The 57,671-nt window shown below is 37.3% G+C and carries 59 protein-coding genes and 1 riboswitch (2 of these 60 cut by a window edge); of the genes, 41 read left to right on the top strand and 18 right to left on the bottom strand.

Annotation, left to right across the window (positions count from 1 at the left end; translation table 11 throughout):
- Positions 1 to 765 carry the 3' portion of an aldehyde dehydrogenase family protein gene (locus AC58NB_RS02625; RefSeq protein ID WP_497425262.1) on the top strand. Its footprint begins 723 nt before the window's first position, so 765 of the gene's 1,488 nt are visible here — the last part of the coding sequence; the start codon falls outside the window, past its left edge; it ends in the stop codon at positions 763 to 765.
- A gap of 143 nt (positions 766 to 908) precedes the next feature.
- Here AC58NB_RS02625 and yidC read toward each other — a convergent pair whose 3' ends face one another.
- Positions 909 to 1,694: a membrane protein insertase YidC gene (yidC, locus tag AC58NB_RS02620; protein WP_497425261.1), complete on the bottom strand. Its 786-nt coding sequence runs from the start codon at positions 1,692 to 1,694 to the stop codon at positions 909 to 911.
- Positions 1,695 to 1,721: 27 nt separating this feature from the next.
- Positions 1,722 to 2,009 carry a hypothetical protein gene (locus tag AC58NB_RS02615; protein WP_497425260.1) on the bottom strand — a complete coding sequence of 96 codons (288 nt, stop codon included), beginning with the start codon at positions 2,007 to 2,009 and terminating at the stop codon, positions 1,722 to 1,724.
- A gap of 277 nt (positions 2,010 to 2,286) precedes the next feature.
- On the opposite strand from AC58NB_RS02615, the gene AC58NB_RS02610 reads away from it, so the two are divergent.
- Positions 2,287 to 2,598 carry a DNA-binding protein gene (locus AC58NB_RS02610; protein WP_497425259.1) on the top strand — a complete coding sequence of 104 codons (312 nt, stop codon included), beginning with the start codon at positions 2,287 to 2,289 and terminating at the stop codon, positions 2,596 to 2,598.
- 100 nt (positions 2,599 to 2,698) lie between these two features.
- Here the strand turns inward: AC58NB_RS02610 and AC58NB_RS02605 are convergent, their stop codons facing one another.
- A complete protein-coding gene (locus AC58NB_RS02605; RefSeq protein ID WP_497425258.1) occupies positions 2,699 to 3,115 on the bottom strand; it encodes an organic hydroperoxide resistance protein in 417 nt (138 codons plus the stop codon).
- A 184-nt stretch (positions 3,116 to 3,299) separates the two neighbouring features.
- Here AC58NB_RS02605 and AC58NB_RS02600 point away from each other — a divergent pair, with 184 nt between their 5' ends.
- The 3 genes from AC58NB_RS02600 (at position 3,300) to AC58NB_RS02590 (ending at position 6,992) form a co-directional block, all read left to right on the top strand.
- Positions 3,300 to 3,923, top strand: coding sequence for an NUDIX hydrolase (locus AC58NB_RS02600; RefSeq protein ID WP_497425257.1), 624 nt, complete (start codon positions 3,300 to 3,302; stop codon positions 3,921 to 3,923).
- Between the two features lie 489 nt (positions 3,924 to 4,412).
- Complete coding sequence (locus AC58NB_RS02595; RefSeq protein WP_497425256.1) at positions 4,413 to 5,285, top strand: malate synthase; 873 nt, start codon at positions 4,413 to 4,415, stop codon at positions 5,283 to 5,285.
- A gap of 441 nt (positions 5,286 to 5,726) precedes the next feature.
- Positions 5,727 to 6,992: an ADP-ribosylglycohydrolase family protein gene (locus AC58NB_RS02590; RefSeq protein ID WP_497425255.1), complete on the top strand. Its 1,266-nt coding sequence runs from the start codon at positions 5,727 to 5,729 to the stop codon at positions 6,990 to 6,992.
- Positions 6,993 to 7,098: 106 nt separating this feature from the next.
- Here AC58NB_RS02590 and AC58NB_RS02585 read toward each other — a convergent pair whose 3' ends face one another.
- Positions 7,099 to 7,356, bottom strand: a complete 258-nt coding sequence (locus tag AC58NB_RS02585; RefSeq protein WP_497425254.1) for a hypothetical protein — start codon at positions 7,354 to 7,356, stop codon at positions 7,099 to 7,101.
- 453 nt (positions 7,357 to 7,809) lie between these two features.
- On the opposite strand from AC58NB_RS02585, the gene AC58NB_RS02580 reads away from it, so the two are divergent.
- Positions 7,810 to 9,561, top strand: coding sequence for an Hsp70 family protein (locus tag AC58NB_RS02580; protein ID WP_497425253.1), 1,752 nt, complete (start codon positions 7,810 to 7,812; stop codon positions 9,559 to 9,561).
- Positions 9,562 to 9,599: 38 nt separating this feature from the next.
- Positions 9,600 to 11,900 (top strand): tetratricopeptide repeat protein, encoded by a 2,301-nt coding sequence (locus tag AC58NB_RS02575; protein ID WP_497425252.1) that lies wholly within the window; start codon positions 9,600 to 9,602, stop codon positions 11,898 to 11,900.
- A 191-nt stretch (positions 11,901 to 12,091) separates the two neighbouring features.
- Here the strand turns inward: AC58NB_RS02575 and AC58NB_RS02570 are convergent, their stop codons facing one another.
- Entirely contained in the window at positions 12,092 to 13,036 is a 945-nt protein-coding gene (locus AC58NB_RS02570; RefSeq protein ID WP_497425251.1) for an ATP-grasp domain-containing protein, read from the bottom strand.
- A 161-nt stretch (positions 13,037 to 13,197) separates the two neighbouring features.
- Between AC58NB_RS02570 and coaA the strand changes: the two genes are divergently transcribed.
- The 5 genes from coaA (at position 13,198) to AC58NB_RS02545 (ending at position 19,611) form a co-directional block, all read left to right on the top strand.
- On the top strand, positions 13,198 to 14,133 hold the full coding sequence (coaA, locus tag AC58NB_RS02565) for a type I pantothenate kinase (protein ID WP_497425250.1): 936 nt from the start codon (positions 13,198 to 13,200) through the stop codon (positions 14,131 to 14,133).
- A 31-nt stretch (positions 14,134 to 14,164) separates the two neighbouring features.
- Positions 14,165 to 14,749: a maltose O-acetyltransferase gene (gene maa, locus AC58NB_RS02560; RefSeq protein WP_497425249.1), complete on the top strand. Its 585-nt coding sequence runs from the start codon at positions 14,165 to 14,167 to the stop codon at positions 14,747 to 14,749.
- A 237-nt stretch (positions 14,750 to 14,986) separates the two neighbouring features.
- Positions 14,987 to 15,733: a CDP-diacylglycerol--serine O-phosphatidyltransferase gene (gene pssA, locus AC58NB_RS02555; protein ID WP_497425248.1), complete on the top strand. Its 747-nt coding sequence runs from the start codon at positions 14,987 to 14,989 to the stop codon at positions 15,731 to 15,733.
- Positions 15,734 to 16,063: 330 nt separating this feature from the next.
- Complete coding sequence (locus AC58NB_RS02550; protein ID WP_497425247.1) at positions 16,064 to 17,800, top strand: ABC transporter ATP-binding protein; 1,737 nt, start codon at positions 16,064 to 16,066, stop codon at positions 17,798 to 17,800.
- Between the two features lie 35 nt (positions 17,801 to 17,835).
- Complete coding sequence (locus AC58NB_RS02545) at positions 17,836 to 19,611, top strand: ABC transporter ATP-binding protein (protein WP_497425541.1); 1,776 nt, start codon at positions 17,836 to 17,838, stop codon at positions 19,609 to 19,611.
- A 69-nt stretch (positions 19,612 to 19,680) separates the two neighbouring features.
- Here the strand turns inward: AC58NB_RS02545 and AC58NB_RS02540 are convergent, their stop codons facing one another.
- Positions 19,681 to 20,580 carry an ABC transporter permease gene (locus tag AC58NB_RS02540; protein WP_497425246.1) on the bottom strand — a complete coding sequence of 300 codons (900 nt, stop codon included), beginning with the start codon at positions 20,578 to 20,580 and terminating at the stop codon, positions 19,681 to 19,683.
- On the bottom strand, positions 20,580 to 21,491 hold the full coding sequence (locus tag AC58NB_RS02535) for an ABC transporter ATP-binding protein (RefSeq protein ID WP_497425245.1): 912 nt from the start codon (positions 21,489 to 21,491) through the stop codon (positions 20,580 to 20,582). The genes AC58NB_RS02540 and AC58NB_RS02535 overlap by 1 nt, the downstream gene beginning before the upstream one ends.
- 487 nt (positions 21,492 to 21,978) lie before the next feature.
- Here AC58NB_RS02535 and AC58NB_RS02530 point away from each other — a divergent pair, with 487 nt between their 5' ends.
- The 6 genes from AC58NB_RS02530 (at position 21,979) to AC58NB_RS02505 (ending at position 26,128) form a co-directional block, all read left to right on the top strand.
- Entirely contained in the window at positions 21,979 to 22,191 is a 213-nt protein-coding gene (locus AC58NB_RS02530) for a DUF1659 domain-containing protein (RefSeq protein WP_497425244.1), read from the top strand.
- A gap of 42 nt (positions 22,192 to 22,233) precedes the next feature.
- The gene (locus AC58NB_RS02525) at positions 22,234 to 22,452 is read left to right on the top strand and encodes a DUF2922 domain-containing protein (RefSeq protein ID WP_497425243.1); all 219 of its coding nucleotides are present in this window, start codon (positions 22,234 to 22,236) and stop codon (positions 22,450 to 22,452) included.
- 69 nt (positions 22,453 to 22,521) lie between these two features.
- Positions 22,522 to 22,671 carry a YvrJ family protein gene (locus AC58NB_RS02520; RefSeq protein ID WP_497425242.1) on the top strand — a complete coding sequence of 50 codons (150 nt, stop codon included), beginning with the start codon at positions 22,522 to 22,524 and terminating at the stop codon, positions 22,669 to 22,671.
- A gap of 87 nt (positions 22,672 to 22,758) precedes the next feature.
- Positions 22,759 to 23,211 carry a hypothetical protein gene (locus AC58NB_RS02515; protein WP_497425241.1) on the top strand — a complete coding sequence of 151 codons (453 nt, stop codon included), beginning with the start codon at positions 22,759 to 22,761 and terminating at the stop codon, positions 23,209 to 23,211.
- Between the two features lie 89 nt (positions 23,212 to 23,300).
- Positions 23,301 to 23,645 carry a hypothetical protein gene (locus tag AC58NB_RS02510; protein WP_497425240.1) on the top strand — a complete coding sequence of 115 codons (345 nt, stop codon included), beginning with the start codon at positions 23,301 to 23,303 and terminating at the stop codon, positions 23,643 to 23,645.
- A gap of 419 nt (positions 23,646 to 24,064) precedes the next feature.
- Complete coding sequence (locus AC58NB_RS02505; RefSeq protein WP_497425239.1) at positions 24,065 to 26,128, top strand: catalase; 2,064 nt, start codon at positions 24,065 to 24,067, stop codon at positions 26,126 to 26,128.
- A gap of 75 nt (positions 26,129 to 26,203) precedes the next feature.
- Here AC58NB_RS02505 and AC58NB_RS02500 read toward each other — a convergent pair whose 3' ends face one another.
- Entirely contained in the window at positions 26,204 to 27,577 is a 1,374-nt protein-coding gene (locus AC58NB_RS02500; RefSeq protein ID WP_497425238.1) for an MATE family efflux transporter, read from the bottom strand.
- Between the two features lie 186 nt (positions 27,578 to 27,763).
- Between AC58NB_RS02500 and fosB the strand changes: the two genes are divergently transcribed.
- The 4 genes from fosB to AC58NB_RS02480 all read left to right on the top strand — a co-directional run bounded on the left by fosB (position 27,764) and on the right by AC58NB_RS02480 (position 31,388).
- On the top strand, positions 27,764 to 28,183 hold the full coding sequence (fosB, locus tag AC58NB_RS02495; protein WP_497425237.1) for a metallothiol transferase FosB: 420 nt from the start codon (positions 27,764 to 27,766) through the stop codon (positions 28,181 to 28,183).
- Between the two features lie 60 nt (positions 28,184 to 28,243).
- Entirely contained in the window at positions 28,244 to 29,212 is a 969-nt protein-coding gene (locus AC58NB_RS02490; protein WP_497425540.1) for a DMT family transporter, read from the top strand.
- A gap of 366 nt (positions 29,213 to 29,578) precedes the next feature.
- Positions 29,579 to 30,289, top strand: coding sequence for a sugar phosphate isomerase family (locus tag AC58NB_RS02485; RefSeq protein ID WP_497425236.1), 711 nt, complete (start codon positions 29,579 to 29,581; stop codon positions 30,287 to 30,289).
- A 136-nt stretch (positions 30,290 to 30,425) separates the two neighbouring features.
- Complete coding sequence (locus tag AC58NB_RS02480) at positions 30,426 to 31,388, top strand: S8 family peptidase (protein WP_497425235.1); 963 nt, start codon at positions 30,426 to 30,428, stop codon at positions 31,386 to 31,388.
- A 231-nt stretch (positions 31,389 to 31,619) separates the two neighbouring features.
- On the opposite strand, the gene AC58NB_RS02475 is transcribed toward AC58NB_RS02480, so the two are convergent.
- Complete coding sequence (locus tag AC58NB_RS02475; RefSeq protein ID WP_497425234.1) at positions 31,620 to 31,913, bottom strand: hypothetical protein; 294 nt, start codon at positions 31,911 to 31,913, stop codon at positions 31,620 to 31,622.
- A 246-nt stretch (positions 31,914 to 32,159) separates the two neighbouring features.
- Between AC58NB_RS02475 and AC58NB_RS02470 the strand changes: the two genes are divergently transcribed.
- Complete coding sequence (locus tag AC58NB_RS02470) at positions 32,160 to 32,669, top strand: LURP-one-related/scramblase family protein (protein ID WP_497425233.1); 510 nt, start codon at positions 32,160 to 32,162, stop codon at positions 32,667 to 32,669.
- 55 nt (positions 32,670 to 32,724) lie between these two features.
- Here AC58NB_RS02470 and AC58NB_RS02465 read toward each other — a convergent pair whose 3' ends face one another.
- Positions 32,725 to 32,988, bottom strand: coding sequence for a hypothetical protein (locus AC58NB_RS02465; protein WP_497425232.1), 264 nt, complete (start codon positions 32,986 to 32,988; stop codon positions 32,725 to 32,727).
- 346 nt (positions 32,989 to 33,334) lie between these two features.
- On the opposite strand from AC58NB_RS02465, the gene AC58NB_RS02460 reads away from it, so the two are divergent.
- On the top strand, positions 33,335 to 34,156 hold the full coding sequence (locus tag AC58NB_RS02460; RefSeq protein WP_497425231.1) for an STAS domain-containing protein: 822 nt from the start codon (positions 33,335 to 33,337) through the stop codon (positions 34,154 to 34,156).
- A 51-nt stretch (positions 34,157 to 34,207) separates the two neighbouring features.
- On the opposite strand, the gene zupT is transcribed toward AC58NB_RS02460, so the two are convergent.
- The gene (gene zupT, locus AC58NB_RS02455; RefSeq protein ID WP_497425230.1) at positions 34,208 to 35,017 is read right to left on the bottom strand and encodes a zinc transporter ZupT; all 810 of its coding nucleotides are present in this window, start codon (positions 35,015 to 35,017) and stop codon (positions 34,208 to 34,210) included.
- Between the two features lie 231 nt (positions 35,018 to 35,248).
- Between zupT and AC58NB_RS02450 the strand changes: the two genes are divergently transcribed.
- Both AC58NB_RS02450 and AC58NB_RS02445 read left to right on the top strand, forming a co-directional pair.
- Positions 35,249 to 35,731, top strand: coding sequence for a GNAT family N-acetyltransferase (locus AC58NB_RS02450; protein WP_497425229.1), 483 nt, complete (start codon positions 35,249 to 35,251; stop codon positions 35,729 to 35,731).
- A 26-nt stretch (positions 35,732 to 35,757) separates the two neighbouring features.
- The gene (locus AC58NB_RS02445) at positions 35,758 to 36,300 is read left to right on the top strand and encodes a GNAT family N-acetyltransferase (RefSeq protein WP_497425228.1); all 543 of its coding nucleotides are present in this window, start codon (positions 35,758 to 35,760) and stop codon (positions 36,298 to 36,300) included.
- Between the two features lie 108 nt (positions 36,301 to 36,408).
- Here the strand turns inward: AC58NB_RS02445 and AC58NB_RS02440 are convergent, their stop codons facing one another.
- The 3 genes from AC58NB_RS02440 to AC58NB_RS02430 form a co-directional block, all read right to left on the bottom strand.
- Positions 36,409 to 36,885 (bottom strand): MerR family transcriptional regulator, encoded by a 477-nt coding sequence (locus tag AC58NB_RS02440; RefSeq protein ID WP_497425227.1) that lies wholly within the window; start codon positions 36,883 to 36,885, stop codon positions 36,409 to 36,411.
- Between the two features lie 20 nt (positions 36,886 to 36,905).
- Positions 36,906 to 37,955: a MerR family transcriptional regulator gene (locus AC58NB_RS02435; protein WP_497425226.1), complete on the bottom strand. Its 1,050-nt coding sequence runs from the start codon at positions 37,953 to 37,955 to the stop codon at positions 36,906 to 36,908.
- 365 nt (positions 37,956 to 38,320) lie between these two features.
- The gene (locus tag AC58NB_RS02430; protein ID WP_497425225.1) at positions 38,321 to 38,545 is read right to left on the bottom strand and encodes a hypothetical protein; all 225 of its coding nucleotides are present in this window, start codon (positions 38,543 to 38,545) and stop codon (positions 38,321 to 38,323) included.
- A gap of 694 nt (positions 38,546 to 39,239) precedes the next feature.
- Here AC58NB_RS02430 and AC58NB_RS02425 point away from each other — a divergent pair.
- On the top strand, positions 39,240 to 39,959 hold the full coding sequence (locus tag AC58NB_RS02425; RefSeq protein ID WP_497425224.1) for a YebC/PmpR family DNA-binding transcriptional regulator: 720 nt from the start codon (positions 39,240 to 39,242) through the stop codon (positions 39,957 to 39,959).
- 120 nt (positions 39,960 to 40,079) lie between these two features.
- Positions 40,080 to 40,277 carry a ChaB family protein gene (locus AC58NB_RS02420; protein WP_497425223.1) on the top strand — a complete coding sequence of 66 codons (198 nt, stop codon included), beginning with the start codon at positions 40,080 to 40,082 and terminating at the stop codon, positions 40,275 to 40,277.
- A 25-nt stretch (positions 40,278 to 40,302) separates the two neighbouring features.
- Here AC58NB_RS02420 and AC58NB_RS02415 read toward each other — a convergent pair whose 3' ends face one another.
- The 3 genes from AC58NB_RS02415 to AC58NB_RS02405 form a co-directional block, all read right to left on the bottom strand.
- Positions 40,303 to 40,611: a hypothetical protein gene (locus AC58NB_RS02415; protein WP_497425222.1), complete on the bottom strand. Its 309-nt coding sequence runs from the start codon at positions 40,609 to 40,611 to the stop codon at positions 40,303 to 40,305.
- Positions 40,612 to 40,784: 173 nt separating this feature from the next.
- Positions 40,785 to 41,570 (bottom strand): C40 family peptidase, encoded by a 786-nt coding sequence (locus AC58NB_RS02410; RefSeq protein ID WP_497425221.1) that lies wholly within the window; start codon positions 41,568 to 41,570, stop codon positions 40,785 to 40,787.
- Between the two features lie 146 nt (positions 41,571 to 41,716).
- A complete protein-coding gene (locus AC58NB_RS02405; RefSeq protein WP_497425220.1) occupies positions 41,717 to 41,983 on the bottom strand; it encodes an acylphosphatase in 267 nt (88 codons plus the stop codon).
- A gap of 286 nt (positions 41,984 to 42,269) precedes the next feature.
- Here AC58NB_RS02405 and AC58NB_RS02400 point away from each other — a divergent pair, with 286 nt between their 5' ends.
- The 8 genes from AC58NB_RS02400 (at position 42,270) to AC58NB_RS02365 (ending at position 49,793) form a co-directional block, all read left to right on the top strand.
- Positions 42,270 to 42,821, top strand: coding sequence for a histidine phosphatase family protein (locus AC58NB_RS02400; protein ID WP_497425219.1), 552 nt, complete (start codon positions 42,270 to 42,272; stop codon positions 42,819 to 42,821).
- A 77-nt stretch (positions 42,822 to 42,898) separates the two neighbouring features.
- The gene (gene murG / locus AC58NB_RS02395) at positions 42,899 to 43,966 is read left to right on the top strand and encodes an undecaprenyldiphospho-muramoylpentapeptide beta-N-acetylglucosaminyltransferase (protein WP_497425218.1); all 1,068 of its coding nucleotides are present in this window, start codon (positions 42,899 to 42,901) and stop codon (positions 43,964 to 43,966) included.
- A gap of 206 nt (positions 43,967 to 44,172) precedes the next feature.
- Positions 44,173 to 45,666, top strand: coding sequence for an amidase (locus tag AC58NB_RS02390; protein ID WP_497425217.1), 1,494 nt, complete (start codon positions 44,173 to 44,175; stop codon positions 45,664 to 45,666).
- Positions 45,667 to 45,891: 225 nt separating this feature from the next.
- A riboswitch (cobalamin riboswitch) is annotated at positions 45,892 to 46,070 on the top strand.
- A gap of 190 nt (positions 46,071 to 46,260) precedes the next feature.
- The gene (locus AC58NB_RS02385) at positions 46,261 to 47,244 is read left to right on the top strand and encodes an ABC transporter substrate-binding protein (protein ID WP_497425216.1); all 984 of its coding nucleotides are present in this window, start codon (positions 46,261 to 46,263) and stop codon (positions 47,242 to 47,244) included.
- On the top strand, positions 47,244 to 48,275 hold the full coding sequence (locus AC58NB_RS02380) for a FecCD family ABC transporter permease (protein WP_497425215.1): 1,032 nt from the start codon (positions 47,244 to 47,246) through the stop codon (positions 48,273 to 48,275). The genes AC58NB_RS02385 and AC58NB_RS02380 overlap by 1 nt, the downstream gene beginning before the upstream one ends.
- Position 48,276: 1 nt before the next feature.
- Positions 48,277 to 49,068 (top strand): ABC transporter ATP-binding protein, encoded by a 792-nt coding sequence (locus AC58NB_RS02375; RefSeq protein ID WP_497425214.1) that lies wholly within the window; start codon positions 48,277 to 48,279, stop codon positions 49,066 to 49,068.
- 19 nt (positions 49,069 to 49,087) lie between these two features.
- A complete protein-coding gene (locus tag AC58NB_RS02370) occupies positions 49,088 to 49,252 on the top strand; it encodes a hypothetical protein (protein ID WP_497425213.1) in 165 nt (54 codons plus the stop codon).
- A 13-nt stretch (positions 49,253 to 49,265) separates the two neighbouring features.
- Positions 49,266 to 49,793 carry a cobalamin adenosyltransferase family protein gene (locus tag AC58NB_RS02365; protein ID WP_497425212.1) on the top strand — a complete coding sequence of 176 codons (528 nt, stop codon included), beginning with the start codon at positions 49,266 to 49,268 and terminating at the stop codon, positions 49,791 to 49,793.
- Positions 49,794 to 50,103: 310 nt separating this feature from the next.
- Here the strand turns inward: AC58NB_RS02365 and AC58NB_RS02360 are convergent, their stop codons facing one another.
- A complete protein-coding gene (locus AC58NB_RS02360) occupies positions 50,104 to 51,621 on the bottom strand; it encodes an MFS transporter (RefSeq protein WP_497425211.1) in 1,518 nt (505 codons plus the stop codon).
- A 20-nt stretch (positions 51,622 to 51,641) separates the two neighbouring features.
- Between AC58NB_RS02360 and AC58NB_RS02355 the strand changes: the two genes are divergently transcribed.
- From AC58NB_RS02355 to AC58NB_RS02335, 5 genes are all read left to right on the top strand, one after another.
- Positions 51,642 to 51,890, top strand: a complete 249-nt coding sequence (locus AC58NB_RS02355; protein WP_497425210.1) for a hypothetical protein — start codon at positions 51,642 to 51,644, stop codon at positions 51,888 to 51,890.
- Positions 51,891 to 52,818: 928 nt separating this feature from the next.
- The gene (locus AC58NB_RS02350; protein WP_497425209.1) at positions 52,819 to 54,183 is read left to right on the top strand and encodes an NAD(P)-dependent oxidoreductase; all 1,365 of its coding nucleotides are present in this window, start codon (positions 52,819 to 52,821) and stop codon (positions 54,181 to 54,183) included.
- A gap of 37 nt (positions 54,184 to 54,220) precedes the next feature.
- Entirely contained in the window at positions 54,221 to 55,492 is a 1,272-nt protein-coding gene (gene preA, locus AC58NB_RS02345) for an NAD-dependent dihydropyrimidine dehydrogenase subunit PreA (RefSeq protein ID WP_497425208.1), read from the top strand.
- A 36-nt stretch (positions 55,493 to 55,528) separates the two neighbouring features.
- Complete coding sequence (hydA, locus tag AC58NB_RS02340) at positions 55,529 to 56,947, top strand: dihydropyrimidinase (RefSeq protein WP_497425207.1); 1,419 nt, start codon at positions 55,529 to 55,531, stop codon at positions 56,945 to 56,947.
- A gap of 20 nt (positions 56,948 to 56,967) precedes the next feature.
- A protein-coding gene (locus tag AC58NB_RS02335; protein WP_497425206.1) for an NCS1 family transporter crosses the window boundary here: on the top strand, positions 56,968 to 57,671 show its 5' end (the start). Its footprint extends 772 nt past the window's final position; only the first 704 of its 1,476 coding nucleotides appear in the window; it begins with the start codon at positions 56,968 to 56,970; its stop codon lies off the right edge, out of view.

The raw sequence follows: 57,671 nt of genomic DNA, 5'->3' as shown, positions 1-57,671 counted from the left end.
GCTTTTACTGGATCCACCAAAGTGGGTAAACAGATCATGAAATCAGCTGCTGACACTCTGAAGCGCGTGACATTGGAACTTGGAGGAAAATCACCAAATATCATTCTTCCAGATGCGGACTTAGAAAAAGCGGTTCCGGGCGCACTGATGGGAATTATGTTCAATCAGGGACAGGTTTGCTGTGCAGGAAGCCGTTTATATGTTCAGAAGAAAATGTATGATAATGTAGTAGCTGATTTGATATCCTGTGCCAAGGATATTAAACAGGGAAATGGTCTAGAAGAAGATACAACGATGGGACCGCTGATTTCCTCCCAGCAGCAATCCCGAGTTAAAGGATATATTGACAAAGGTGTTGAAGAGGGAGCAGAAGTCTTACTTGGAGGGGATCTTCCATTTGATAAAGGATATTTTGTATCTCCGACTATATTTGCAGATGTGAATCATAGTATGACGATCGCGAAAGAAGAAATATTTGGGCCTGTTGTTGCGGCCATGCCATTCGATGATATCGATGATCTCGTCCAAAAAGCAAATGACAGCCACTATGGATTGGCAGCCGGAGTTTGGACGCAGGATTTGAAAAAAGCCCACCAAATTGCTCATAAATTACAAGCAGGAACCGTATGGGTGAATACGTATAATACATTTGATGCGGCTTCTCCATTTGGAGGATATAAACAATCCGGTATCGGTCGCGAAATGGGCAGCTATGCTTTAGAAAACTACACAGAAGTGAAGAGTGTTTGGATTAATATGGACTAAGAATGATAGGGAGTAAATAAGGAGGTTAACAGTGTGATTAGGACGGCAATCACACTGTTTTTTTGTGTTTATACAACAATCAAAAAATCCCCATAAAAGTCAGAGTGGTATCTGATTTTTATGGGGTGAGTTTTAAGTAGTAACTAGCTTTTCTTCAGAGAAGGTTCAGTTTGAAGGGGCGAAAGTTCTTTTGCGTCATCCTTTGTATACATTCTCTGAAAGACGATTGTCTGAATGATGAGGAAGATTCCGCTTGTTGACCAGTAGAGCGGAAGAGCAGCCGGCGCTGAAAAAGAGATAAACAGGATCATCATCGGAGAGAGTAACCCCATAAGTTTCATCTGTTTTTGCTGTTCAGGCTGCATTTGCTTTAAGCTTACTCTAAATTGGAGATAGGAAATCAATCCTGCAATTAGCGCCATGATTAGGTTAACCTCGCCTAGACTAAACCAAAGAAAATTATGGCTTTCGATCACATCTGAATCTTTAATGGCATAATAGAATCCCATTAAAATCGGCATTTGAATCAACATCGGTAAGCATCCGATATTCATCGGATTTACGCCGTGCTTCTGATAAAGCTGTAACATTTCCTGCTGAATTTCTGCTTTCTTTGCTGGATCATTTGTTTGTTTTAATTTTTCCTGAATGTCTTGCATCTCAGGTTTGATAACTTCCATTTTACTTTTCATGTCCGCCTGTGTTTTATATTGTTTAACAACTAAAGGCATAAGCAATAATTTAATCAGCAGAGTAGCCAATATAATGCTGAGGCCATAGTTTCCGTTAAATAATTCTGCATTAAACTCTAATAAGGATAAGAGAGGAGACACAATAAAATGTTGGAAGAAACCCTCGTCCCCGCTCGTATTAGCTGAACATCCACTCAATAATAATCCTGCAAATAAAATACCTAATAATCTGTTCAATCCATTTCCTCCATTTCGTGTGTTTATTTATACGATGGGAAGGAAATGGTTATTATCTTTTTCTCCAGGGTTTACCTTGATTCTAAATAAGGTGAAAAAGCGTTGTATATCACGTTTATCTATAATTGGCTGTTCCTTATCACTTGTTAAAATCAGTTGATTTGTTTCTTCTTCATAGTGATTATTCAGAAGAACTTTATTTTGCTGATGCACAATAAATAAGGCAGCTAACGGAAAGACGACCGAAAATAAGAAAGCTATTAATAATGTTTGCTGAATGACTTGATAATCGTATTCAATTAATAATCCAATCATGGCAATTCTCCGTTTAAGAACTTCAAGTATGAAGTAATTTGGTTATACAAACTATACCATACCATTAAAGGAATGCTATAAATAAAATAGAAGTTTTTGGTATTAAGGGGGTCGAAAAAAGATGTTACTTATAGACTAAACAATACCAACTGTGATCTTAATCGTTGGAATAAGTTTTTTGAAGGATTAAAGATGGCCTTAATCGAATAACATATGTGCAGTAAAAACTGTCGAACTAGGTAGTGTAATATTTGTATCAAAAGAGAGGGGGAGAAAGTTGGAAATAGAATTTGCTGGTACAGGAATAAGTACTGGGCTAGTTTGTATTGGAATCGGATTAGCTTTAATGGGTTATTTCATAGGTAAAGGGTTAACGCTTTTTCGTCAGCCCAAAAAGGCAATTGATTATAATATGTTTTTAAAAGAGAGTGACTTGGAATTTCTTCTAAACTTAAATAAGCTGGAAATAAAGGCTTTATTGACTGAACATCAGGATATTCCCAAGCTTGTATTAAACGGTACTACCTATTATCCAAAAAACCAATTAATCGAATGGATTTCGTCTCATCATTACAAGAATGTAGACTGATCCATTTAAGTAGAATTGAAAAAAATAACGGCTGGGTATCCAGCCGTTATTTCCATCTATATGCAAATAGAATTTAGATCATGTCTTATTTTTATCGGAATTATACCGTAATAATGGTTACATCAATATTTCCTCGTGTTGCTTTAGAGTAAGGGCAAACCTGATGGGCTTTTTCAGCATATTGTTTAGCCTCTTCTTTATCCAATTCAGGGATAGATACATCTAAGCGAACAGCGAGTTTAAATCCACCATCTTCTGCATCCTTACCGATTGTTACATTTGAAGTAACTGTTGTGTCTACTTTCTTTCTATCTTTTCGTAAAACAAGGTTTAATGCACTGTCAAAACATGCTGCATAGCCCGCTGCGAATAGTAATTCTGGGTTAGCAGCCTGTTCTCCGCTTCCTCCGAGTGCTTTAGGTTGTCTCACATCTAAATTAATAACTCCATCTTCAGATTTAACATGTCCTTCACGGCCGCCAGTGGCTGTGACGGTTGCAGTATATAATGGTTCCATCTTATCCACTCCTTATTATATGATATATAGCACTTTTCCCTGTTTCTGTCTTATTAAACAAAGGTCAAAGAAAACATCATGTGATGAATATGAAAATATTTCCTTTTTCATCTAGACTACATAGAATAACAAGGTATATAATGGAAATGGAAATATACTTTATGGAAAGTAGTGAGTGTGGATAATGGAAACTGAAATGCTAACTATTTTTAATGAATCAGGTAGATCGGTTGGGGTAGCCACACGCGAAGAAGTTCATAAAAAAGGATATTGGCATCAAACATTTCAATGTTATATTGTTGGGATGGAAAATCATGAAGAATATATGTATATCCAACTTAGAAGTCATTTGAAAAAGGATTTTGCTAATTTGTACGACATCACAGCCGCAGGGCACATTCTCTCTGATGAGTCGGTTGCTGATGGTGTAAGGGAAGTGAATGAGGAGCTAGGCTTAAATATTTCCTATCATCAACTGACTAGTCTCGGGATGATTTCTAATGTAATTGAAACCGAGACAATTATAGATCATGAATTAAGTCATGTTTTTCTTTATGAAATGAAAGATTCGATAGAGACCTTTAACCTGCAACAAGAAGAAGTTTCCGGATTGGCTAAAGCTCCATTAAATCAGTTTATAGCGTTTTATAGTGGAAAGAGAGATCAATTGGAGATAGAGGGATATAAGTATGATTCAAGTGGAAATAAAGCTTGGTTTACGGACACAATTACTAAAGATCAGTTTGTACCGCATTCTAAGAACTATTTTGAAAGTGTAGCAAAAGCTATACGTTCTAGAAAAGGATAAACAATAACCTTGTTAGCTTAAAAGGAAGCGGATCACAAGCTTAAGAAACGTTTAACCTATAACCTTTTTTGAGAATTGATCTGTTTTCAAGATTAGATATGAAACTATCCTATCCTCTGATCACCGCTAATCTTGTGGTATTTATAAAGGTTTCCTAAAAGCGCTGAGACTCTTAGGAAACCTTTTTTTAGACTTATTTAAAGATCATGCCAGATAATAAAATTTCATTCTACCTTACCGGAAAATATTTTGTCAATAATAAATTTGTGAATTTATCAAAAAATGTTATAATAGTCTTATAATTGTTTTTTTTAACTTGTATTTCTAATTCCGTTGGACTTATTTTTTGATGATAAAATTTGAATACGTCTTTTTTTTTATCCTTTTTTAATTCAAACAGTTTTATGAGCTTTAAAGTAAGTTGTTGGATAAAATGATTACCATTCTATTTATAGTAAGCGAGCTTTTATTACAAGGAGGACTTGAATAATGAACCTAATCAATAAGAAAGTTACACACAAACGTTTTGGTGAAGGTAGTATAGTAAAGCAGGATGAGTCTAGTATTGAAATACATTTCGAATCTGAAAATAAAAGGTTTGTTTTCCCTGATGTATTTGGAGAACACTTGAAACTACATGATGAAAGTGATGCTAAGTCACTTGAAAAAATTCTTCAAAAAAAGGAAGAGGAACGAAAAGAAGAAGAATCAAAAAAGGAAGAGGAAAAAAAGTTACAACGCAAAAAACAGGAACTTCACTTAGAACATGAGAAACTTATGAAACATCATAAACTTCATCCACAATCTCAAATGGTTTTTTGGTGTGATACAGAAGAACAGACTAGTTCTTTTTCAGACTGGAAGGTTTTTTCAGGTGTTATAAAAAGTGGTACAAACAAAGGGAAGCCAAACAAGCCAATCCGCTTGCATCAAAATAGCGCTGTCTTGTTAACTTCATCTGATCCAGATAAGCCTGAAAAAGACAGACGAATCTTAGGTGTTTACATGGTCAAAGAAGGTTTTGTCGGTAAGCTTTGTGAAGATGGATATATTCCTGCTCATTCAAAATACAGAATTCAACTTACAGAACAAGAATCAGATCAGCTGTTATTTTGGGAATATTATATAAATGAAAAATCTCCGGAAAAAATGACATGGAATACAGGGAAATACCGTTATTTTGATAATTCATGGATGGCTCAAATTTTACTTGATATCATTTCCTTGAAAATTGATCCCGAAGAACGCGAGCTGGCACAACAATTTTTTAACCATTTTTGTAAAATGAACCGGATAACAGAAGAAGAATTACCCAAACCTAATGGCGCAATAATGCGTAATAAGGCGTTATCCGAAAGATAAGTTAAAGGCGAATAAGAAAAAAGCTCGATTTCACTGATATGGAACGAGCATATATTCATCCACTAACACGCATGTATGGCCTCATACAAGCCTATATACGGAGTGTATGGAATAGTTTAAATATGAAATTATGTATGAAAAAGCCCTAATCTCAAGTGGAGATTAGGGCTTTCCTGTATACCATTTAAGTATCAGGTGACAAAGGGTAAAAGAAAAACGAATTTTTCGAGTAATATAAATCGGTATGTATTATATTAAAATAGTGATAAAGACTAATATATAATCAATTACTAAAGAGTGAGCACGTACTTACCGTTAAAGCGTTTAGATAATCTTATTTAATATAGTCAACAAAACCAAATAAAGTGCCCTGTTAATTTGTCTGAATTAGCGATTTTTACCTTACAAACGTGTAGATTAGTGTAGAAAGAGGGATGATTAATGATTGGTGCCATTATAGGTGACATTGTTGGATCACGTTTTGAATTTAATAATTATCGTAGCAAGGATTTTGAGTTCTTCACTGAAGATTGCCGAGTAACAGATGACAGTATTATGACTCTTGCGATTGCTAAGGCTCTTATGGAGGCTGAAAGGGCTATTCAACGTTCTATTGATGGAAGTGTTGATGAATGTAAAGAGGTGCTGGAGAGCATGTCGATTACCTATATGCAACATATGGGACGCAAATATCCGAATTGTGGCTTTGGTGGGATGTTTTCTAAGTGGATATTCAGCGAGAATCCTGAACCGTATAACAGTTTTGGGAACGGGGCAGCCATGCGGATAAGTCCTGTAGGTTTTTTAGCCAGAACGGAGAGCGAAGCAAGGGAGCTATCCGAGATTGTTACAGGGATAACGCATAATCATGAAGAGGGAATAAAAGGGGCAGAAGCTACCGCAGTCGCTATATTTATGGCGAAACGGGGATTTATTAAAAATGAAATTCGAGAGAAGATGAACGAATATTACTATCCGCTAGATTTCACAATTGATGAAATTAAAAGCACATATAGATTTAATGAGACGTGCCAAAGTACTGTACCGCAAGCCATTGTAGCATTTTTAGAATCTTCTTCATTTGAAGATGCTATTCGTACCGCCATTTCCATCGGGGGTGATAGTGATACAATTGCAGCCATTACCGGAGCTATAGCGGAAGCTTATTATGGAGTCCCTAAAGCTTTTAAAGAAAAGGCATTATCTTATTTAGATAGTGAGCTGCTAGCGATTTATGATGAATGGTCTAGTTTTATTAAAAGTGCATATGCACCTGGTAAGTTTAAAGTGTTAACGAAATACATCGGGAAATTATGTAATACGGATTCCTATGGTGAATGGATTATTGATAAGGGGGACGATGTCAAAGAGACAAATACATTTCATATGCCCTATGTCATGTTCAATGAGCTCGTAAATTCATTTGTTCAAGAGTTCTATCAGTTCTCCGCAAGCCATCCTGAGTACAGATTAACGGAGTACCGTTTTATTTTGGAGGAAAATGGTCTCGCATGGGGTGGTGACTCTATGCGAGATGCTGATCTGGCTTCTCTTGATTCCGAATGTATCCTTGCATTAATTATGGGTACCATTCGAGCAGATCGATTCTCTGAAGGCACACTGCTAGGCTTCTTTGAGGATGGTATCATTGTGAAATGGTTAAAGAGACTCGAAACTATTGATGAAAATAATGATTATGATTCATGAAAATTACACTCCGAATTCTAAAATAGTATGTATCATGGGTTAAAATCCTATAAAAGCAGGATATAAGCTAAATAAAATTAATGAGCTGGTTATTCTTCTTTACTTATTAATACATAACTATGGCATACTTTTTTTCTTCTTCCTCTTCATCATAGATAAAGGCAAAGTTAAGTGTCACATCGATTCCATCTTCTGTTAGCCAATTAAAAGAATGGGTAGCAGGATTGGTCCTGTTCGTCAGTCCGTGCTTCAGGAGGACCTTGCGTTCAAATGCGCTAAATGCTTCTTCCAGTCCGTGTTCCTGAAAATTGTACTCCTGTATTAAGTGATTTTTTAATAAGGGCCAGCTGTAAAATTCAATCATGATTCAGTCTCCTTCACTAAAGATAATCATTCTATTATAAGGTCTTCCCCTGAAATAAACAATTTCAAATGCTTGAGACAAGGGAAAACGTTAACGAATGAATTAAGTTCTAAGCAAGAAAAACAATCATTGCTTTAAAGAAGAATATAATTTTATGACATTATAATGGACAATAGCAATTCTAACTTGCCAGCTTCTTTTCAAAGAAAGAGATAGAAAACAAATGCAAAGGTGTGATAGCCTTTGCTTTTTTATATATTTCTTTTGAAATGGTTAGAAATTAATCAACCTGATTTGAACAGCTGGTTAGTTCGTTTCGTAACTAAATAAAATAATATTTTTCTGGTTTAATTCATTAGAAAACGAGAAATTATATTAATATATCTTATTTGCAAGTATAGTATTCAACTCTTTGAAATTAGTAAAGAAATTAATGTAAAGGAGCGAGTAAATATGATCAAAGGACTTGGAATTGACTTAGGTACAACTTTTTCATGTGTTGCGTATATAGACGAACATGAGAACCCAGTTGTATTAAAAAATGCAGAAGGCAAAGCTACAACACCATCAGTTGTGTATTTTGAATCACAGGATAATATTGTCGTAGGAGATATAGCTAAACAAAGTTTGGTATCTGAACCGGATCATACCGTTGCCTTTATTAAACGTGATATGGGGAAAATAGATGAAGATACAAAGCAACCGATTATGAGAACGATACATGGAATTAGTATGTCCCCGCAAGAAATATCAGCAAAGATTCTTACGAAAATAGTTAAGGATGCTAATGCAGAGCTGAGAGCATTAGGAAAGTTAAGTGATGCTGATCCAGATGTTAAAGATGTGGTTATTACCTGTCCTGCCTATTTTGGTATGGCTGAAAGAGAGGCTACAAAGGCTGCAGGTAAAATCGCAGGGTTAAATGTATTAAATATTATCCCAGAGCCTACAGCAGCGGCTTTAAATTATGCTCATGTGAATAACGGCAAAGACCAAACTGTAATGGTTTATGATTTAGGTGGAGGTACATTTGACGTTACCATTATTGAAGTGAACAATGGCATCCCTCATGTTATTTGTACAGATGGTAGCCATACATTAGGCGGGAAAGATTGGGATGACGCGCTTGTTCAATATTTTGCAGAAAAATATTTAGACGAAAAGGACGAAGATCCTAGAGAAAACCTGGATATTTTACAGGAGTTATTTTTAAAGGCAGAACAAACTAAAATTACTCTGAGCAATAGAGAATCAGCACCGGTAATGATTATTGGTGATTCAGGAAGATTAAACTTTACGATGACACGTAACGAATTTGATGAGAAAACAAAAGATCTATTAGAAAGAAGTATTAGCTATACAGATAAGTGTATAAAAATTGCTGCAGCGAAAAAATATAAAAAAGATATTGAAGCCATAACGAATGAAGAAATAGATCAATACGTTCATGAAGAAATCACCGACATTTTACTAGTCGGAGGTTCATCTAAAATGCCTCAAGTATCTAAATTAATCCAAAGTAAATATGGTATTGAACCAAAAGAAGCAGACTTAGATGAGGCAGTTGCAAAAGGAGCGGCTATTTGTGCAAGCAATGAGTTTGTGGAATTCAGTGAAGAAGACTGGCAATTAGTGAAAAAATCAGTTGGCGAGCAAGACTATGATTTTGTTAAAGAAGCAATCCAGGAGGGAAATGAGAGCGTACTGAAACAATATGAAGATCGACTGCCAAGACATATGGTTCAAAAGCAAGAATCGCGTGGCATGATTTTTACAAATGTATCCCCAAGAACATATGGTACTGCAGCCTATGAAAACTCATCCAGAGATAAACTAGTAATCTTTAATTTTATAAAAAGAAATGATGAACTTCCGCAAAAACAAACACTGATGTTCTCTACGATGGATGAAGGACAAATGGGAGTCGATATTGACGTATATGAGTCATTTGCGGTTAGTGATAAGACCGAACTTGAAGATGGCAATAAGATAGGTTCTGGAATTCTTGAATTCCCAAATAGTATGCCGAAGGGAACACCTATTGAAATCACACTACGTATGAATAGTGCAGGGTTATTGGAAGTTAGTGCCTTTCATAAGGAAACAAATAGCATATATAATGGTACTTTTGACGTTTCAAACTCTTTATCTTCTGAGGAAACTAAACAAGCTATTGAACGTAATAAACACCAATCATTCAACTAAAGAAGGACAATAATCAACCTTGGAATGTGGTGATTTTTATGTCGAATAAAAATTATTTTGAGTTATTTAAACTTGAAGTGAATGAATCGCTGATCTTAAATCCTACACTTGAGTATGAAGAGCAAATAAATAAAGCTTTTCTTGATATGGAAAATAAGTGGAAACAATTGAAACTAAAACATTTAGGTAAAGTAAGTGATGATGCCTCTGAAAATTTACAGAGATTAAAAGCGCATGAATTTGATATTTTAAAAAATCCGATAGAACGACAACGGTATTACTTGAAAATTAAAGAAGAGAAGCAATCGGAACTAAAAACTAGATTGATTGAATCTAATGCAGAGGATATTGATCTTGAAGTTTTAAAGAAAAAATATCATCAATATCTTGCTGAATCGGAAATTAAAAAAATAGTCAAAGAGGTAATTAAAGCTAAAGAAGGACCAGATGTAGACATATCAATGAATCTGCTTAATAAGCTTGCTGCTTATGAAAATGAAATGAAACAGTTAGGAGAAACGAGTTTATTCATTGCTTTTGGATTTGATGAAAAAGCCAACTATGAAACAGTCCAAAATAAAATTAAGCAAAAATTAGATGATTTACAAAAAACATTCGATGAGCACCCAAATGATAGTAGTTATAAAAAATATATAGATATAAAGGATATCTTGAAAAAATTTGAAAAAGATGTATTTTTGACAGAAGAGTTTACAAATAAATATGAAGAATACAAACAGATTCTAAAATATTCGATGTTTATCCAGTTATTATTGAGCATGAAAGATAAGGATATTACGACACTATATTTTAAAGATATTTTGTTGAAGAAAGCAAAAGAAGAAGGAATAGATGAAAACGAGTTTGTTTTGTTTTTATTAAAAAACCACAAGTATTTTGGCATTAAAGGCATCTCACCTGTAACGGATTATTATGTGGCAAATACTGGTCATAAAAAGGACAGCCAAATAACTTTACAAAATGTTCTTTCAGTGAAGGATTATGAGTATCATTGTGGCCGTGAAGCCTTAAATAATAAAGAGTTAGATAAGGCATTTGAACATTTTAAAGAATCTAATAGTATTGACCCGGGCTATGCACTGTATGAATTAGCCGAATTATATTATACAGGCACTGATACCGTTCCTCGGGATCCCAGCAGGGCTTTTAAATGCCATGAGGATGCCATAAAATATAACAACTCTCACAAAGGAAATAATAAAAATTCGATGTATCGGATGAGTCAGATGTGTTTCAATGGGGAAGTTTGTGAGAAAAATGATCAAGCTGGATTTAAGCATTTAAAGAACTTTGTTTTTAAATTGCCACCAACAAATGATTTTTACGATCAAGCTCATTTAGACTTGGGCGACTGTTATTATAAAGGGAAAGGTACTTCTAAAAATTATAAAAAAGCGTTGGAGCACTACGAAAATTCAACTAGCGCAAAATCGAAAGAAAGAATTAGAAATTTAGAAAGAGAGATTACTTATAGACCAATAGTAATGATTGGTATATATCTTGTTTCCTATGTTATTTTGTTTCTTATATCTATGCATTATTTAGAGATTTGTTTAACTTCTAATTTGAATATAACAAATGTAATCGTCTATTTTGAAATAGTATTCATGTGGATAGTCTTTACAAGCTTGTGCTTAAATATCAATCCATCATGGTTAAATCAGTTAAACAAACTGGATCATATAACCACTATTCAGGCGAAGGCTGTAAAATATATACACTTATATAAAAAACAGATATTGACCTTTGTAATTCTATTATTTGGAATTGTCTGTTTCTATCTGTTTTATACAGAAGGGCTAATAGAGTCTTGGCTAACGGAAGCGGATAGGAATGAAATGCCAGAATTTGCCTATCTACTATTAAGTTATGGGGTAAACTGGGTATCAGCGGGGATCTATTTAGTAGTCTTACTTCCTCTATGGTTGATTAAGAATAATGATACAGACTATAACGTAATAGATTCCTATCCTAAATCAATCACTTGGGGATTAATAAGTATAGCTATATTAGTAGGCGGAATTTACTATGCCTATCATTGGTCCGCAACAAATGTATTAACAGAATTTAGTGTTTTAAAGTATGTTGGAATAACGATATTTTTAGTGATAATCGTTTCAATAATGGATTCAAGTAAAATAATCAGACGTTTATTACATGGAAAGGTAGACGTATATCTTTTTGCAGCGTTATTGTTGTATGGTGCATTAACTTGTGCTTTAGTGGCTGAAAAAAATGGGGATTTACCTTTGGCAACTACAATACTGCAGGTTTTCTTGGCTTCTGGTTTTACACAAGCAAGAGACCCCGTAGGTTAATTCCACCAAATTTTCTATCCCCATTTGTTCTGTTGTCAAAAGTTCATTTGAAATATTGCTTAGATGGTTCTGTTCTCATTATATTCACACAGAAAGACACTTCCATTTGTTAATAGCAATTGGAAGTGCTTTTCTTTTATGCCTCTTTTCAGGTGATAGCACTTATGATCCAAGTTTATAATTCGCTTTAGTTAAGATCCGTATGCCTTTTTTAATTCCGCTCCCAAAAATTTGGCCAGCTCGAGCATGCCAAATTGGTTAGCATCCGTTTCTGCATCGGAATTATAATTAGTATTTGTATTGATATCATATGTGTAGATCGTTCCGTCTTGATCTCGGATAAATTCAATTCCGGCAATATCAATACCTGCTGATGCCAGAAATTTCTCATAGTCTGAAATGATCGGTTCATTAAACTCTTTGATAATCTCAAATTGCGGCTTAGTCTCTGCTTGTTCTCCGACCGGACAGAATAAGTCTTCTATTTGGCAAGCATCCGCAGGACACAATTCGAAACCTTTTGACGTATCCACACGGACAGCATATAAAAATTTTCCTCCGACAAATTCACATCTGGTGATAGAAGAATCCGGGGATAGGATATATTCCTGGATAAGTGTAATTCCGTCGACAGGCTCTTCAAAAAGAGGGCCGTATACATATTCCTCGAGAGCTTCTACCGATTGAAATAACTGAACACCAAGCCCTTTACCAGCCCGGTTATGTTTAGTGATAAAAGGCGTTTTTGCTAATTTTTTAGCAGCTTCAATGATATGGTCCCGACCAACAGCTGCGATTGTAGCTGGGGTTTTGATACCGGCCGCTTGAAGGGCCGTATATTGATTAATTTTGCTGACTTCCATACTTAAAGCTTTTGAGCCATTGAATACTTTCCGTTTATGACGTTCGAGCCAGTTGATTACGCCGCTTGCCAATTCTGGGGCGTAACGGTGACCCCTTGTATGAGAAGAAGCGCTCATACGATTGTAAAAAATTCCTTCAGGCGGTGTTTCTGTTAAATTGACTATGCCTTCTGCTAAATGCCAGGTTTTATATGGAAGATTTAATTCCTCCAATCTATTGATTAAATGCCTCGTCCAATCATCATTCTCGTGAATAATATGTATATGGGCCATTATGAAATCACCTTCTGATTTTCGTTAATTTATGAAAATCATACCATCCAACTTGGAATTTGGTCAATTATTGAAATTCAGGAAAAATAATTGTGGCAGTGGAAAAACACTTTGGCAAAGTTTATACTGTTGAGTGAGAAAGAGATAAAAAGGGAGATACCATGCCAAATTTTTCGCCATATCGATATTTTTCAAAAAAAGACTGGGCTAACCTACGATTTAATACACCAATGACTCTAACTCAGTCAGAAATAGAAGAACTGCAAGGTGTTAATGAAAAACTTTCTGTCGAGGAAATTACGACGATTTATTTGCCGTTAACCCGTTTACTAAATTTATACGTTAATTCATCACAAATGCTGCACACTGTCACAGACACTTTCTTCGGAAATACAACAAGAAAAGTGCCGTATGTAATCGGAGTAGCAGGTAGTGTAGCTGTTGGGAAAAGTACAACTGCCCGTATTATTCAGGCTCTACTATCTCGTTGGCCGAATACGCCGCAGGTGGAACTCATTACAACTGATGGCTTTCTATATCCTAATGCTGTGCTTGAGGAAAAAGGGATTATGGATAAAAAAGGATTTCCTGAAAGTTATAATACAAAGGAGCTAATTAAAGTTCTATCCAGAATTAAAGCAGGCCATCCAAAAGTGAAAGCGCCAATTTATTCTCATCTGTATTATGATATTTTGCCAAACCAATATACGGTCATTAAGCAGCCGGATATTGTAATTGTAGAAGGAATCAATGTCCTTCAGACACCTAAACAAGATGCTCACAATTCGAGTGTTTACGTATCTGACTTCTTTGATATTTCTATTTATGTCGATGCCAATGAGAAGGATATTTTTGATTGGTATGTTGAACGTTTTAAAACATTGCGTAAAACCGCATTTGCCAAACCAGAATCTTATTTTCACCGCTATACTAATTTGACGGATGAAGAAGCGGACCATATTGCAACAACGATTTGGAATACCATAAATAAAGTGAACTTAGATTTAAATATTGCTCCGACAAAAAATAGGGCGAATATTATTCTAGAGAAGGATTCTAATCATTCTATTTCCTCGGTGAAATTGAGGAAAATATAGGATAAATTATGCATTATGGGTGGGATGAATAATGGCAACTGAAAAACAAAAAATGATTAATGGAGAACTATATAGACCACAAGACGAGGAACTTGTAAATGATCGTCTTCGAGCAAGAAGGCTTACAAGATTATATAATCAGACGATTGAAACGGATTTTGCAGAAAGAACCGCTTTATTAAAAGAATTGCTGGGTTCCACCGGTAACGAATGCTATATAGAACCGACTATTCGATGTGATTATGGATACAATATTCATGTGGGTGAAAACTTTTACGCTAATTTTGATTGTGTTATTTTAGACATTTGTGAAGTTCGAATTGGTCAAAATTGCATGCTTGCACCAGGTGTGCATATTTATACTGCCACACATCCTCTCAACCCCGATGAACGTAATTCCGGTAAAGAATTCGGGAAACCGGTTACAATAGGGGATAATGTATGGATTGGGGGAAGGGCGGTTATTAATCCAGGGGTGACAATTGGTAATAACGTAGTGGTAGCCTCTGGAGCTGTAGTAACGAAAGATATTCCCGATGATGTAGTGGCAGGTGGTAATCCAGCTCGTATTATTAAACGAATAGTTGATGAATCCGATCCTATGCCATTTGTTTAATATAATAAGTTCTACATACTGAAGAAAGTTATGTCAATCCCGCTTTACTTTTTTAAGCGGGGTAACCCATAACTAGAACGTCAGCTCGACAAAAAAATGCTGTTGACTATCCGAGTAAACTTAACATTATATGGATGCTTTTGATAAAATTTAAATAATAGTTTAAGATAAAGTAACCTTTGTTTTAAATGGAAAAGATTTAAGGTAAAGTACGTATTCAAATTGAGGATGTGAAGAATGAAGAAACAAATACCAAATTTAATGACTTTAGGTAACCTATACTGTGGGTATCTTTCCATTTCTTATATTATCAGCGGTGATGTTCGAAATGCGACTATACTTATTTTCATTGCATTGATGCTTGATGCATTGGATGGGAGGATGGCAAGAATTTTAGGGGTAGCTGATGATATGGGTAAGCAGCTCGATTCATTAGCTGATATCGTATCCTTTGGTGTAGCTCCAGCCTTTTTAGCTTCTTATACATATTTAATTGATTTTGATCAAGTTGGACTAATGATTGCTGGGTTATTCCCTCTTTTTGGATGCTTCCGACTTGCAAGATTTAATATAACGCCTACAGAGGAATCTCTAAAGCATTTTAAAGGAATCCCCATAACATTTGCCGGGGGACTTGTTGCCTTTTTAGTGTTATTGGAAAACTGGATTCATGTCAGCATATTTATCATTATTTTCTTTAGTTTGGCAATCTTAATGGTCAGTACGATTAAAATTCCTAGCTTCAAAAAGGTAAAACTTAACTATTATACGGTCATTATAACTTTATTCCTATTGTACATGTTCTATCTTATTGCAAAATCAGGATTTAAGAGCGTCCCTGAATTTTTCTACGTGGCTATTGCTATTTATATTATCTTTATAATTGCGAGATACATTAAAGGGAAAACACCTAAATTTCGCCTCAAAAAGATGAGAACAATTCGGGTTAGAAAAAAGAAAATTAAGAAGAAAATGAATAAGTAAGGATAATAATTCGAAACTAGGATACGGTTGGATCTTTATCGCAGAGTTCCAGCTATTTCAGCAAGCTGAAAATGGCCGCTAATATTTTATTAAATAGTGGCCTGCTTTCACCCGAAAGTTTAAAAGAACTGTTACCTATTATGTTTTGCACTCCAAATGCAGGATTCTAATTCTGACTTTTGGGGTGTTTATTTATGGGTAAATAATGTGAGGCAAGTGGATGCTTCAAGAGAAAATCTAAACCAAAAATAGCCTATTAAACAATCTATCTATTACAAGATATAGAAAGGTACAGATAGTTTGACAGCAAAAGTGAAGGTAGGTATGTATATGAATTCATTTTTAACATTAGTAAACTATTTGAAGTCATACAAATTAATCGTATTGCTTGGCCCCTTATGTATGATTGTGGAAGTAACCATGGATTTGCTTCAACCAACTATCATGCAACATATAATCGATAAAGGAATAGCTACTAGTGACAACCGATATGTGATAAGTATGAGTGTGCTTATGTTGATATCAGCAATGATCGGGCTAATTGGAGGAATGGGCAGTACAATCTTCAGTACACGGTCGGCAATTCATTTTTCAACTGATCTCCGCAGGGATGTCTTTGAGAAAATTGATCATTTTTCCAGTGGAAACACGGATAAATTCGGAACCGGTAAACTGATCACGATTATGACAAATGATATTACAGCTGTACAACAAGCTGTCATGATGACATTACGAATCTTTGTACGCGGACCTATTATGTTTTTTGGCAGTATTATTATTGTCTTTTTCACAGCAAGAGAGCTATTTCCTATTCTATTGGTAGTGGTGCCTCTACTGACCATTTTGATTGTTTTATTTACGTTAAAGGCTGGGAAACTATTTCAACTAGTCCAGAAGGCAATTGACCGCGTAAATACGAAATTACAGGAAAACCTTGCAGGAATCCGGGTAATCAAAGCGTTTGGCACCCAGGATTATGAGATGAAACAATTTCAAAAAGTAAATAAAGAGTTAACGGCAGTAAATATCCGTGCAGATCAAGTCATTATGGGGTTAATGCCAATTTTGTTGTTTATCGTTAATATGGGGATTGTTGCCGCTATTTGGATGGGCGCTGTCAAGGTTGATAATGGAAGCGTGAATGTGGGTGTCATTGTAGCTTTTATTAATTATTTAACGATTATTATGAACTCTTTAATGACAAGCAGTAATGTTCTCATGCAAATTACACGAGCTTTTCCATCTGCTGGGCGAATTGTAGATGTATTACATACAGAACAAGACATTAAACAATCTGAACAGCCGCTTGTTTCAGTACCGGATAAAGTAAATCTGGAATTCAAAAATGTCAGCTTTAGTTATAGCAAAAATGGAGAGAGGGTCCTTTCTAATGTTTCATTTTATGTACCAAGCGGGCAAACACTTGGAATAATTGGCGCTACAGGTAGTGGTAAGACAACATTAGTTAAATTATTGCCGAGACTTTATGACGTAGATGAAGGAGAAATTCTGATAAATGGAATAGATAGTAGGAAGATTGATATTCTGAAGCTGCGTCAATCCATCGGATTTGTCCCACAGAAAGCATTATTATTTTCCGGTCCAATTAAACATAATTTAAGTCAAGGCAAACCAAAAGCCACAATGGATGACATGACAGAAGCGTTACAAAACGCCGAAGCTCTTCAGTTTGTAAACCAATTGGATTCCAACTATACCTATGAACTAACACAGGGAGCAACTAACCTATCAGGTGGGCAAAGGCAAAGACTGTCGATTGCACGTGCGTTTATTCGAAAGCCATCTATCTTGATATTGGATGATTCAACTTCTGCAGTGGATGCAATATCAGAAAGCAGAATTCGAAAAGTATTAATGAATGAGTATCCTGATACAACAAAAATTATCATTTCTTCTAAGCTTTCGTCTATAAAACATGCAGATCAGATTCTGGTGTTGGAAGATGGAAAAGTAACTGGTCTTGGCAGCCATAATGAGTTGTATCATACGAATGAACTTTATCATGAATTATGTGGTATACAGGGTGTACAGGAGGTGAGCCATTGATGAGCCAGCAAACAAAACATCAAAAAGAATTGAATATGAGACCGGGGCACAGACATTCATTTGGACCTAAAAGCAAAGCGAAACATCAAAAGGAAACCATTCTTAGAATATGGTCTTATCTAAAAAGGCGGAAATTCAGCCTGTTTGCAACAATCATTTGTGTGCTCTTTTCGACTGTACTCAGTTTACTGGGTCCTTATTATATTGGAATCACGATTGATGAGTTTATTCTTGTAAAAGATGTGGATGGCTCTATTCGAATGGCTACACTTTTAGCCATTATCTATATAGCTGGTGCAGTTTTCACATGGTTGCAGCAAAACTTGATGATTCATATTTCATTAAAAACGATTCGGACCATTCGCCAGGAATTATTCTCTACATTGCATACATTAAGTCTACGCTTCTTTGATAAACGGTCATCGGGGGATCTAATGAGCCGTGTAACAAATGATATTGACAACTTAAATAGTGCTTTAAGTCAAAGCGTCGTCCAGATCTTCTCTTCGTTATTGACCATTATTGGTGTCTCAATCGCTATGTTTTCTTTAAACTGGTTGCTGGCAATTGTTTCATTTCTCGTGATCCCGCTTATGATCCTGACGTCTAAAAAAATTATTCAAGTAAGCAGTCGTAATTATACGAAAAGGCAGAACGATTTAGGGAATCTCAATGGGTATGTAGAAGAAGCGATAAGCGGTAAAGAAGTTATTACTCTTTTTAGTCAAGAAAAGGAAACGATCAAAGATTTTAAAAAGATCAATGAAGAATTGCGTGAATCCGCCATACTTGCTGATACATATGGCGGGTTTCTAGGACCGGTCAATAACTTTATCAATAACTTGGGGCTTAGTTTGATTATTGGAACCGGGGCCATATTATCGGTTAATGGACTGACAACAGTAGGTGTGATTGCTGCTTTTGTCACGTATTCTAGATTGTTTTTCAGGCCGATTAATCAGTTATCCAATCTAATGAACACGATTCAGTCCGCTATTGCAGGCGCAGAACGTGTATTTGAGATTATGGATGAAATACCAGATTTAAAGAATAAGGATGGAGCTTCTCCAGCCACATCCTTCAAAGGAAACATCCAATTTAAAGATGTACGATTTGGATATGAGAAGGAGAAGGAAATTATTAAGGGGATATCCTTGCAAGCAAAAAGTGGACAAACAATAGCGCTAGTAGGTCCAACCGGTTCAGGAAAAACGACTATTATTAATCTTTTATCCAGATTTTATGACCGATTGAGCGGTGAAATACGAATTGATGGGAGATTAATAGAAGATTATCTAATAGAGGATTTAAGAAAAAGGATAGGGATTGTCCTTCAGGAAACGTATTTGTTTTCTGGAACTATTATGGAGAATATTCGATATGGGAAGCTGGATGCTACGGACGAAGAGGTCATTCGAGCTTCCAAAGTTGCAGCTGCTCATCAGTTTATTAAACATTTACCAAATCAATATCATACAGTCATTACTTCGGGGGGAATCAATTTAAGTCAGGGGCAAAGGCAGCTAATCTCGATTGCGAGAGCCGTTTTAGCAGATTCAGATATTTTAATATTAGATGAAGCCACTTCAAGTATTGATACGCGGACAGAAATAGCTATCCAAAATGGGCTGAAGAATTTAACAAAAGGCCGTACAACCTTTGTGATTGCCCATCGATTAAAAACCATAGAGAATGCTGATTGTATATATGTGATAAACGAAGGATTAATTGTCGAATATGGAAATCATCAAGAGCTGATTCGAAATAAAGGTTTTTATTACGGATTATATCAGAGCCAATTCACAATTTAAATGGATTTATCATAAATCATTAAAAAGGAGAGCAATGGATTTTAGTTCTGTTGCTCTCCTTTTATATAGCTATTTTCTTTTTCGTCTTATTCTCAGATTCATCAGTATATAAATGGCAATCAGCACAGCTGTACTTCCAATAAGAATGGAGTACATAGTCAAAAGCTCCACTTTATCTCCAAAGAAGTATAAATTACAATCAACAGTATCTTTGAATACCTCCACGACTTCAGCAGGGAAGCCCTGAGATTCCATCTCCCGAAACACACTATCGAGGGAATGGTTGCGTAAAAGTGATGTGCCATATGTACCCGGTAAAAAGGAAATGACCTTTTGAAGGCCGTCGCTGAATTGAGAAATAGGCATATATGCTCCACAGATAAAGCCGTAGCCTGCACTAATGATGGTTCCAACTGCAGACATCTGTCCTTGAGTAGACAGAAAGAAATTGATAATAGAAGAAAGGGCAGTACCAAATATCACAAGCAGAAAGATATCCAGAAAAATCAATAGAATATCTGATACCGATAAATACCATCCTACTCTGGATAGATAGATGAAGCAGGCACACGCAGCAACCATAGATATTAAGAGTGTAGTTAGTGCGGTGGAAATATAGTAACCTAACGCTAATTTAGATGGTTTTACCGGTGTAATGGTTAAATCATTCCTTGCACCTGTCACTTTATCCTGCACCATCAACATATTCGAACAGAAGGCCACGGTAACGCAGGATACAGCTAAAAGAGAAGAAAAAAGCTGACCGCCCACCAGTCCATTTAGCAATTCTTCAGATATTTTAAATCCTTTAGGGACTGCCGCTAGGAAACTGTCATGGTAGACATTGGCAAGGAAGGTCATATAAAGCACTAACAGAATTAGTGGTGTGATAAGTGAGGTGAAGAACATCCCTTTATCCTTGAAAAATATCTTGCTATTACGTTTGACAAGAGCGTTCAAGGCACGCATTATTCTGCACCCCCAAGTAATGTTTTGCCTGTTACGGCAAGGAAAACATCGTCCATCTTACCTTTGGTTATCTCATAATCAATGAAGATTTCAGGATGTTTAAGAATGAGTTCGGTTGCCAGCGCTGTATTGGGTACGTTGACGCGGAAAGCATTATTTATAGACTCATAGGGTTGTCCCAGACCTTTGATTTGCTGCTCGTTCACACCGTAGAAGGTAATATAATCTTCAGTATATGTATTTTTAAGCTGATGTGGTGTTCCCTCGGCAGTTATCTTCCCATTATCGAGAATAATGACGTAATCGGCATCTGCAGCTTCTTCCATATAATGTGTAGTAAGAAAAATTGTCATATTCTGTTCTTTTCGCAGTTTTGTCATTACATTCCAAAGAATCTTTCTCGTCTGTGGGTCAAGGCCAGTGGTTGGCTCGTCAAGGACGAGAATTTTAGGTTCATGCAGTAGAGCACGAGCAATGTCAATTCGTCGCCGCTGTCCGCCGGAGAGTTTGCCGACGCTACGTTTTAGGAGATCGCTAAATTCCAGAAGGTTGGCCAATTCAGAAAGTCGAGTTTTAAAGGAATGGCCGGTAATACCGTATAGTGCCGCTCGGCTTTCAAGGTTTTCCTTGACGGATAGGTCCTTATCCAATACGGAATTTTGGAAAACCACACCTAAATCTCGTTTGATTTTATCAACATTTTGGTCCAGGTCAGCCCCATCAATCATGACTATGCCTGCGTCTTTTTCAAGCTGTCCACACATAATGGAAATGGTCGTGCTTTTGCCAGCACCATTTAGCCCTAAAAAGGCGAACAATTCGCCTTTCTTTACATGAAAGCTCAAATCCTGTACGGCTTTAATCTTGCCGAAGTGTTTACTCAAATGATTTATTTCGATTATATTGTTCATCTTTTCTCTGTCCTCCTTCATTGAATTTTTATCCGAGTTCCTTAGGATGACATAACAGTATAATTTGTCTGTAACCACTATGGTTATCCGAAACGAATGAGATGGAGTAGGTCTATGTAACCTTTAAATCGTAAGCCCTATTAATTAGATAACGATTAGGTTACAAAGATTATTTTTCTCAATTGTATCATTATTCGGAATTATTTTGTCTGGTAGAAGGTGGTAATATAGACGGTTGGCGTCAGTTTAATAGATGAATGGAAAAGTAGTAAGGTCGTCCTTAAAAAGGGTATGTCAGGCATACAGAAGGATTTAAATAGTAGACCTTGTCAGAGAATTGGTTTCCAATAGGATTAACTTAAGCCAGACTATAATTATTGAGTAGCCAAGGAAAAAGCTTGTAAATATATCTTTAAAAAATAATTGTTTTTAATGCTCCTTTTTACCTCCTAGATTTATATATAAGAAGTGAAAAGGAGGTGAGAACATGGAAAATCAATATTTAGAGTTAACAAAACTGCAAATTGAATTTGTCGTTGGAACAAATGCGAAAGGAGAAGACATTATCCAGAAAAGAACACTATCCAATATCAATAATAGTGTGGATGGTGTTTCGCTAAAAAAATGTGCAGATGCGATTATATCACTTCAAAAGCATAATGTTGTAGGAGTTAAACGTTTGGATACTTGGGAAATCTAGTAATCTGCAACAGAAAAATTTAATAGAAAGGGGGATTTACAAATGGAAAATGTACTTGAACTTTATTTTCTAACAGAAGAAGGTAAAACAGCTAAACTATCCATCGATAATCCAATTATGCCGGTTGATCAAGAAGCGGTTAAACAGGCTATGGATAGTATTATTGAATCGAAAGTATTTTTAACAAAAACAGGTTTTTACATTAGCAAAAAAGAAGCACAGTTGGTTGAAACAGCAAAAACCGAATATTCATTTGTGTAATAGACTTGGGGCTAATCCAAATAATCTGGATTAGCCTTTTTAAAAAAATAGAGTAGGAGGTCTGTTTTCGTGGAGGATTTAATTTTGTTAATTAAAGATGTGGGTTTTCCGGTCGTGGTAACCATTTATCTTTTATATCGAATTGAAGGGAAACTCGAAATGCTGAACAATTCTATTCAATCATTGCCCTTAATGCTCAGTGAGCTGATAAAAAAATGACCTTTAGGCTTGTCATTGTTGGATGACAAGCCTTATTAATTGGTATGCAATTCATAAAGAATGCATAATTTACATTAATACTCTTTTTTGAAAAGGTTGGTACATATGGCGAATAACCCATTTGATAATAATCCATCAAGTAACAAATTTTTAACACCGATAGGGTTTCAAAGAGAATTAATCAATATGCAATCCTTCATACAGGCGGTCTCTTCGCCTTTTTATAATGGTCCAATTGGACCTGTGAAAATAGAAGGGCCTTTGGGCCCAACTGGACCCACTGGAGATACAGGAATCCAAGGACCTATTGGTCCGACTGGACCCACTGGAGATACAGGAATCCAAGGACCCATTGGTCCGACTGGAACTACCGGAGGGACAGGTATACAAGGAACCATCGGCCCAACGGGGCCAACTGGAGCAACAGGTATACAGGGAATCATCGGCCCAACGGGGCCAACTGGAGCAACAGGCATACAAGGAATCGTCTCGGCCCAACAGGAGCGACAGGGGCTACTGGAACAGCGGGTTCTGCATTAGGTTACGGATCTTTATATCGCCCCAGCGGAACCATTACCATAACACCTGGTACAATAGTAGATTTTAACCAAACTGGTCCCAGTTTATTAATGACTACAAATGTAGCTAATGATACGATCACAGTAGCAGTTACTGGTGTTTATTTAATCACTTATAGTTTGAGTGCCAATCTGGCATTAGGGACATTGATTTCAAATGAATTGGCTTCCATCTCGATTTTTGTTAATGGGACCGAGGAGAATCAAAGTATCGCAACCAGTGGGATGGCGGGAACACTGACGATCGGTTTAACCATACGATTTAACCTATCAAAAACGATACAAAGAACCCTTTCCGCTAATGATGTCATCACTTTGCGGATTCTCAGCGCAAGCGTTGTAAGTGCAAATGATACCTACGAATTCCCGGCTTTATCTGTTGTGCGAATTGGATAAATAGACAACTAAAAAGATAGTAAATGGGGAATGCAGGCGAAGGTAGTATCTTGTATTCCTTCTACCTATTTTTTAGTTATTTACCTAATCGACTTCATTTTCCACCAATTCCTGATCCGACATTTCCTTATTGGTTTTCAGCCCCTCAAATACTCCACTCTATCACCAATGATCTATTCTCTCTCTATTTTTTATCAACCATCTCTGGCGACTCTCTTTTTTTGTATAAACAACAATCTTAAATAAACTTCTTTACACTAGTTAATTTTCTTTGATTTCTGTCAAGTACGTAGATTTCCGCTTACCAGTATATGGTTTAAAAAGGATGGAGGAGTGGTAATTTATAAGACATGAAAAGGGATAATCACCTGAGAGATACATAGGAAATAACTATCTAATTAAGAGATGAGGTAAAAGGGATGACTGATCAAAATAATCAAAACGATAAGAATAAGCAATTAGACGATTTTAGAGTCGATAATAGCAATAAAAAATTGACGACCAATCATGGTGTGCGTGTTTCCGAAGATGAACATTCTTTAAAGGCTGGTGATCGTGGACCGACTTTGATGGAAGATTTTCATTTTCGGGAAAAAATGACGCACTTTGACCATGAAAGAATACCAGAAAGAATCGTTCATGCACGAGGCTTTGGCGTACATGGTTATTTCCAGGTGTATGAACCGATGACAAAGCTGACTAAAGCTAGCTTTCTACAGGATCCAACGAAAAAAACACCTGTATTTGTCCGTTTTTCTACTGTAGCAGGCTCCAAAGGTTCTGCTGACACCGTCCGCGATGCCCGTGGGTTTGCAACAAAGTTTTATACAGAAGAAGGTAACTTTGATCTTGTTGGAAATAATATTCCTGTATTTTTCATTCAGGATGCGATTAAGTTCCCGGATTTAGTTCATTCCTTTAAACCTGAGCCACATAACGAGATGCCACAGGCAGCAACAGCCCATGATACGTTTTATGATTTTATTGTAAACAATCCTGAGTCCGCTCATATGGTCATGTGGACAAACTCAGACAGAGGGATTCCTCGAAGTTATCGTATGATGGAAGGATTTGGTGTGCATACATTTAGACTTGTGAATGAACAAGGTGAGGCACATTTTGTTAAATTCCATTGGAAACCAGTGCTTGGGGTACATTCTCTTGTATGGGATGAAGCTCAAAAAATTGCAGGGAAAGATCCTGATTTTCATCGCCGTGATTTATACGAAGCGATTGAAATGGGGAATTACCCTGAATATGAATTTGGTATTCAGGTAATTAAGGAAGAAGATGAATTTAAGTTTGATTTCGATATACTGGATCCTACAAAAATTTGGCCAGAAGAGCTGGTTCCAGTCCAAAAAATAGGGAAAATGACGCTGAATAAAAATGTAGATAATGTGTTTGCTGAGACAGAACAGGCAGCCTTTCATATTGGTCATGTGGTTCCTGGAATTGATTTTACCAATGATCCATTATTACAGGGACGTTTATTCTCTTATACAGATACACAACTACTCAGGTTGGGTGGTCCGAATTTTCAGCAAATACCAATCAACCGCCCAATTTCACCTGTACACAATCACCAGCGTGACGGATTCCATCAGATGCGCATCGATCAAGGTCAGGTAAGTTACCATAAAAATGGATTGGCTAATAACTCTCCATCGCCTGCCTCACCTGAAGATGGCGGATTTAAACATTATCAGGAAAAAGTAGATGGATATAAGGTTCAAAAGAGAAGTGATAGTTTTAATGATCACTATAGTCAGGCTAAATTATTTTGGAACAGCATGTCTTCGGTAGAAAAACAACATATTGTAGAGGCATTCCGGTTTGAACTTGGTAAATGCCTAAATAAGGATATTCAACAGCAGGTTGTCAATATGTATGCAAATGTTGATCATGATCTGGCTGAACAAATTGCCGTAGGATTAGGTCTTGAAGTACCCGCAGAGATTGAAGAATCAAAAGTGACGGATTCTTCAGCAGCAATCAGTCAACTGAATACAGTCAAAGGTGTTGCGACAAGGAAAATTGCTGTACTTGTTCATAATGGTTTTGATGGAATGGATTTAAAACAGGCATTGGTGGCATTTGATGAAGCCGGTTTAACAGTAGAAATTGTCTCTGAAAATCAAGGTAAAATAAAAAGTGCCAATGGAGCTGAGCTAAAGGTGGATCAAACATTCTTGACAACAGATTCAGTACTCTATGATGCTATTTATCTTGCGTCAGGTCAACAAAGCGTAGATGCGCTTAAAAAATTAAATAAAGTGAATGAATTTATCATGGATACTTTTAATCACTATAAAGCAATTGGTGCTCCGAAAGAAGCAGCAGATTTAGTTGCTCCATTTATCCGCACATCCAATGGAGCTGCAGGCATTATCACGTCTTCTTCAGATGATTTAATAGAGACATCTGTAGATCAATTTATTGAAGCCATTGGTAGCCATCGCCACTGGGACAGAATCCAATAAGAATACGCTGGAATACGCTGGTTATATAAACACTAAAAGCCTCTAATCCTTATGGATTTAGAGGCTTTTAGTCTATTAAGAAATGTGGATGGGGTCTTGCTTTTTTGTCTTGTGAGCAAATCTTTTCTCCCATGGGCGACTAAGCCAGCGTTTGACAGCAAAGATTGCACGAAACCACTCGTCTATCCCCTGAGCAATCCAGATTCCGAGTAAACCAAGACCAAATGTAATGCCAAAGAGATAACCGAAGCCGACAGTGAATGTCCACATCGATAATATACCGATAACAACTGGGAAACGAACATCACCCGCTGATTTCAATGAACTCATTAAAACTATATTAACGGCTCTGCCAGGTTCAACCAATACGATGCCCCATAGAACAGGTAAAGAAATCGCTAAGATGGCTACATCTGAGGTGAATAACTCGAGTAAGGTATTCCCTGTGAGCGCGAAAGTCAGTGAAACAGCAGTGGAGGCAAATACGGCAATTTTCACTGTTTTTATTCCTCTCTTTAAGGCCTCATCAAATAAACCGCCCCCTATGTATCTTGCTACTAAAAGCTGTGTTCCTTCACCAATCGCCACACTGAATAAATAACAGAGCATCGTTATGTTCGTTAAATAGACACGCGCAACTAATGAAGCATCTCCAAGGGTAGCAACGATAGCAGTTACGACTAGCTGGGAAAAATGATAGGATAAATTTTCTCCTGCAGATGGTATGCCTATATGGAACAAATTTTTCATATCTTCAGTGTTTATATGAAATAAGTCAGTAACCTGAAACCGTAAAGCCAGCTCTTTAATGACAATTAAAAAGAGAGCTAATACGGCAAAACAACGCGCAATAATCATTGTCCATGAAACTCCAGTTACACCGGTTATCGGGAAATTAAATATCCCGTATATACTAATGACATATCCAATTGTACTGATGATATTCATGAGAAGTGAAACATACATTGGTTCCTTTGTTCTACCGTGGCTTCTGAGAATAGCGCTTAAAACAAGTGATATAGATTCAAGAAATAAGGAAAAACCAACAATCCTTAAGAAAAGCAGAGCATATTCAAAAACTTCTCCACTGATATCAAAAAGACCTAACAGGCTCTTACCGAAAATAACCACCAAAAGAGATACAAGAATGCCAAACCAAAAATTAATGCCAAAAGCAGACCGTGATATTTGCCTTGCTTGATCGAAACGTTGTGCTCCAATCCTCTGACCGATTAAAATCATGGCCCCAATTGAAGAAACGTTAAAAACTAATATAAAAATATTCATTAATTGGTTGGCAACACCAACACCGGCAGCAGCAAGGTCAGAATAGTTTCCCAACATTAATGTAGCCAGTAACCCCATCGCGATATGTAAAGAAAGTTCAATAAATAGTGGCCATGAGATGGAAAAAAGAGATTGATTCTGTATTTTATCTGTATTTATCAATACATCCTGACTCCTCTTTGTTAAAAATTAACACCTAATAAATCATTCTATAAAATTTTCCTTTATATGTATATCATTAATGTAAAAATATATTTTATAAGCTACTTAAATATGATTTTATCTATAATATGGAAATTATTCTTATTGTCCGAGTATAATAAACAGAAAACAAAGGGTGAATCTGTGATGAATATAAAAGGAATCAATCATTTGTTATTTTCTGTCTCTGAACTTGAACGTTCTGTTGCATTTTATAAAGAAGTATTTAGAGCTAAATTACTAGTAAAAGGAAGAACAACAGCTTACTTTGATTTAGGTGGACTATGGATTGCTTTGAATGAGGAACGGAATATATTACGGGATGATATTAAACATTCTTATACGCACATAGCATTTACTGTAAAGGAAGAAGATTTTAATGAATCTGTTAACCATTTAAAACGGTTAGAAGTAAATATTCTCCCAGGTAGAATAAGGGAGAAAAAAGATAAACGTTCAGTCTATTTTACGGATCCGGATGGTCATAAATTTGAATTTCATACCGGGAATCTCCAGGATCGTTTATCTTATTATAAAGATGAGAATGCTCATATGGAGTTTTATTAGTAGGAAATAAGCCATAGAGATGAAAGTGAAGGTATTTATTTGAACTGGGAGGTGACGTTTCTGAAAGCGATATCATTAGGTATATTGGCGTCTTTTTTCTTTGCAGTTACCTTTATTTTAAATAGGTCCATGGAACTTGCAGGAGGAAGTTGGCTTTGGAGTGCTTCCTTACGTTATTTTTACATGATTCCATTTTTACTAATCATTGTTCTGTTTCGGAAGAATTTACGGCATTTGTTTGTCATTATGCGAGAAAACCTAAAAGCATGGTTTATTTGGAGCTTTGTTGGATTTGGTATGTTTTATTTGCCTTTATGTTTTGCGGCCGCCTATTCATCAGGTTGGTTAATAGCAGGTACTTGGCAATTTACAATAGTGGCGGGGACTTTATTAAGCCCTTTATTTTTTGAATCGACCAATGGGGTCTCTTTAAAACAAGGCGTCATACCTAAGAAGCAATTATTTTTCTCCTGTATGATCTTACTGGGCATACTATTAATACAGGATGAGAATCTCAAATATTTAACATGGAAAGATTTCTTATTGGGATTCATACCGATCATAATGGCGGCATTTGCTTATCCATTAGGGAATCGTAAGATGATGGAAATAACAAGAGGTCGATTAGATGCCTATCAACGAGTACTCGGAATGACTTTTGCCAGCTTGCCCATTTGGATTGTCATCGCCATACTGGCCATGTTTACGACCGGACCTCCTAACTCTGTGCAAACTATCCAAACATTTATCGTTGCCATCTCATCAGGAGTGATTGCTACAGTCTTGTTTTTTAAATCAACAGATTTGGTTAATGGGGATATGCAAAAGCTGGCAGCAGTAGAGGCAACCCAATCGATGGAAATACTGTTTGCATTGGCTGGAGAAATGATTTTCTTATCAATTGTATCCCCATCTGTTCCAGCTTGGATTGGAATAGTAATCGTTATGATTGGTATGGCTTTACATAGCTTTAGCTCAGTTGAGAAGAAAGAGAAAGTTACTGTCGAAAAAAAGAATATAAAAATCTAAAAGTAAATTTAGTATTCTTTTAAACGTGTCTTTTCTGTTTGAATTAACACTTTTTCTTCTTTATTCACTTAAAAAGACTTTCTTTTGAATGATTTAACAAAAATTTCAGACAACTTTCTTGCCTCGCAATGAGTAAGCATTGTATTATGGGAAAGGTAGTTTAACACTCATTTCTATCTATCGATCAAACTATACTTCTGACAACAATTATATTGTCTCCTCGGTACAACACAAAAATCTATCGTTCACTCCGCATCTAATTTTCTCACGAATTTCACATATAAGGATCCGTCGTTGAATGACCAATTGGAAAGATAGTTTTACGAGTTCTATGAATGATCATATTGGAAGGAGTATTGTGATAGTATGAACTATGCAATTTTTAAAGACTATGAGGAAATGTCAACGTCAGCTGCAGAAATCATCACGCAGGAAGTCAAAGAAAATCCGCATCTTTTTATAGGACTCCCAGCTGAAAACAGTCTTAAACGTGTATTGGAGATATTGGCAGATCGATACCGGCTTGGGTTGGTTGATTTTTCAAAATGCCGTTTTGCCGTTATGTATGAATGGATGGGAAGGAGTTCTTATGAAGAAGGCAGCTGCAACCAATTTATATATAATGAGTTTTTTTCAAAAGTCAATGTGAAATCTACTCAAGTAGTCCTTTTTAATGGGAAATCTAAGAAACCCTGTAAGGAATGTAGGAGAATTGATAATGATATCATCAATTATGGCGGTTTGGACCTAGTCCTGCTGGGAATTGGAGTTGATTCTCAAATAGAGTTTAATGCGCCCAGTAGTTCTTTTTCTTGTTATTCGCATGTTCGTCGTATAGGAAGTAAGGACTCTTATCAGCAATCTGCTGCAGAAAAGCTTCCTGCAGCTTATTTAGTAGGATATAAACATATCTTGGGAGCTCGAGAAGTCATTGTGTTAGCAAATGGCTTGCACAATGCCCAATTAATTAGGAAAACATTAAAAGAGAATATCCACTTACATACTCAGAAGAAAGCTTTACACCGTAAAACAACTTTTTTATTAGATCAGGAAGCGGGAAGTTTATTACAAGTCTAAATACGAATCGCCGAAAATCTTTTTAACAAAAAAACGAAAATCAGTGCAAATGTAACTATATTATTATCCAATTAATTGTTAATATATGGGTAACAACTGGTGCCGGCTTCAAATTTATCCTGATGGAGGAGATAAGATGAAGAGAGTAGTGCGAATTATACCTTATCATATTGATGAACAACTTGATGCGGTAAATGAGGTGCCAAAGGGGATTGAAATGATTGAAGCCCCTGAAATTTGGAATGTAACAATGGGTGAAGGTGTGACTGTTGCCATATTGGATACTGGGTGTGACTTGAACCATCCTGATTTGGCGAAACAAATTAGTGGAGGTCGTAATTTTACGACTGATGATGACAGCGATCCAAACAAGTTTCAGGATTATAATGGACACGGTACACATGTGGCGGGAACAATTGCAGCTATACAAAATGATAGTGGCGTTGTAGGAGTTGCTCCAGCTGCCAAACTGCTTATTTTGAAAGTGCTTGATAAAGACGGTTCCGGACAATATGAATGGATTATTAATGGAATTCTTTATGCAATCGAGCAAAAGGTAGATGTCATTTCTATGTCGCTTGGAGGATCGGAAGATGTACCGGAATTGCATGAAGCCATTCAAAATGCTGTTAAGAATAATATTTTAGTTGTTTGTGCCGCCGGCAATGAGGGAGATGGAAATCATCAAACAGATGAGTTTGGATATCCAGGTGCATATAATGAAGTCATAAGTGTTGGGGCAATCGATCTCGATCATCGTTCCTCTGAATTCTCCAATTCTAATAAAGAAATCGACTTAGTTGCCCCTGGTGAAAAAATTCTTTCTACCTACTTAGATGGTAAATATGCAAGCTTAAGTGGTACCTCTATGGCTACACCTCATGTGGCGGGCGCGTTAGCTCTCATTAAAGTCATGACCAATGCCAGCTTTGAACGTAAATTAAGTGAGCCAGAGTTATATGCGCAATTAATAAAAAGGACCATCCCGCTTGGGAACTCTGCGAAATTAGAGGGGAATGGGCTATTATATTTAACAGCTCCGGATTATTTAACTGAATTAGTTAATAAAGTGTCATTAAATGATGTTATAAATATGTAGATTTGATATACCTTGTTTCTGTAAGGGAGTTCCTTGTAATCAATCCATGTTTGAATGATGGCATGGTTAGTTAATTCGGAATTCATTTACGGACGGAATCAAAGATAAGTAACAAATAGATGAATAAAAGAATGATAATCTAGCTAAAAAGGACTGTGACACTGAATAACCATGCAGCGTCACAGTCCTTTTTGTTATGTATTTGTGTACGGTCAGTTATTTCGAATCTTTTCAATAATGACGATGATTTGCCTGATGTGCGTGAATGGTACGCCATCCTCGGTGAGTCAATGCACCGATAAAGGAAATAAATAGCAGAGCGCCAACCCAAATTTCTAATTTATCAGGAAGGAGGCTAAAAAGCGAAAAAGTATAGTTTCCCGCATCCAGGAAAAAGGAAAGGATTAACACAAAGATACCAATTAATATAATCTCTTTCACTAAATGAATTAGTTTAATTTGATCTTGGTCCCAGCGGATAAGAAAAATAGCAATCGCTAATCCACCAAATAAATTCCACTCCATACTATCCACTCCTTTTAAATAGTTTCCTTCCAGTCGAATATAAATTCTAAAAGGAAAAATCGTATCTAGCTTTAATGATTACGGAGAAATCGTAAGATTTATTTTTATATCCAATAAATGGATGTTTTGTGTTTATTATAATGGTAGACAAACTGCAAAGGCAATTAATATTTATAAGCAGGAATACGCTTCTGAATGTAGAAATGTATGAAGAGGGGAATCATGAAATGTCAAGGGAGTGGCAAAATGGATTATAAAAATCTTTATTTTTCAGACGGTTTTTTTTCATCAGGCCAAAAAAATATTTATACAGAAGATGAGCATATTGTGGGTAAATTAGATTTGAAAAGTGCTTTCACTTCGACTATTGACGTATTAGACTTGAAAGGTAATATACTGATAAGTGGCAAATTTCCGCTTTTTAGCAATAGGTGGATTATTACGAACCAAGAAGGAGATGAACTTGGTTTTCTACGTGCCAGATTTAGTTTTTTTGCTAAAAAGTATGAATATACAGCTCATAATAGAGGAATTTTCCGCATAGATTCAGAAACCTTCTCCGAAAGATATGAAATTCTCCATGAAAACGGAAAACGAGTAGGCCAATTTAAAAAAGAAAGTCTCATCCTATCCAATCCGGCTTATGAATTATCCCAAGAATCCGAAGATATTGAAATAGGTGAAATGATTGCTGTTGTGATGGGCGTTAATGCGATCAAAAAAAGAAGTCATTCAGCAGCTAATAGTACGGTTTAAAATTCAAAGTATATATATAATGAATTTACTAGGTAACTGACATAAAAAAGAGTACTTACCCAAACTGATTAAATGAAACAATAAGCGAAATAACTCCAATAAGCAGTTGAATCATAAAGTTAACCAACCCATGATAGGTTTTTAATAAATCTAATTGAATGATCTTTATAAGAATCAACACCGTTATAATAGGGCAGAGGATACATGCGAGTTTGGAAAATGAAAAGGACCAATCCTGAAGCAGGTTTTCTGTTAATAATGGCAAAAGGATAAATAAATTAAGGGCAGTAACCCCGTATAAGGACTTCAAACTTAACATTGTGGACCTCCGTAATTTGTTTATTCCTTATAAGTATATGAAATTATTTTTAAAAAAGTAGTTGATTTTTAGTTACAGTCCGTTTTAAAAATATTCTCAGACTAGAATGAATCTATAGGGATTATTCTAGACCTTTTTATATTAAAATAGGTATTATGTATGGGTTTATTGATCTCCTGTTTGATCAGAATATCCTAATCTCATGACATTCGGTAAGCTTAAACCAGTATATTTAACATATCAATGATATAAATATTAATCTAAAACGAGGGTTTAAAATTTTACGGTTGTAGATGCGTTTGTTAAAATCTATGTAGCGGGATTACGATATATAGGAGGAAATAGAATGGATAACACCTTGGATAAAGCGGCCTTAATTAAGACTTATATTGAGCAGAATCGTCAATCTTTCAGCGAAATGCTATTATCTGAAGCGGTCAATGTCAGGAGTAAAATTGAGGAAATTTTATTAATTGGCAATATTGATTTGTTGAACAATGCCCAGAAACTAGTTATATATTTCATTGATAATCAAAAGAAGGAAGTCATTGATTTTGCAAAACAAGAGGGTATAGCCTGGGCTACTCATTCTATTTCTTTGAATTTCAAATTAGAATGGATACAGGCAATAAGAAGGACCTTGTGGAAGTTTATTTATCAATTTATTCAAGAAACTAACGAATCTTTTGATCTTGAAGATTTCTTTAATTTTGAAAAACAAATTAACGATCAAGTTGATAGCTTTCTGAATACCTTTTTTATTAGTTATTCTAATTATAAAGATTTATTGATCGAGAGACAGTCTAAAATCGTTGAAAATTTATCTGTTCCGATTATACCAATCACATCAACTATTTGTATCTTGCCGCTGATTGGTTTATGGGATGATAGTCGATCTCATATTATTGAAAAGAAGGTTTTACAGAAAGTTGGAGATCATCATATCCAAACATTAATTATTGATTTGTCGGGTATAGCTGAAATGGACCCACATGTTATCGAGCAATTAATGAAATTAATCGAAGGAACATCCATGATGGGGTGTGAATCTGTCATTACTGGACTTCGACCGGAAATTGTACAGCAAATTATTCATATGGGCATTAATTTTGAGAATAAAGCTACTACAATGGGCAGTCTCCAACAGGCGATCAAAAATTATCTTTAATATATAAATAAAAAGCAGGCTCTTCACTATAGAGAGCCTGCTTTTATTTAGTTAAATAAATAATAATAAGCTGATTGCCATTAAGGCCATTCCGGCTATCAAGCCATATATAGCATGATGTCCTTCATCGTATTTTTTAGCAGCAGGCAATAATTCATCCAACGATATGAACACCATAATTCCTGCCACTGCTGCAAAGATAATCCCGAACATCAGGTCATTTAAAAATGGCATTAACAATAAGTAGGCTACCAAAGCACCAACTGGTTCTGCCAATCCGGATAAAAAGGATAGTTTAAAGGCTTTTCGTTTATCTCCTGTCGCAAAATAAATCGGTACAGCCACAGCAATGCCTTCTGGAATATTGTGAATGGCAATAGCTACTGCAATGGCAATGCCCAAGCCGGGATCCTGTATCGCTGATGTAAACGTGGCAATACCCTCGGGGAAATTGTGAATTCCAATCGCCAAAGCGGTAAAGACACCCATCTTCATAAGCTGATCACTCTGTATTTCATTAAGGGGCTTATTCATGTCCTCCACTTTTTTGGGCTCGTGGGGATTTCCTTGTTTCGGGATAAAACGGTCAATTAATGCGATAAGTAAGATACCGCCAAAAAATCCAACCACAGTCATTGTATAACCCTTTTCATAGCCAATAGCACTTACAAGAGAATCTTTTGCTTTTACAAAGATTTCAACCATTGAAACATAAATCATGACTCCAGCAGAAAATCCCAGTGAGACGGATAAAAACATCTTATTGGTACGGGAAGTTAATAAAGCAATTAAACTTCCAATTCCTGTTGCTAATCCAGCCAAGAGCGTTAATGAAAAGGCGAATAAAACAGTTTGATCCATACGTGAATACCTCTCTATTTCGTAATTACTTAACCATAGTGTACCTTTATATATAGAAAACTCAAAATTATAACTACCTATTTCATAATCATATACTTAAATAAATATGTTCGTCAAAAGAATATTATGCTATTAAAAAATTGTGTTTTTTTTAATAATATGGTTAGTATTAAATAATGTTCCAATTATATTCCAATTATTTGTAATGAATTTAAATGTGGGGGATGAGGAATGAGCCATTCTGAAATTGAACTGTCAATGTATTCTGATAAATATTTGGATAGCTTGAAAGACTATAAGCTTCCACCTGAACAATATCAATTTACATCTTATCCGGTTGAAGTATTAAATCAAAATTCTTCTGACCACGGTCCGTTTCCAGTTTTAATTCTATATGATGGACAGGCAGTCGGATTCTTCTGTTTACATAGGGGTAAAAGAGTAGCTGAACTAACAGCTAATGATAAGGCACTGCTATTAACCAGTTTCTCAATCAATTACAAGTTTCAAAAAAAGGGATATGCTAAACAAGCACTATCCCTTTTATCTAATTTTATAAAGAATCATTTTAGTACAATGGACGAAGTAATTCTAGTTGTGAATATGAAGAATATTCCCGCTCAAACTTTATATAAAGTCAGTGGTTTTCAAGATCAGGGTGGCAGAAGAATGGGGATAAAGGGAGAACAAATGGTCCTGCACTTAGAGATTTGAAGAGATTAGGAACAGGGGGGAGTAAAGTGGATTTTGTAGAATTAGAGACTAATCGGTTGAAATTGGTGAAATTAAATAAATCTCATTTAAATTCCTATTATTCCATTATGTCTAAACATGAAGTAATGGAGTATTATGGCATGGATCCTCTAACCAAAATGGAAGAAGCTATCCTGATAATGAAGTCGATGGAAAAAGGGCTAAAGCTAAATCAATCAATAAGGTGGGGCATTACATTAAAAGAGTCCGGTGAATTCATCGGGACGGTTGGCTTAAATAATCTAAGTTTAAAAAACAAGCGTGCTGAGGTCGGATATGAAATTCACCCTGATTATTGGAGGGTAGGTTATGCTACAGAAGCTGTTTCAGCAGTCATGGAGTTTTCCTTTCGTTCACTTGATTTATATCGTATAGGAGCAATTACGTATCCTGCAAATACATCATCCAATCAGTTGTTGTTGAAAATCGGTTTTACGTTAGAAGGAACGCTGCGAGGATATTTATATCAAAGAAATCAGTCTCATGATGCCAATGTTTTTTCCATTACTCGTCCAGAATGGAATAGTTAAAATCTTTTATGTATCCTTCAAACAATTACGTCATACATATAGAAGAATAAATAAAAATAACGGAACTTACTGGACCTAGTTCCGTTATTTTCAAACGATAGAATCGCTTTAAAACCCAAACATCATCTTCGTTATTTTTCGCTTTCTTTTACGCGTTGTTTGAAGGTTGTCTAATGCCAGTGGTCTGGTTACTGCAGGCGGTTTTTTTGTTTTACTCAATTGTGTTTCAAGATGGTCGATACGTGATGTTAGTTCATTCACTATCGTCAGCAACTCCTCCAGTTCATTTCGATGTTGAAGCAATTGGATTGACGCCACACCATCAGCCTTTTTATACAGTTTTAGTTCTAGCTCATTCACTTGTAATTTCAGTTTTTCGAATTCTTCATTATTAGGGACAGGCATTGTTTGAATGGAATGGAATTGGTCTTGCGTATGATATTGTTCCAATTGGCTGAATTCCTCTTTCGTAAATATAAAATGTCCCTTCGAATTTCTGGCTGGATCAATAGACAGCTGTTTAACCCATCGTTTTACAGTACTGGATGATACGCCTAAGGTTTTAGCTACTTCATTTGTGTTCATTTTGTCACCCCATCATGTTTTTATTTCTTGCGTCGGAAACTCCACCATTTTTTTTCTGCCTGATTCACTTCATTTTCCTTCAATGCCAGTTTTTCTGTTTTATTTTTTGTTGCTTTTCCTTTTGCTTTTTCCTTTTCCTTATCCTTTGTTTTGTTCTTTTTAGGATCCTTGAACTTTACTGTTTTAGGTTTTTCTAATTCTTTTGTTGGAGCAGCATCACGGAAGCTCGTAACCAATTGCTGAAAAGCTTCTTCCCTTTGGCGGATGTCATTTCGATATTGATCCAATTCATGATTCATTGTTTCGAAGTATTGCTCGCGATCCTGATAGATGGCCTCAGATACGCTCTTGATTTCTTGCTGCGCTTCGGTTACGGACGCAGAAAGATCTGCGAGCAATTCACGATACCCATCTGCAGCGGCTTCGGAAATCCTTTTGGAGAATGAATCGAAAGCTCCTTCCGAAGATCTCGCAATACTGGTAGTTAGTGCTCCGAAGGTTTCAGAAGTTCGTTCCGATGCTTTTGAAACATTAAGAGATAGCTTTCGTAACTCCCCATCTGTTTTCAAATTGGACCTTTGAATCGTTTTTGAAAGGCCTTTAATCGTATCAATGGATCCTTGTGAGATTTCCTTTTTTACTTCTTCAATCATGATGTGACGATTATTACGCAATTCGGAGGACATTTCTTTCATTAAGCGATCCTTATAATCATCCATGGCAACAAGAAAGTCTTCCATTTTCGGTTCAGCAGGTTTTTCAACAACTGCCAAGGAAGTTTCGAGAGTTTCAGAAGGGGGTTCCGAAACTGGTTGTTTTTCCTGATTTATGTGCTTTTGAAGCATATCTTTAATAATTTCTTTACTGAGATTCTTATCTCGCATTTCTTTAATTCTTTTTAAAATGGCAATTTCAACTTCAGTATAAAAACGGGCACCCTGTTTAGAACGCGGAATGATTAATACACCGTTTAAATCCTTTTCCCATTGACGGATCGTTCCGGCTGGTACATTAATTCTCCGTGAAACTTCTTTAATAGAATATGCTCGTAAAATTTGATTTTCTTTCATTATTAACAATCCCTTCCCTTTGTCATTTGGGTATATTTGTATCTCTGTTATACATGTATTCTTCACTGACAATACACTTTTCCTGCAGGATGACAAAAGCTATCAAAACAAGTTGAATTTCTTCAGAGTCCCTGTTTTTCTGTTCATTTCGAGAGTTTTTCCTATCTAAAAACAGAGAATGCTGGGAAGGGATAAAGATAGGGACGAGTCATGCCAATTAAATGCACGATATAAGGGTGAACTGTAAAGGACCGAGGTTATTAGATGCGAGAAAAAGGCGAAGTCTGTAATCAAATAAATAAAAGAAGGAGGATTTTAAAATTGAACATAAAAAAAGCTCTCAGGTTATCATGAGAGCCATACATTTAAGATTGTTCTTTTACAAAGTTATAGACAGAATAGCCTAATAAACCAATACCAATAAAGAAAACAAAGCCACCTAATAAAACACCATTCGAAATACTCTCCAGAACGGAAGTGTTGTAGTATACTTCAACTCCATTAGGCTGTACACTGCTAGATACTTTAAAATGTCCTATAGCTGCAAAAATTATAGAAAGAATAAATAAACCATACGTTTTAAATTTCAAAATAACCCCATCCTCTGTAGGAATTGTAAATGTTTTAATTTGTTACAATTATCGTAACAGATTGTGTACATTTTGTGAACAAAAAATACTTAAATTATGAAATACTTCGAGTTTAATTAATTTGCGATTGATCCTATATGATAAAGGTAGAGTTCTAAGTGTTCTAATGGTCTAAATATTTCTGGCAAGGAGGGGGGAGTGGAACCTATGGTAGTGGAAAAGGAAACTGGAACTTCAGGAAAGATAATGTAAACCCGTATACAAACAACAGTATTGCCATAAAGATCTTTAATATAAGAGGAAAATTACATAAGAGAGTTAGCGGGAAGGAATTTAAGAAGCGTCCAAAATTAATATTTGCAGAGAACTTATAAAGGGTTTTGCTTATTGCCAGGAAATGTAATTTTGATTGGCAATCTTTCAGAAGTGGTAACATCAGGTATAGTCAATAAATCCAATGATTGCTTTGGAGAGTGATCATCATTTCAATATTTATCGGATACATAAATTTTAGAAACATCCATCTTTCTTTATAATGACCATTAAATGTATAATATAGAGGTATAGTAGTAAAGTTGCTTCTTTTATATATAGATTTTTTGGTATAACCATGAAATGTTTCGAAAGGTATTGAAGTAACGGCTTATTCATATTACTATTTTTAAGTAGATATAGTGGAAAGAGAGTGTTCATAATGGGACGTAAATGGAATAATATTAAAGAAAAAAAGGCTTCTAGAGATGCCAATACTAGTCGTATTTATGCCAAATTTGGACGTGAAATATACGTAGCTGCAAAACAGGGTGAGCCTAATCCTGAATCCAACCAAGCATTAAAAATGGTACTTGAACGTGCAAAAACATACAGCGTACCAAAAGCAATCATTGATCGTGCAATTGAGAAAGCTAAGGGTGGATCTGAGGAAAACTACGATGAACTTCGTTATGAAGGATTTGGACCAAACGGATCTATGGTGATTGTTGATGCGTTAACAAATAATGTAAACCGTACAGCATCAGAAGTCCGTGCAGCGTTTGGTAAGAATGGCGGAAATATGGGTGTCAGCGGATCTGTTGCTTATATGTTTGATGCTACAGCTGTTTTTGGTATTGAAGGAAAGACATCTGATGAAGTGCTTGAATTGCTAATGGAAGCAGACATTGATGTTCGTGATATTCTGGAAGAAGATGAGGCAGTTATCATCTATGCAGAACCACATCAATTCCATGCTGTTCAGGAAGCCTTAAAAAATGTAGGTATTACAGAATTCACAGTTGCTGAACTTACAATGCTTGCTCAAAATGATGTCACCTTGGATGCAGAAGCTCAAGCACAATTTGAAAAAATGATTGATGCAATTGAAGATTTGGAAGATGTTCAGCAGGTTTATCATAACGTAGACCTTGGTGAATAAGTTTACTTATATTAACGTCTCATTTGGAGGGAGATTCCCTTCGGATGAGACGTTTTTTGTTTAAAGACAAGGAAATGAAGGGAATAGAAAAGGATCAACTTTACTAGTGGAGGTTATCTTATGCCCTATAAATCTGTAAGTGAACTGCCTGACTCTGTAAAAGATTCTTTACCGCATCATGCTCAGGAAATATTTAAGGAAGCTTTTAATTCAGCAAGAGACGAATATAATGAAGAAGAAACAGCTTTTAAAGTAGCTTGGAGTGCAGTGAAAAATAAATATGAAAAAAATGACGATGGTAACTGGGTGGAAAAATAACACCTGTAAAGGAATACTCCGTAGCTTATGGAGTATTCCGCCTGTTTTCATAAAGTAGTTTTAAGTCAAAAAATTTCGGGTGGTCTAACAAATCAAGGTTGTCTGACAAGAGAATTTCCTTTAAAGCTTCTTCTTTAGAGACGGTATAGCCAAAGGTTTCTTGTTCAATCCACTGTCTTTGTTCAATAATCAGAAAGCTGCCATCCTCTTGGCATGATATTCCTTTATGACAGGATAAGCCGTTATTTTGCTGTTCCCAGTATTCTTGCTCAGTTTGGCCGGGGATTGAAGAAAAAAGTATATGTAATGGTTTATTTGGAAATACATTAGCCACACGACAATCTCCTTACATAACAGATTTAAGAATATGATGTCCGAATGAAAGTTCACTATACGATAGAACCTCAAATTGCATAAATTTAGCTAAAGGTAGGTATGATTAAAATAAAGACATAAAACAAAAAAACGGTAAGCGAAACTTTCGCTTACCGTTTTTATAATATGAACTTAGAGGCTTCTTGCACCTAAGTATTTTGGTTTCCAATAAGATGATGTCATATCAGCTTGTACAACACCGCTTGAGCCTGCATGAATAAATTTATTGTTTCCAATATAGATACCCATATGAGATGCTCCTGAAGTATATGTTTCAAAGAAGACGAAGTCGCCTACAGAAGGTGTGCTGACTTTCTTCATAGTAGAATAGTAGGTAGCTGTGTTTGTACGTGTAAAGCTTGGACGTTCTTGTTTTACAATATAGTAGACGAAGCCGCTGCAATCAAAACCTGCAGGTGTCGTACCACCCCATAAATAAGGAGTTCCGATTAGGCTCTTTGCAGTAGCAACCATACGTTCAGCTTCGGATTTGGTAATTGTAGAACCTGAAGTAGTACCAGTTGAAGTTGAAGTAGATGATTTGCTAACAATTAATACTTGCCCAACATAGATTGTATCGCTTTTTAAACTATTCCAAGATTTTAAATTTGCAATAGTTGTATTATAGGTGTTGGCAATTTTCCACAAAGAATCTCCAGATTTAACGGTATGTTTCTTTGTGCTAGTAGTAGAGCTTGTTGTATTTTCACCTATATTAAGTTTTTGGCCTATGTAGATAGTATCAGACGTTAGGTTATTTTCTTTTTTTATCGCAGACACAGTAGTATTATATTTAGTTGCTAATTTCCATAAAGAATCCCCTTTGGAAACTGTAACGGTAGCAGCAGAAGCAGCACCAGCAAATATAGAAGACGCCAAGACAGCGGTAGCAGTAATAGATAAAACTTTGTTCTTCATGTTGACCCCCACTAAAATTAGTAAATTTGTAAAGTACTAACTTAGTGTAGTAGATTCGACAAAAAATTACTAGATATGTTTCCTAATTGTAACAAAACAGAAAGTTTAATGTAATAAAAGTAAGTTTTCTGTTTATTGGAAAAGGTTTATTTAATAGTAAATGTTTTAAAATCTTGAACTAATTGTGTACTGATTTCTAGATGATTTACTTTACTGAATTTCGGACCTATCCTGATTTTACCTAGGAAATGACCTAATGCTTCTTCACTACCCTGCGCAACGATCTCTACATCACCATTTGATACATTACGCACCCAGCCTTTTATATCATAGTTATTTGCTGTATATAAAGTAAAATAGCGAAAACCAACACCCTGAACTAGTCCCGAGACCAATATATGATATTGTTTCATCATCTATCCTCCTAAGCTAATATATTTCAGTAAAAATACGATTTAAATGATTGTAAAATGACAGGATACTTTTTCTGATTGAACTGTCTTTGTTGTTTAAGACAATTGCTTAAACATATCAGTGGAGTTCCGTTTAAACGATTTACATCCTCAGATTAAATGGTACGTATTTTTTTAGTGACATTCAACAAAAAAAGGTTGGAATAAATCATGGAAGTAAACGCTTGAATATCTAATATGATAAAATAAACCAAATTATGGATATTAGTGTATAGGGGGGGATAATATGAAGAGTATTTATCTAGTCCGGCATTGCGAGGCTTCTGGTCAGGCATCAGACTGTTTATTAACGGATAAAGGAATACGGCAGGCAATAGAGCTGGCCGATTTTTTTAACACCATTTCCTTAGATCGGATTTTGTGCAGTCCATACAAAAGAACAGTCGAATCATGTAAAGCAATTGCTGAAGCAAAGAATCTATATATGGAATATGATGATCGATTAATAGAACGAGTGTTATGTGAACATGATTTGCCTGATTGGAGAGAAAGATTGTACCAATCATTTTTGGAAAGAGATATGAAATTAGCTGGTGGAGAATCAAGTAATGAGGCTGGAAAAAGAGGATTTGCCGTGATAGAAGAGATAGTAGCCAGCCAATACACCAATACATTGATCGTTACACACGGGAATTTATTAACGTTAATTTTAAATAAATTTGATGAATCCTTTGATTATCATGCTTGGATGAAACTTACAACACCTGATGTTTATCGTTTGACTATAGATGAAGGGCGTGTGGATTTACAGAGAGTATGGAATGTAACCCATTCCTGATTAAATCTTATAGGCATAGGTTTAGGACCTATCATATGGACTATCGGAAAATCTCACGGTTGGTCGGAGGTTAAAATATGAAAAATAAAATTGTATTAACGGGTGGGGGATCAACGGGGCATGTTGCTGTCAATTTGGCCTTAATCCCTTATTTGTTGGAACGAGGTTGGGAGATTTATTACATAGGATCTAAGAATGGAATTGAAGTTTCCTTAATTAAAGAATTTAAGGATGTAACCTATTTGTCTATTTCAACGGGTAAACTTCGCAGATATATAGATGTAAAGAATGTCAAAGATCCATTTAATATCGTGAAAGGTATCATGCAGTCAAGAAGAATAATCAAGCAAATACAGCCATCGATTATCTTTTCAAAAGGTGGATTTGTTTCTGTTCCGGTTATACTTGCTGGTGCAAGTCGCAAAATACCGATTATTTCGCATGAATCAGATATTACACCAGGGTTGGCAAATAAACTATCCTTGCCATTTGTTCAAAAGATTTGTTATACCTTTCCGGAGGCTAAAAATCATATTCCCGCAGAAAAAGCTTTTTTCTTAGGACCTATCGTAAGAGGGGAATTACGTAGGGGCAACGCAAATACTGGAATGAAACTGTGCCAGTTTAAAGTGAGGAAGCCAGGTTTGTTGATTATGGGAGGCAGTCAGGGTTCTGAAATAATCAATCAGGCTGTTCGTTCAAATTTAAATACATTACTTAAAACCTTTAATATCATTCATTTATGCGGACAAGGGAAAGTTGATCCTACGATTCAGTTAAATGGATATGCGCAATTTGAATATATAAATCAAGGATTAGCTGATCTATTAGCTATGACCAATATAGTGATCTCAAGAGCTGGGTCAAATTCTATATTTGAATTTTTAAGTTTAAAAATACCGATGATTCTAATCCCATTATCAAAACAAGCCAGCAGGGGAGATCAGATTATGAATGCTGAATCATTTAAGAAACAGGGAATTGCTCATGTCATTGAAGAGGATGAGCTAACGGAAAGTATTTTATCAAAAACAGTCGAAACTGTATTCAAGAACAGACAGATGATAATGGATAAAATGAACCGTTTTGAGGGGGAAGATGGACTGCAGCGTCTGTACGAATTAATTGTTACTTATAAGCTCTGAAAGTAATGAGTGTGAATTCTTGGGGTAGATAAATGACTAATTCATTCAATTCAGATGCAGTGAATCACGAACTGACAATGATGTTTCTGGTACATAGACTAAATAATTGGATAATAATCAAATAAAAATACGAAGTCAGCTATTGGTCTAAGTGAAAAAGAATAGTAAATTAAATAATAGTTCAGAAATTAGGAGTGTCACATTACATGAATTTAAGAAATTATGCCAACTATGATGGTCTTGGGTTGGCTAAGCTTATAAAAGAAAAACATCTATCCTCTAAAGAAATAATAGAGGATGCATTCGAGCAAATTAATGCACTTAACCCTAATTTAAATGCCGTTGTTAGAACAAGAATGGAAAAGGCATTAATAGAGGCAGAAAAGTCAGAATCCATTCAGGGCCCTTTTGCAGGGGTCCCTATTTTATTAAAGGATTTGTCTCAAGCCATTAAAGATGAACCGATTACCGCTGGTTCAAAACTGCTTTTAAATCGGATCGCAAAACGTGACTCTAATTATGTGAGGAAAATTCGTGAGGCAGGGTTTGTGATTATTGGACAAACGAGTACACCGGAATTTGGCGTAAAGAATATTACAGAGCCTGTTGTTTATGGACCTACACGTAATCCATGGAATTTAGATTATTCACCTGGCGGGTCAAGCGGTGGGGCTTCTGCCAGCACAGCCTCAGGCATGGTACCGATCAGCGGAGCCAGTGATGGAGGGGGCTCCATTCGTATTCCGGCATCCTTTACTGGTTTAGTTGGATTAAAAACAACAAGGGGCAGGACTCCGGTTGGTCCGGGGGTAGGGCGTCAATGGCATGGAGCGGCAGGTGATTTTGCCTTAACAAAAACCATCCGTGATAGCGCAGCAATGCTGGATGCATTGCAAATCATTCAGCCGGATACGGCCTTTCAGGTACCATTATTTAATGGAAGTTATTTAGAAGAACTTTCGAAACCGCTGAAAAAATCGTTTAAAATAGCTTTCTCTACTAAATCTCCGGTAGGTACACAAGTCAGTGAAGAGGCAGTAAAAGCGGTACATAAGACAGTGAAATGGCTCGAGCAGGCAGGGTTTAGCGTTGAAGAACGTGAGAACGGCGTAGATGGAATCCGTCTAATGGAAAATTACTATATTATGAATAGCGGGGAGATGGCAGCTGATATTCTTTCAATTGAAGAAGCTATTGGTCGTCCTATTACGGTAAATGATATAGAAATCGTCACTTGGGTTCTCAAAACGGCTGGACAAAATGTATCAGCCGTTCAATTTACACGCAGTATAGCTGAATGGGATACAGCCGCTGCGAAAATGGCAAAGTTCAATGAGGAATTTGATTTATATCTCACACCGGCAACAGCTCACCCAGCACCAAGGGTTGGAGAATTGACCCATACACCTGAACAGAGCTCACAATTATTAAAAGTAGATGAATTACATTCATCTGAACAATTAGCATTGGTCTATGAGATGTTTAAACCGAGTTTAACCTATACTCCATTCACGCAGCTTGCGAACATTATTGGCCAGCCGGCTATCAGTTTACCTATACATTTAACTGCTAAAGGACTGCCGCTAGGGGTACAACTAATGGCACCTAAGGGGAAAGAGGATTGGTTACTTCGAATCGGTGCATTACTAGAGCAGTCTGACATTTGGGTTGGTCAAAAGGGAAATCCTTATTTAGGATAACTTTATACTTGTTTGAGTAAAATCATGGAATCCGGGTAGGCTCATTGATTGAATTGAGAACAGTGAAAGTTTCTTTTTGGTAGAATCTGTCATTTGATCATTTCTGCAAAATGAAATTTTACTGCACTGGCTATTAAATTTTATTTTTTAATTTGAATTAGCATCCTTTTCATTCGATAATATCTTCCGTTTTGATCTTTACCATGATACTATTTAGTTATATGAAATTTCAGAACAAACATAAGTGCTCACTTTGGTGAGGTAAAAGGGAATCCAGTGTGAATCTGGAGCAGCCCCCGCTACTGTAAGAGCTGATGAAATCACGTGACCACCTCTAACGAGGGAAGGTGTGAGAGTAAGAGGAAGCTCAGAGTCAGGAAACCTGCTTATGATTGTGTATGCTTACTTTTCGGAGGGAAAAGGATTGGCGAACGCAGAGATACTGTATCTTTGCGTGATTTTTGACAGGGTTTTTTTAGTCTGTACATCAATCAAGCCTGTTTTCCTTATTTAGGAAAACAGGCTTTTTTTGTTTCAATATTTCAGCGTAAACACGCTAAATATAAATAATTTTTTATAAAGGGAGATAGTGAGATGAAAAAGATGGCAAGCTTTATGCTTCTCTTGTTCTTATCCGTTCCTGCACTAGTTGCTTGCGGTAATGAGACAGTAGACAATCAGAAGCAAGAGACAAAACTAAAAGAAAACCAAGAAACAGGGGTTTATCCCAAAACGTTTACAGACGGCCGCGGGGAAGAGGTTACGATAAAAGAAAAGCCAACAAATATTGTTTCAACAACATTGGCGATTGATGAATACTTGCTTCCTTTAGTTGGACAGGATCAGGTTGCAGCCGTTACTAAATTATCAACAGACCCTGGTATTTCAAATGTTGCTGATTTAACAAAAGGAATTGATACGAAAATTGAAACGGTCACTTCCGAATTGGTCCTATCGTTAGAACCTGATTTAGTGTTGATCCCATCCTATGTTGACCCGGAGGTACTCAATCAATTGGAGTCTGCGGATATAACAACCTATCAAATAAAAGATGATTCATCCTTTTCAGGCGTTTTAGCAGGTCTTAAGGAAGTAGGGGCGATTGTAGGAGAAGAGAAAAAGGCCGCTGACATCATAGCTGATGTAGAGGAGCGGATGGCTGCTCTGAAAAAGAAAGGAGAGGCCGAGGCGGAGAAAAAACGCGTGGTTTACTGGACACAACAAAATTCATCTGTTACAGAAAATACCACTATTGGAGAAATGATTACCTTAGCTGGTGGAATTAATGCCATCACAGAAGCAGGTATAACGGGTGAAGAGTATCCCGATTATCCTAATCTATCAAAAGAAAAGTTAGTGGAGCTAAACCCGGACATCATCATTACGAGTGATTGGCAGTATGACGGTTCAAAAGCAACCTTTGTTGAGGAATGGAAAAAGGATCCGGCCCTAAAAAAAATTAAGGCATTTAAGAATGATGAGGTGTATGTAATTGATAGCGCCAATTTATCAACAGCATCTCACTTTATCATAGAAGGTGCAGAAGATATTTACCAAGTTTTATATGGTAAAAAATGATGGTCAGTAAGCAATCTAAGCAGGCACTTGTTTTTTGCTGCCTGGTTTGTACGTTGATTGTGTCATTACTTCTAGCGACGATGTATGGTGGTGTGATTGTTCCATTTTCAGAAACAATGAAAGTGCTGTTCTCACTGCTCCCATTCGTTCAATTTGAGTATAATCCGATGTATGAGACGATTCTTGTACAGATTCGCTTAGCGCGTGTCGTCGTGGCTGGATTAGTTGGAGCAGGCTTGGCGATCTCGGGTGTTGTCATGCAAAGTGTGTTTCGCAACCCAATGGCTGACCCGGGCATCATTGGTGTTTCCTCAGGCGGAGTCTTCGGCGGCGTAGTGGCTATCTATTTTGGTTTAGCGGCTATTCATTCTCTATTTGTACCGTTAATGGGTTTTATTTTATCCGCCGTAACGCTTTTTGCGGTCTACAGGATTGCGACCAATCATGGTAAAACTTCGATGCTGACATTGCTGTTAACGGGCATTGCCATTAGTTCATTCTTGTCAGCTTGTACCTCCCTGCTCCTCTCTTTTTCTAATGCGGGAGTGATGCAGCAAATTGTCCAGTGGATGATGGGAAACCTGAACGGTCGTGATTGGAGCCATGTACAACTATTGATTGGTCCTGTTTTAGTAGCTCTTTGCGTCTTTTTATATTATGCCAATCACTTGGATATTTTTCTCCTCGGAGAAGATCAAGCGCAAAATATGGGGATATCCGTACAGCGTACCCGTAATTTGCTTTTGATTACCGCTTCATTAGTGACTGGTATGAGTGTCTCATTAACAGGAGCGATTGGCTTTGTCGGTCTGATTGTTCCTCATATGACCCGGATGATCATTGGGCCTTCGCACAGAAATTTGATTTTGGCAAGCGCCTTGGGAGGATCCAGCTTTTTGATACTCGCTGATTTAGTCTCTCGTTTGGCCATTCGGCCTGCTGAGATTCAAATCGGTATTATTACCGCTTTTGTAGGTGCGCCTTTTTTCCTTTATTTAATACTTAAGAATAAAAAGAAAGGAGAATCTTGAGATGGCAGCAAATTTGAAGGCGGAGAATCTCAGCTTTAGCCGGGGAAAAAGGATGATTTTGAAATCAATGAATATCTCATTGGAAAAAAGCCAGTTTATTGGCTTAATTGGTCCGAATGGTACCGGGAAATCTACATTGCTGCGCTTAATGGCAGGTTTATTAAAGCCAAATGCAGGAACCATATTTTATAAGAATCAATCTATCTCAGAAATGACTGCCCTGGATGTAGCCAAAGCTATTACCTATATGCCACAAAGTACGGTTCTCGATTATGAATTCACTGTCAGTCAGGTTGTGCTGATGGGCAGACATCCGCATCGGAAGAAATGGCAATTCTCACAAAAAGATGATGAGCAACAGGTAGAGAAAGCGATGAAACAAACAGGCATATACCATCTGAGAGACCGTTATATCACATCCTTGTCAGGAGGGGAACGACAGCTTGTTTTTTTGGCCAAAGCGATTGCCCAGCAATCAGAAGTCATCTTATTGGATGAACCGACTTCAGATTTGGATATTTATCATCAAGTACAGATTGCCGAAGTCATCAGAGAACTTGTCAAGGAAGGAAAAACTGTTCTCGCAGCCATCCATGATATTAATTTAGCCACTCGATACTGCGACCACCTTGTGCTGATGGGAAATGGGGAACTTGTTGCGAGAGGTAAACCGGAAGAAGTCATTACGGTACAAAATTTAATGCGTGTTTTTCAAACGCATACCTATACCTACAATGATGATCAGTTCGGAAAAAGACAGATTATCCCTTATGCGATTGATATAAATGGTTGATTGGGAGTGACGGAGAAGGATGACGACAAAGGATTTACGTTATATTTGCTATACATATATGCATGAGAAGAGTTATAAGGATAGATTATTATCTAATCTGGCCAGCGCAATGGCTTTCTATGTAAACAAGGGGAATGGTGTTGAGGAAATACCATTTCATACGAAGTCCTATACGTTGAAATAAGGGGGAAGTAAGCGTGAAAAAAGATTGGCGCTATTCCAGCTATCCATTCATGAGAGAAAAAAGTTGTTTAGTTGACTATGAGATTCGCACTGATAGTTTAACAACTAGCATTGGGGCAGTTTTCCCATTATTGACTGATAAAGAGCAAGTAGCTCTAGAAGATTTACGAATCATTCAACCATTATGCTATCATGTGAATGGCTCTGTCCGTGGAAAATTGGCAATAGAAGAAGCTGACTTACAATGGCTAAGTGGAAGATATGATTTTTATGTCGATCAAACAGGGGAAAAGGTCAAGAAATTTGTATTACCACAAGGAAACAGCGCTGCCTGTGCACTTCATATGGCGAGAAGTGAGGCGAAAAAATCATACCGGGCCCTGCATAAAGTCAGTGAAGAACGTGAAGTACCGGATATCTTGTTTCAATTCTTAGGTTTGCTCGCTAATATTTGCTTTGTGATGGCTGTTTATGTCAATCAGGTGAATGGCATACAGGAAATCCCATTTGTCAGTAAATCATACGCTGTAAAAAAGAATTAAAATTACGGATAAAACGAAGCAGGAGATTTCATGAGCGACGTATGGGAAATAGGTATATCCTAAAAAATAAAACGGAGTGCAAAAATGCATTCCGTTTTTGTACAGTAGATTATGAGGTTTTTGTGTTGGTTGCTAACAACTAAATTATTTACTATGAATCAACCTTGAAATTAAAACATTTCAGGGCTTTTTATGTTCTAAAGATTCGCCTCGTTAACTTTTTGGTGTTATGTCGGAAGAGGGTATCTCTAATACTGCCTCCAGCGAAGAATCCTTCTTGCTCCGCTGAAATCGTACTTTATCTCTGGCATTAGGTTAAGTCTGTTGTCAGAGGCTTCTCTATAGGAACTTCAACTTTTTCTTTTTTGGCCTCTTTGTTTTTAGTTGGCAGGAAAAAGGACAGTATGAGCGCGACAGCAAATATGGCAATGAGGATATAGGCCATGTTTTGAATAGCGAATGTCAATCCGTCTGAGGAAGCTTTAGCCATTAAGTCATCAAAGGTAACGCCGAGCGATGTGAGTTCAGTTGTCAGCGATTCATCCACTTTTTCCCCGCCTGAAATGCCTGCTTGTTCAACAGCGCCCATTAATGCCGGATCCACTCCGGCTTGTTCTGCTTGTGTCTGCAAGGAAGAATTCGTAAAGATGCTAGTCAAATAGGAAAATAGAACAATCCCTGTTACAGAACCTAATGGAGCACCGAAATCTCGGATGAATGAGAATAATCCTGAGCCGGATCCATATTTTTCTTGTGGCATTACACTTAGGGCATTTTTTATGAATATGGGCGTTGCTGAACCAAGCCCGAAACCGAATAACATCGCAAGCAACGAAACATTCGAGAAGGATGTGGAGACTGTGATGAAGGAAAATAGGACCAATGTTACAATCGGTAAGCTTAGGACAAAATTGAGCAGTTTCTTGTTATTGAATTTATCAATCAACTTTCCGAATAGCAAGGATCCGCACACCGATGCCGCGTATATGAACATATAGAACAATCCAGATTCACTCACATCGCCGCCAGGCCTGGTTGATATGAAAAAGTTCATTGCGTATATGAAGGCTTGGTAGGCGGCCTGAATGATTAGATTTATAAGAATGATTTGAGCGAAAAGCCTTTTTTTCAATAAGGAGAGCTCAAGGATCGGCTGGGCATTCCTGTTTTCCATAAACCAGAGAATGACGGCTGCTCCTACGCCGCATGCCAATACGCTAAGCGTATAAATGGAGCCGATTCCAAAGTTTGAGACCATTGTGGAAACAGACAATAAACATCCTGTACATATGATGATCAGCAAGGTGCCAATGAAATTCAATTTGACCTTTCCGGTTCCTTTTGATTCTGGTACAAAGAATTTCACTACAAACAAACCCAGCAAAGCCAGGGCGGCGCTGATCCAATAAATGATGGTCCAGCCATAAATTTTCACCAAAAATCCTGCAATAACAGCGCCCGTGGTGGATGCGATTCCTTGAACAGCCGTGAAGATGCCGGATGCAAAACCCCTTTTTTCAGGAGGAAAAATGATGCCGATATAAGCGATAGCTATAGGGAGGATACAGGCAACCGCAAAGCCTTGGAATACACGGGCAACAAGAAAGAATGAGAAGTTGGGACTTAGAGCGGCAGCTACCTCTGAAATAGTGAATACCGTCATTCCAAATAGCAATACCCGTTTTCTCCCAAGCTGGTCTGAAACTCTTCCAGCAATCGGATAAAGGGCAGTAGAGGCAATATAAAATGAGAGAATGATTAAGCCTGATAAGTGGGTAGGAATCTGAAAATGTTGAGAAATGGCAGGGATTGCGGGAGCTTGAAACACCATTGCTTCGATTGCGATAAATGCCCCAAAAACAAGAGCCTGTTCATATGGAAAAAAGAGTGATTGTATTTGAAATTGAGAGCATGAACCCGGCGGATATAACTATTGCTGATAGTATGATTTTTAATAGCCCGCCTTTTTCAGGATACTCAGATCATACGGTTAAAATGGATTTCAACTCATGGGATATCGTCCAAAAAGTGCCTGTTGGTAAAATTAAGTCATATGAGTTGGAAGAGGGTACATTAAAGTTAACATTATCTTTATAAGAGAGAGCTGGGATTTCCGTTCAAATACGGAAGTTCTAGTTTTAGTTAATTATTCATTCGCTTTAAAGGAATTAAATCTTCCTAAAGTAATTGCTGAAACACAAATGGCAAATACCGCTTCCGAAAGACTCTGAGAAAGAGTAGGTATGAAATTAGAACGAACGATTAATAGATTGGAGCTGAGCAGGCAATCTATTCGATTAAATAATCCTGATTAAATTGAAATAATCTTTCATCAGCAATTTCAGCTAGATGGTACGTCAACTATGGAAAAAAATTATTTTAAAAAGATGGTTTGGCATTACTTGCCTACTATACTTAATCAATTATTCTTTTTATTTCAATCCTTCTTATTATACATGTAAGCTTTTCTAACAATTTTTTGTCTAAAAAATCAGAATTTTGTAAAAACGATAGGTAGTTAGCCTTAATTTAACGGAAGACGTTTCCTGTTCTATCTATTTTACGCTATAATTATGAATCATAACCAATAGATTGCGTCATATCTTTTAGCATATAAATGACGCTATTTCAAAATGATTGAATATTCCCTCTCTTTACTCCAAAGATACTTCACGAAATCATCGCTGCAAAGCAGACTTGATCAAAATTACTCTCGTATTATGGACAACCATCCGCACATGATAGGCTGAATCACCAAGAATTTCAGCTACCTTTCAATTTCAGCAACATTCGTTTTAACCGCATTACATACGTAAGAACCTTTTACATGCATTTACGGAAGGTTTCTTTCACATTCTCTTTTTTAGATAGGCTGCAAAACCTGAAGTTATCATCTCTATTATAGTCAGGTTGAAGGGTGTATCTGCCAGTGAGCGGCTCAGGGTCGAGCCCAATCTAGAGATGATGTAAGAGAGATTCCCGCAAAGGATGCTAAAGAAGCCATTTTAAGAAGGAGGTTTTTTACATGAGTATGACAGAAGTTAATATTCAGAAAAATTTTCAAGAAGTCTTTAAGGGTCTGACAAAGCAGGAAGCGAATGAGGAGTCGAACCGCTGTCTGTATTGTTATGATGCACCATGTATTCAGGCATGTCCGACAGGAATCAATATCCCATCATTCATTAAAAAAATTGCGACAAATAATTTAAAAGGTTCGGCTAAAACGATCATGACAGCAAATCCTATGGGTGCAAGCTGTGCACGGGTTTGTCCTACGGAAGAATTATGTGAGGGGGCATGCGTTCTTAACCATTCCACAAAACCGATTATGATTGGCAATCTTCAGCGATATGCGACGGATTGGGCGATGAGGAATGAACAGCTATTGTTCAAGGCAGGCAAATCTAATGGTAAATCGGTTGCAATCGTCGGCGGAGGACCTGCCGGATTATCGGCTGCCAGGGAACTAGCCTTACTTGGCTATAAGGTAGTTGTCTTTGAAGCACAAGATAATGCAGGAGGATTAAATACGTATGGAATCGTCTCATTCAGGCTACCGCAAGCCGTTTCCTTTTGGGAAGTCGAACAAGTAAGCGGACTAGGGGTTGAAATCCGGACAGGGCAGCGAGTGGGTGTTGACATTCAAGCTGAGGAGATTCTTGCAAGCTATGATTATACGCTTTTAGCTGCGGGAATGTCGCATGTCCCAAACCTTGGTATTAAGGGAGAAGAGCTAGATGGAGTCTATGACGCTATCGAGTTTGTAAAAGAAACGAAAGTTCATCCGGGAAAAACTCATCTGGTGGGCAAAAAGGCCATTGTTATCGGGGCTGGTAATACAGCGATTGATGCTGCTACTTGTTCCGTTCGGCTTGGGGCAGAAAACGTCAAAATAGCATATAGACGGACAGAAGAAGAAATGACAGCTTATGAGTTTGAATATGAATTTGCCAAGCAAGAAGGTGTTGAATTCAGGTGGCTGACAGCACCAATTGAGATTATTGGCAATGAAGAGGGAAAAGTGACTGGAATTAAATGCATCAAGATGAAGCTCGACAAAGCGGACGGGGATGGCCGTTCACGACCAGTTCCTGTCCAGGGGACCGAATTTATTCTTGAAACTGATGCTGTCATTAAAGCCATTGGTCAAACAAGACATACCAGCCTAATCGAACAATTCGGGATCCATCACGAAGGTGGCGTAGCCATCGTTGATCCTAAAACTTATCAAACTTCGAATGAGAAGGTTTCTGCCTGTGGGGATTGCATTTTCGGCTATGGTCAGGGAGAAGCGATGGTTGTATCGGCTGCCCAGCAAGGAAAGGAAGCAGCTTATCGAATCCATCATTTATTGTCACCGTCAATGGAGGAGGAAGCGCAGATTTTATAAGGAAGAAAAGCATGCAAAGACAGGGGAGGTTTTTGATATGGCAGATTTAAAGATAAATCTTGGGGGGATTAAATCACCAAATCCATTCTGGCTGGCTTCTGCGCCGCCGACCAATTCCGGCTATCAGGTACAAAGAGCGTTTGAGGCTGGTTGGGGAGGAGCCGTTTGGAAAACACTTGGCGACCCAATCTTAAATGTATCGTCACGGTTTGCCGCTGTTCATTTTAACGGACAGCGTGTAGCTGGATTCAATAATATTGAGCTCATTACGGACCGCCCGCTTGAAGTCAACCTAAAGGAAATTTACGAAACGAAGAAGCGCTTTCCGAATCATGCCATTATTGCCTCACTCATGGTGGAGCCAAAGCAGGAGAAATGGCATGAGATAGTGAAGCGTGTTGAGGAAGTTGGAGTAGATGGTCTAGAACTGAATTTCGGATGCCCTCATGGAATGGCTGAAAGGGGGATGGGCGCTGCCTCAGGGCAGGTGCCAGAGCTTGTCGAACGTCAAACTTATTGGGCAAAGGAAGTAGCTAAGACACCTGTCATTGTAAAATTGACTCCTAATATTACGGATATCACCGCTACAGCAGAAGCAGCAGTCAATGGAGGAGCAGATGCTATCAGCATGATTAATACCATTAATAGCCTGGCTGGGGTCGATATTGATACCTGGGATACGATTCCACATGTGGCTGGAAAGGGTGCTCATGGTGGTTATTGCGGACCGGCTGTTAAACCAATCGCGCTGAATATGGTAGGTGAATGTGCCCGCAATCCGCATATAATGGTTCCTATCTCCGGGATTGGCGGGATCTCGACATGGCAAGATGCTGTTGAATTCATGTTGATGGGAGCGACAGGGGTACAAGTATGTACAGCTGCGATGCATCATGGGTTCAGCATTGTTGAGGACATGATCGAAGGCTTATCTAACTATCTTGATGACAAAGGGATTGGATCAGTTATGGAGCTTGTCGGGAAGTCTGTTAACAAGTATTCCGACTGGGGAAATCTTGATCTTAATTATAAGGTTGTTGCCCGTATTAATCAGGAAAATTGTATACATTGCAATAAATGTCATATTGCCTGTGAAGACACTTCTCACCAGTGCATTGATCTATTAAAGGATGCGAATGGTGCGAGCTATGTACAGGTAAGGGAGGAAGACTGTGTAGGGTGCAATCTTTGTTCCATCGTATGCCCGGCTGAAGGTGCCATTGATATGTTGGAGTTACCAAACACTTTGCCACCGATGACCTGGAATGAACGGCAGGCAGCTCTTCAGGGAAGCGTGATGGGGAAATAGGGAGTAAGTAAGATACTATTCTAAGGGGAGATAAGGATGAAAAAGATTATTAAAAATGGCGTTATTGTAACGGCGACGGATACGTATGAAGCTGATATTGAAATCAATGAAGGGATCATCACCCAAATTGGCAAGAATTTGGGTGAGAGTGATGCAGAGATTATTGATGCAAAGGGTTCTTATATCTTTCCGGGAGGCATTGACCCACACACCCACTTAGACATGCCATTTGGAGGCACGGTCACAAAGGATGATTTTGAAAGTGGAACGAAGGCGGCGGCTTTCGGAGGAACGACCACAATCATCGATTTTTGTCTAACTTCTAAAGGAGTACCGTTAAAGGATGCTGTAAAAACATGGCATGAAAAATCAGAAGATAAAGCAGTTATTGATTATGGATTCCATCTTCAAATCGTTGAAATGACCGATCGTGTTCTGACTGAGCTGCCGGTGATTTCAAAGGAGGAAGGGATTACCTCCTTTAAGGTCTTTATGGCATATAAAAATCAATTCCAAGCGGATGATGAAACGCTCTTTAAAACGCTGATAGCCGGCAAGGAGCTTGGCGCACTTGTCATGGTTCACGCCGAAAATGGAGATGTCATTGATTATCTCGTGAAAAAGGCTCTCGCTGAAGGGAATACCGATCCGATTTATCATGCGCTTACTAGACCGCCAGAAGTAGAGGGAGAAGCAACAGGAAGGGCCGCTACTTTGACGGGATTAGCAGATTCACAATTATATGTCGTCCATGTCTCCTGTGCGGAAGCAGCGCAGAAGATTGCCGAGGCGAGAGCGAACGGGATCAATATATGGGGTGAAACATGCCCGCAATATTTAGTGCTTGACCAAAGCTATCTGGAGAAAGCTGATTTTGAAGGGGCCAAATATGTATGGTCGCCTCCACTAAGGGAGAAATGGAATCAGGATGTGCTCTGGAATGCCCTGAAAACAGGACAATTGCAGACAATCGGATCAGACCAATGTTCCTTTGATTTTAACGGCCAAAAGAATATTGGCAAGAATGATTTTTCTAAAATACCGAATGGCGGGCCGCTTATTGAAGATAGGGTCAGTATTCTTTACTCAGAAGGAGTTGATAAAGGCCGCATTACCTTGAATCAATTTGTTGATTTGGTTTCCACACGTGCAGCCAAGCTGTTTGGCTTATATCCGAAAAAAGGGACAATCGCCATTGGGGCAGATGCAGATGTGGTTCTCTTTGATCCGAATGTGGAGCGGGTTATATCTGCTGAAACCCATCACATGGCTGTTGATTACAACCCATTTGAAGGAATGAAGGTGAAAGGTGAGCCTGTCTCTGTGTTATCAAGAGGAGAATTCGTCATTAAGGATAAACAGTTTGTCGGTAAACCGGGAGCCGGCCAATACATTAAGCGGGCTAAGTATCAAGAAACATTGACGGCAAGGGAGACAGCTATATTGTCTAAATAATAATAAGGATGTGTGCCGGAATGGAAAAGAAGACTAATTATTTGAAGTCTCCCGATTTACTTCCCATTAAGTATGAAGATCGAAAAATAGGACCGTTCGGTTTTGCTGTTATTTGGGTAGGGATGGCTATTGTACTCGCCGCCTTTGCTATAGGCGGAGGCGGTATTGTTAACCTACCTTTGGGTATGGTCATTCTGGCCACGATTATCGGTTCTATTGCTATTGGGATATTAATGACAATCATTGGAGACATCGGCGTGGAACATGGTCTATCTTTTCCGGTTTATATGAGAGCACCTTTTGGGACAATTGGAACGCATATCCCATCCATTGTACGGGGAGTTACCGCCTCTTGCTGGTTTGGAATCAATACGTATTTTGGCTCAACAGCTATTAATTCCGTGTTAAATCTCCTGTTTGGTTTTGATAATTGGATTCTCTGTTTTCTTTTGTTCACGGCCTTTCAGCTGGTTAACACGGCGATGGGCATCAAGTCCATTGAACGGTTTGCTGATTTGGCTGCACCCGTTATCATCCTAATCTCTTGCTGGATGTACATCACCCTTGCTGATAAGGCTGAATCATCTGGGCGGGATATTTGGTCATGGGTGGAGAGTCCGGCTGCAGGGGGTTCCGCTTTTACGGCTTTTATGATTGTCGTGATGGCCAATATGGGATTTTGGGCGACGCTTGCTGCTGATATGCCAACCCTCTCAAGGTTTTT

Source organism: Pradoshia sp. TA40_28 (assembly GCF_059694525.1).
The sequence above is the reverse complement of the archived record's forward strand: the minus strand, read 5'-3'. Positions and strand labels throughout refer to the sequence as shown.

Excerpts from the sequence above, each read along its gene's own strand:
- AC58NB_RS02475 (WP_497425234.1), bottom strand. The coding sequence starts at position 31,913 with ATGGAGTGGAATTTATTTGGTGGATTAGCGATTGCTATTTTTCTTATC.
- AC58NB_RS02460 (WP_497425231.1), top strand. The coding sequence starts at position 33,335 with ATGGATAACACCTTGGATAAAGCGGCCTTAATTAAGACTTATATTGAG.
- AC58NB_RS02370 (WP_497425213.1), top strand. The coding sequence starts at position 49,088 with ATGACGACAAAGGATTTACGTTATATTTGCTATACATATATGCATGAG.
- AC58NB_RS02355 (WP_497425210.1), top strand. The coding sequence starts at position 51,642 with ATGCCCCAAAAACAAGAGCCTGTTCATATGGAAAAAAGAGTGATTGTA.
- AC58NB_RS02575 (WP_497425252.1), top strand. The coding sequence starts at position 9,600 with ATGTCGAATAAAAATTATTTTGAGTTATTTAAACTTGAAGTGAATGAA.
- AC58NB_RS02615 (WP_497425260.1), bottom strand. The coding sequence starts at position 2,009 with ATGATTGGATTATTAATTGAATACGATTATCAAGTCATTCAGCAAACA.
- AC58NB_RS02350 (WP_497425209.1), top strand. The coding sequence starts at position 52,819 with ATGAGTATGACAGAAGTTAATATTCAGAAAAATTTTCAAGAAGTCTTT.
- AC58NB_RS02535 (WP_497425245.1), bottom strand. The coding sequence starts at position 21,491 with ATGAACAATATAATCGAAATAAATCATTTGAGTAAACACTTCGGCAAG.
- AC58NB_RS02420 (WP_497425223.1), top strand. The coding sequence starts at position 40,080 with ATGCCCTATAAATCTGTAAGTGAACTGCCTGACTCTGTAAAAGATTCT.
- AC58NB_RS02435 (WP_497425226.1), bottom strand. The coding sequence starts at position 37,955 with ATGAAAGAAAATCAAATTTTACGAGCATATTCTATTAAAGAAGTTTCA.
- AC58NB_RS02485 (WP_497425236.1), top strand. The coding sequence starts at position 29,579 with ATGAACTATGCAATTTTTAAAGACTATGAGGAAATGTCAACGTCAGCT.
- AC58NB_RS02425 (WP_497425224.1), top strand. The coding sequence starts at position 39,240 with ATGGGACGTAAATGGAATAATATTAAAGAAAAAAAGGCTTCTAGAGAT.
- AC58NB_RS02505 (WP_497425239.1), top strand. The coding sequence starts at position 24,065 with ATGACTGATCAAAATAATCAAAACGATAAGAATAAGCAATTAGACGAT.
- AC58NB_RS02450 (WP_497425229.1), top strand. The coding sequence starts at position 35,249 with ATGAGCCATTCTGAAATTGAACTGTCAATGTATTCTGATAAATATTTG.
- AC58NB_RS02590 (WP_497425255.1), top strand. The coding sequence starts at position 5,727 with ATGATTGGTGCCATTATAGGTGACATTGTTGGATCACGTTTTGAATTT.
- AC58NB_RS02385 (WP_497425216.1), top strand. The coding sequence starts at position 46,261 with ATGAAAAAGATGGCAAGCTTTATGCTTCTCTTGTTCTTATCCGTTCCT.
- AC58NB_RS02470 (WP_497425233.1), top strand. The coding sequence starts at position 32,160 with ATGGATTATAAAAATCTTTATTTTTCAGACGGTTTTTTTTCATCAGGC.
- AC58NB_RS02540 (WP_497425246.1), bottom strand. The coding sequence starts at position 20,580 with ATGCGTGCCTTGAACGCTCTTGTCAAACGTAATAGCAAGATATTTTTC.
- hydA (WP_497425207.1), top strand. The coding sequence starts at position 55,529 with ATGAAAAAGATTATTAAAAATGGCGTTATTGTAACGGCGACGGATACG.
- murG (WP_497425218.1), top strand. The coding sequence starts at position 42,899 with ATGAAAAATAAAATTGTATTAACGGGTGGGGGATCAACGGGGCATGTT.
- AC58NB_RS02375 (WP_497425214.1), top strand. The coding sequence starts at position 48,277 with ATGGCAGCAAATTTGAAGGCGGAGAATCTCAGCTTTAGCCGGGGAAAA.
- AC58NB_RS02545 (WP_497425541.1), top strand. The coding sequence starts at position 17,836 with ATGAGACCGGGGCACAGACATTCATTTGGACCTAAAAGCAAAGCGAAA.
- zupT (WP_497425230.1), bottom strand. The coding sequence starts at position 35,017 with ATGGATCAAACTGTTTTATTCGCCTTTTCATTAACGCTCTTGGCTGGA.
- AC58NB_RS02570 (WP_497425251.1), bottom strand. The coding sequence starts at position 13,036 with ATGGCCCATATACATATTATTCACGAGAATGATGATTGGACGAGGCAT.
- preA (WP_497425208.1), top strand. The coding sequence starts at position 54,221 with ATGGCAGATTTAAAGATAAATCTTGGGGGGATTAAATCACCAAATCCA.
- AC58NB_RS02600 (WP_497425257.1), top strand. The coding sequence starts at position 3,300 with ATGGAAACTGAAATGCTAACTATTTTTAATGAATCAGGTAGATCGGTT.
- AC58NB_RS02440 (WP_497425227.1), bottom strand. The coding sequence starts at position 36,885 with ATGAACACAAATGAAGTAGCTAAAACCTTAGGCGTATCATCCAGTACT.
- pssA (WP_497425248.1), top strand. The coding sequence starts at position 14,987 with ATGAAGAAACAAATACCAAATTTAATGACTTTAGGTAACCTATACTGT.
- AC58NB_RS02400 (WP_497425219.1), top strand. The coding sequence starts at position 42,270 with ATGAAGAGTATTTATCTAGTCCGGCATTGCGAGGCTTCTGGTCAGGCA.
- AC58NB_RS02605 (WP_497425258.1), bottom strand. The coding sequence starts at position 3,115 with ATGGAACCATTATATACTGCAACCGTCACAGCCACTGGCGGCCGTGAA.
- AC58NB_RS02390 (WP_497425217.1), top strand. The coding sequence starts at position 44,173 with ATGAATTTAAGAAATTATGCCAACTATGATGGTCTTGGGTTGGCTAAG.
- AC58NB_RS02380 (WP_497425215.1), top strand. The coding sequence starts at position 47,244 with ATGGTCAGTAAGCAATCTAAGCAGGCACTTGTTTTTTGCTGCCTGGTT.
- maa (WP_497425249.1), top strand. The coding sequence starts at position 14,165 with ATGGCAACTGAAAAACAAAAAATGATTAATGGAGAACTATATAGACCA.
- AC58NB_RS02410 (WP_497425221.1), bottom strand. The coding sequence starts at position 41,570 with ATGAAGAACAAAGTTTTATCTATTACTGCTACCGCTGTCTTGGCGTCT.
- AC58NB_RS02595 (WP_497425256.1), top strand. The coding sequence starts at position 4,413 with ATGAACCTAATCAATAAGAAAGTTACACACAAACGTTTTGGTGAAGGT.
- AC58NB_RS02585 (WP_497425254.1), bottom strand. The coding sequence starts at position 7,356 with ATGATTGAATTTTACAGCTGGCCCTTATTAAAAAATCACTTAATACAG.
- AC58NB_RS02525 (WP_497425243.1), top strand. The coding sequence starts at position 22,234 with ATGGAAAATGTACTTGAACTTTATTTTCTAACAGAAGAAGGTAAAACA.
- AC58NB_RS02465 (WP_497425232.1), bottom strand. The coding sequence starts at position 32,988 with ATGTTAAGTTTGAAGTCCTTATACGGGGTTACTGCCCTTAATTTATTT.
- coaA (WP_497425250.1), top strand. The coding sequence starts at position 13,198 with ATGCCAAATTTTTCGCCATATCGATATTTTTCAAAAAAAGACTGGGCT.
- AC58NB_RS02550 (WP_497425247.1), top strand. The coding sequence starts at position 16,064 with ATGAATTCATTTTTAACATTAGTAAACTATTTGAAGTCATACAAATTA.
- AC58NB_RS02405 (WP_497425220.1), bottom strand. The coding sequence starts at position 41,983 with ATGAAACAATATCATATATTGGTCTCGGGACTAGTTCAGGGTGTTGGT.
- AC58NB_RS02510 (WP_497425240.1), top strand. The coding sequence starts at position 23,301 with ATGACTACAAATGTAGCTAATGATACGATCACAGTAGCAGTTACTGGT.
- fosB (WP_497425237.1), top strand. The coding sequence starts at position 27,764 with ATGAATATAAAAGGAATCAATCATTTGTTATTTTCTGTCTCTGAACTT.
- AC58NB_RS02480 (WP_497425235.1), top strand. The coding sequence starts at position 30,426 with ATGAAGAGAGTAGTGCGAATTATACCTTATCATATTGATGAACAACTT.
- AC58NB_RS02580 (WP_497425253.1), top strand. The coding sequence starts at position 7,810 with ATGATCAAAGGACTTGGAATTGACTTAGGTACAACTTTTTCATGTGTT.
- AC58NB_RS02530 (WP_497425244.1), top strand. The coding sequence starts at position 21,979 with ATGGAAAATCAATATTTAGAGTTAACAAAACTGCAAATTGAATTTGTC.